This is a genomic window from uncultured Shewanella sp. (assembly GCF_947501225.1).
Lineage (GTDB): Bacteria > Pseudomonadota > Gammaproteobacteria > Enterobacterales > Shewanellaceae > Shewanella.
Window position 1 is genome coordinate 1 of the sequence record NZ_CANMUW010000017.1, and the last position, 56,600, is coordinate 56,600.

Annotated in this window: 58 protein-coding genes and 1 tRNA gene (1 of these 59 running past the window's edge); 37 read left to right on the top strand and 22 right to left on the bottom strand. The window is 45.6% G+C overall.

Annotated features, from left to right (window positions below):
• Positions 1–1,023 precede the first annotated feature (1,023 nt).
• Positions 1,024–1,707, bottom strand: coding sequence for a DUF2057 domain-containing protein (locus tag Q1B47_RS18420; protein ID WP_299797003.1), 684 nt, complete (start codon positions 1,705–1,707; stop codon positions 1,024–1,026).
• A 280-nt stretch (positions 1,708–1,987) separates the two neighbouring features.
• Between Q1B47_RS18420 and Q1B47_RS18425 the strand changes: the two genes are divergently transcribed.
• Both Q1B47_RS18425 and corA read left to right on the top strand, forming a co-directional pair.
• Entirely contained in the window at positions 1,988–2,353 is a 366-nt protein-coding gene (locus Q1B47_RS18425; RefSeq protein ID WP_299797006.1) for a hypothetical protein, read from the top strand.
• 124 nt (positions 2,354–2,477) lie between these two features.
• Complete coding sequence (gene corA / locus Q1B47_RS18430) at positions 2,478–3,425, top strand: magnesium/cobalt transporter CorA (RefSeq protein ID WP_299797008.1); 948 nt, start codon at positions 2,478–2,480, stop codon at positions 3,423–3,425.
• Here the strand turns inward: corA and Q1B47_RS18435 are convergent.
• A complete protein-coding gene (locus Q1B47_RS18435) occupies positions 3,420–3,734 on the bottom strand; it encodes a DUF3135 domain-containing protein (protein ID WP_299797012.1) in 315 nt (104 codons plus the stop codon). The two genes, corA and Q1B47_RS18435, sit on opposite strands and share 6 nt — an antisense overlap.
• A gap of 167 nt (positions 3,735–3,901) precedes the next feature.
• Positions 3,902–5,167: an HD-GYP domain-containing protein gene (locus Q1B47_RS18440; protein ID WP_299797015.1), complete on the bottom strand. Its 1,266-nt coding sequence runs from the start codon at positions 5,165–5,167 to the stop codon at positions 3,902–3,904.
• A 161-nt stretch (positions 5,168–5,328) separates the two neighbouring features.
• Here Q1B47_RS18440 and Q1B47_RS18445 point away from each other — a divergent pair, with 161 nt between their 5' ends.
• A complete protein-coding gene (locus tag Q1B47_RS18445) occupies positions 5,329–6,027 on the top strand; it encodes a 2OG-Fe(II) oxygenase (RefSeq protein ID WP_299797018.1) in 699 nt (232 codons plus the stop codon).
• Between the two features lie 102 nt (positions 6,028–6,129).
• Here the strand turns inward: Q1B47_RS18445 and Q1B47_RS18450 are convergent, their stop codons facing one another.
• A complete protein-coding gene (locus tag Q1B47_RS18450; protein WP_299797020.1) occupies positions 6,130–7,485 on the bottom strand; it encodes a sensor histidine kinase in 1,356 nt (451 codons plus the stop codon).
• Between the two features lie 51 nt (positions 7,486–7,536).
• Positions 7,537–8,211, bottom strand: coding sequence for a response regulator (locus tag Q1B47_RS18455; protein ID WP_299797023.1), 675 nt, complete (start codon positions 8,209–8,211; stop codon positions 7,537–7,539).
• Between the two features lie 272 nt (positions 8,212–8,483).
• Here Q1B47_RS18455 and Q1B47_RS18460 point away from each other — a divergent pair, with 272 nt between their 5' ends.
• From Q1B47_RS18460 to Q1B47_RS18470, 3 genes are read left to right on the top strand one after another with little or no spacing between them, the layout of a single operon-like run.
• On the top strand, positions 8,484–9,338 hold the full coding sequence (locus Q1B47_RS18460; protein ID WP_299797026.1) for a putative selenate ABC transporter substrate-binding protein: 855 nt from the start codon (positions 8,484–8,486) through the stop codon (positions 9,336–9,338).
• Between the two features lie 16 nt (positions 9,339–9,354).
• Complete coding sequence (locus tag Q1B47_RS18465; protein ID WP_299797029.1) at positions 9,355–10,050, top strand: ATP-binding cassette domain-containing protein; 696 nt, start codon at positions 9,355–9,357, stop codon at positions 10,048–10,050.
• Positions 10,043–11,578, top strand: a complete 1,536-nt coding sequence (locus tag Q1B47_RS18470) for an ABC transporter permease (RefSeq protein WP_299797032.1) — start codon at positions 10,043–10,045, stop codon at positions 11,576–11,578. The genes Q1B47_RS18465 and Q1B47_RS18470 overlap by 8 nt, the downstream gene beginning before the upstream one ends.
• Before the next feature lie 91 nt (positions 11,579–11,669).
• Here Q1B47_RS18470 and Q1B47_RS18475 read toward each other — a convergent pair whose 3' ends face one another.
• A complete protein-coding gene (locus tag Q1B47_RS18475; protein WP_299797035.1) occupies positions 11,670–12,014 on the bottom strand; it encodes a hypothetical protein in 345 nt (114 codons plus the stop codon).
• An 81-nt stretch (positions 12,015–12,095) separates the two neighbouring features.
• Entirely contained in the window at positions 12,096–13,028 is a 933-nt protein-coding gene (locus Q1B47_RS18480) for a hypothetical protein (RefSeq protein WP_299797038.1), read from the bottom strand.
• A gap of 350 nt (positions 13,029–13,378) precedes the next feature.
• Between Q1B47_RS18480 and Q1B47_RS18485 the strand changes: the two genes are divergently transcribed.
• The 3 genes from Q1B47_RS18485 (at position 13,379) to Q1B47_RS18495 (ending at position 17,780) form a co-directional block, all read left to right on the top strand.
• Positions 13,379–14,965: a HAMP domain-containing sensor histidine kinase gene (locus Q1B47_RS18485; RefSeq protein ID WP_299797040.1), complete on the top strand. Its 1,587-nt coding sequence runs from the start codon at positions 13,379–13,381 to the stop codon at positions 14,963–14,965.
• 2 nt (positions 14,966–14,967) lie between these two features.
• On the top strand, positions 14,968–16,320 hold the full coding sequence (locus Q1B47_RS18490; RefSeq protein WP_299797043.1) for a sigma-54 dependent transcriptional regulator: 1,353 nt from the start codon (positions 14,968–14,970) through the stop codon (positions 16,318–16,320).
• A gap of 227 nt (positions 16,321–16,547) precedes the next feature.
• The gene (locus tag Q1B47_RS18495; RefSeq protein WP_299797048.1) at positions 16,548–17,780 is read left to right on the top strand and encodes an HD-GYP domain-containing protein; all 1,233 of its coding nucleotides are present in this window, start codon (positions 16,548–16,550) and stop codon (positions 17,778–17,780) included.
• A gap of 32 nt (positions 17,781–17,812) precedes the next feature.
• Here the strand turns inward: Q1B47_RS18495 and Q1B47_RS18500 are convergent, their stop codons facing one another.
• Together Q1B47_RS18500 and Q1B47_RS18505 are read right to left on the bottom strand one after the other, a co-directional pair.
• Positions 17,813–18,451, bottom strand: a complete 639-nt coding sequence (locus Q1B47_RS18500; protein WP_299797051.1) for a LysE family translocator — start codon at positions 18,449–18,451, stop codon at positions 17,813–17,815.
• Between the two features lie 100 nt (positions 18,452–18,551).
• Entirely contained in the window at positions 18,552–19,379 is an 828-nt protein-coding gene (locus tag Q1B47_RS18505; RefSeq protein WP_299797054.1) for an AraC family transcriptional regulator, read from the bottom strand.
• A gap of 170 nt (positions 19,380–19,549) precedes the next feature.
• On the opposite strand from Q1B47_RS18505, the gene nadE reads away from it, so the two are divergent.
• Positions 19,550–20,380: an ammonia-dependent NAD(+) synthetase gene (gene nadE, locus Q1B47_RS18510; RefSeq protein WP_299797057.1), complete on the top strand. Its 831-nt coding sequence runs from the start codon at positions 19,550–19,552 to the stop codon at positions 20,378–20,380.
• A gap of 53 nt (positions 20,381–20,433) precedes the next feature.
• Here the strand turns inward: nadE and Q1B47_RS18515 are convergent, their stop codons facing one another.
• Complete coding sequence (locus Q1B47_RS18515; protein WP_299797060.1) at positions 20,434–20,907, bottom strand: hypothetical protein; 474 nt, start codon at positions 20,905–20,907, stop codon at positions 20,434–20,436.
• Between the two features lie 128 nt (positions 20,908–21,035).
• On the opposite strand from Q1B47_RS18515, the gene Q1B47_RS18520 reads away from it, so the two are divergent.
• Positions 21,036–22,493 (top strand): alpha/beta fold hydrolase, encoded by a 1,458-nt coding sequence (locus Q1B47_RS18520; protein WP_299797063.1) that lies wholly within the window; start codon positions 21,036–21,038, stop codon positions 22,491–22,493.
• A 15-nt stretch (positions 22,494–22,508) separates the two neighbouring features.
• Here Q1B47_RS18520 and Q1B47_RS18525 read toward each other — a convergent pair whose 3' ends face one another.
• The 5 genes from Q1B47_RS18525 to Q1B47_RS18545 form a co-directional block, all read right to left on the bottom strand.
• Positions 22,509–24,683: a diguanylate cyclase gene (locus Q1B47_RS18525; protein ID WP_299797066.1), complete on the bottom strand. Its 2,175-nt coding sequence runs from the start codon at positions 24,681–24,683 to the stop codon at positions 22,509–22,511.
• Positions 24,684–24,927: 244 nt separating this feature from the next.
• A complete protein-coding gene (gene yeiP, locus Q1B47_RS18530; RefSeq protein ID WP_299797069.1) occupies positions 24,928–25,503 on the bottom strand; it encodes an elongation factor P-like protein YeiP in 576 nt (191 codons plus the stop codon).
• Between the two features lie 325 nt (positions 25,504–25,828).
• Positions 25,829–25,905 (bottom strand) — tRNA-Pro (locus Q1B47_RS18535).
• 233 nt (positions 25,906–26,138) lie between these two features.
• Positions 26,139–27,923 (bottom strand): DUF3413 domain-containing protein, encoded by a 1,785-nt coding sequence (locus Q1B47_RS18540; RefSeq protein ID WP_299797072.1) that lies wholly within the window; start codon positions 27,921–27,923, stop codon positions 26,139–26,141.
• 86 nt (positions 27,924–28,009) lie between these two features.
• Complete coding sequence (locus Q1B47_RS18545; protein WP_299797075.1) at positions 28,010–28,225, bottom strand: YejL family protein; 216 nt, start codon at positions 28,223–28,225, stop codon at positions 28,010–28,012.
• A 359-nt stretch (positions 28,226–28,584) separates the two neighbouring features.
• Here Q1B47_RS18545 and yejK point away from each other — a divergent pair, with 359 nt between their 5' ends.
• The 16 genes from yejK (at position 28,585) to Q1B47_RS18625 (ending at position 42,493) form a co-directional block, all read left to right on the top strand.
• Positions 28,585–29,613, top strand: a complete 1,029-nt coding sequence (gene yejK, locus Q1B47_RS18550; RefSeq protein WP_299797078.1) for a nucleoid-associated protein YejK — start codon at positions 28,585–28,587, stop codon at positions 29,611–29,613.
• Between the two features lie 358 nt (positions 29,614–29,971).
• The gene (locus Q1B47_RS18555) at positions 29,972–30,853 is read left to right on the top strand and encodes a 6-carboxytetrahydropterin synthase (protein WP_299797081.1); all 882 of its coding nucleotides are present in this window, start codon (positions 29,972–29,974) and stop codon (positions 30,851–30,853) included.
• Between the two features lie 146 nt (positions 30,854–30,999).
• A complete protein-coding gene (locus Q1B47_RS18560; RefSeq protein ID WP_299797232.1) occupies positions 31,000–31,755 on the top strand; it encodes a M23 family metallopeptidase in 756 nt (251 codons plus the stop codon).
• A gap of 304 nt (positions 31,756–32,059) precedes the next feature.
• Positions 32,060–32,668: a hypothetical protein gene (locus tag Q1B47_RS18565; protein ID WP_299797084.1), complete on the top strand. Its 609-nt coding sequence runs from the start codon at positions 32,060–32,062 to the stop codon at positions 32,666–32,668.
• A gap of 57 nt (positions 32,669–32,725) precedes the next feature.
• The gene (locus tag Q1B47_RS18570) at positions 32,726–33,352 is read left to right on the top strand and encodes a sigma-70 family RNA polymerase sigma factor (RefSeq protein WP_299797087.1); all 627 of its coding nucleotides are present in this window, start codon (positions 32,726–32,728) and stop codon (positions 33,350–33,352) included.
• The gene (locus Q1B47_RS18575) at positions 33,345–34,064 is read left to right on the top strand and encodes a ChrR family anti-sigma-E factor (protein WP_299797090.1); all 720 of its coding nucleotides are present in this window, start codon (positions 33,345–33,347) and stop codon (positions 34,062–34,064) included. Before Q1B47_RS18570 ends, Q1B47_RS18575 begins: the two co-directional genes overlap by 8 nt.
• 16 nt (positions 34,065–34,080) lie before the next feature.
• Positions 34,081–35,025 (top strand): DUF523 and DUF1722 domain-containing protein, encoded by a 945-nt coding sequence (locus Q1B47_RS18580; protein WP_299797093.1) that lies wholly within the window; start codon positions 34,081–34,083, stop codon positions 35,023–35,025.
• On the top strand, positions 35,022–36,461 hold the full coding sequence (locus tag Q1B47_RS18585; protein ID WP_299797096.1) for an FAD-binding domain-containing protein: 1,440 nt from the start codon (positions 35,022–35,024) through the stop codon (positions 36,459–36,461). The genes Q1B47_RS18580 and Q1B47_RS18585 overlap by 4 nt, the downstream gene beginning before the upstream one ends.
• A gap of 12 nt (positions 36,462–36,473) precedes the next feature.
• Positions 36,474–36,905, top strand: coding sequence for a nuclear transport factor 2 family protein (locus Q1B47_RS18590; RefSeq protein WP_299797099.1), 432 nt, complete (start codon positions 36,474–36,476; stop codon positions 36,903–36,905).
• Positions 36,902–37,627: an SDR family NAD(P)-dependent oxidoreductase gene (locus tag Q1B47_RS18595; protein WP_299797102.1), complete on the top strand. Its 726-nt coding sequence runs from the start codon at positions 36,902–36,904 to the stop codon at positions 37,625–37,627. Before Q1B47_RS18590 ends, Q1B47_RS18595 begins: the two co-directional genes overlap by 4 nt.
• Positions 37,624–38,877 carry an FAD-dependent oxidoreductase gene (locus tag Q1B47_RS18600; protein WP_299797105.1) on the top strand — a complete coding sequence of 418 codons (1,254 nt, stop codon included), beginning with the start codon at positions 37,624–37,626 and terminating at the stop codon, positions 38,875–38,877. Before Q1B47_RS18595 ends, Q1B47_RS18600 begins: the two co-directional genes overlap by 4 nt.
• Complete coding sequence (locus Q1B47_RS18605) at positions 38,874–39,593, top strand: DUF1365 domain-containing protein (RefSeq protein ID WP_299797108.1); 720 nt, start codon at positions 38,874–38,876, stop codon at positions 39,591–39,593. Before Q1B47_RS18600 ends, Q1B47_RS18605 begins: the two co-directional genes overlap by 4 nt.
• A gap of 93 nt (positions 39,594–39,686) precedes the next feature.
• Entirely contained in the window at positions 39,687–40,949 is a 1,263-nt protein-coding gene (locus Q1B47_RS18610) for a cyclopropane-fatty-acyl-phospholipid synthase family protein (RefSeq protein ID WP_299797110.1), read from the top strand.
• Positions 40,927–41,442 carry a DUF2878 domain-containing protein gene (locus tag Q1B47_RS18615; protein ID WP_299797112.1) on the top strand — a complete coding sequence of 172 codons (516 nt, stop codon included), beginning with the start codon at positions 40,927–40,929 and terminating at the stop codon, positions 41,440–41,442. The genes Q1B47_RS18610 and Q1B47_RS18615 overlap by 23 nt, the downstream gene beginning before the upstream one ends.
• Positions 41,439–41,960 (top strand): chalcone isomerase family protein, encoded by a 522-nt coding sequence (locus Q1B47_RS18620; protein WP_299797114.1) that lies wholly within the window; start codon positions 41,439–41,441, stop codon positions 41,958–41,960. Before Q1B47_RS18615 ends, Q1B47_RS18620 begins: the two co-directional genes overlap by 4 nt.
• Positions 41,957–42,493: a DUF3833 domain-containing protein gene (locus Q1B47_RS18625; protein WP_299797116.1), complete on the top strand. Its 537-nt coding sequence runs from the start codon at positions 41,957–41,959 to the stop codon at positions 42,491–42,493. The genes Q1B47_RS18620 and Q1B47_RS18625 overlap by 4 nt, the downstream gene beginning before the upstream one ends.
• Before the next feature lie 90 nt (positions 42,494–42,583).
• Here the strand turns inward: Q1B47_RS18625 and Q1B47_RS18630 are convergent, their stop codons facing one another.
• Entirely contained in the window at positions 42,584–43,159 is a 576-nt protein-coding gene (locus tag Q1B47_RS18630) for a VOC family protein (protein ID WP_299797118.1), read from the bottom strand.
• A 51-nt stretch (positions 43,160–43,210) separates the two neighbouring features.
• Positions 43,211–43,750 (bottom strand): L,D-transpeptidase family protein, encoded by a 540-nt coding sequence (locus Q1B47_RS18635; protein WP_299797120.1) that lies wholly within the window; start codon positions 43,748–43,750, stop codon positions 43,211–43,213.
• A 165-nt stretch (positions 43,751–43,915) separates the two neighbouring features.
• Between Q1B47_RS18635 and Q1B47_RS18640 the strand changes: the two genes are divergently transcribed.
• Positions 43,916–44,755 (top strand): ion transporter, encoded by an 840-nt coding sequence (locus tag Q1B47_RS18640; RefSeq protein ID WP_299797122.1) that lies wholly within the window; start codon positions 43,916–43,918, stop codon positions 44,753–44,755.
• Between the two features lie 35 nt (positions 44,756–44,790).
• Positions 44,791–46,308, top strand: a complete 1,518-nt coding sequence (locus tag Q1B47_RS18645; protein WP_299797124.1) for an MATE family efflux transporter — start codon at positions 44,791–44,793, stop codon at positions 46,306–46,308.
• A 98-nt stretch (positions 46,309–46,406) separates the two neighbouring features.
• On the opposite strand, the gene Q1B47_RS18650 is transcribed toward Q1B47_RS18645, so the two are convergent.
• On the bottom strand, positions 46,407–46,637 hold the full coding sequence (locus Q1B47_RS18650) for a DUF2986 domain-containing protein (protein WP_299797126.1): 231 nt from the start codon (positions 46,635–46,637) through the stop codon (positions 46,407–46,409).
• 174 nt (positions 46,638–46,811) lie between these two features.
• Here Q1B47_RS18650 and yqfB point away from each other — a divergent pair, with 174 nt between their 5' ends.
• Positions 46,812–47,129, top strand: coding sequence for a N(4)-acetylcytidine aminohydrolase (yqfB, locus tag Q1B47_RS18655; RefSeq protein ID WP_299797128.1), 318 nt, complete (start codon positions 46,812–46,814; stop codon positions 47,127–47,129).
• Between the two features lie 44 nt (positions 47,130–47,173).
• Here yqfB and Q1B47_RS18660 read toward each other — a convergent pair whose 3' ends face one another.
• Complete coding sequence (locus tag Q1B47_RS18660) at positions 47,174–47,629, bottom strand: hypothetical protein (RefSeq protein WP_299797131.1); 456 nt, start codon at positions 47,627–47,629, stop codon at positions 47,174–47,176.
• Positions 47,630–47,985: 356 nt separating this feature from the next.
• Here Q1B47_RS18660 and Q1B47_RS18665 point away from each other — a divergent pair, with 356 nt between their 5' ends.
• From Q1B47_RS18665 to Q1B47_RS18680, 4 genes are read left to right on the top strand one after another with little or no spacing between them, the layout of a single operon-like run.
• The gene (locus Q1B47_RS18665) at positions 47,986–48,720 is read left to right on the top strand and encodes a DUF1538 domain-containing protein (protein WP_299797133.1); all 735 of its coding nucleotides are present in this window, start codon (positions 47,986–47,988) and stop codon (positions 48,718–48,720) included.
• Entirely contained in the window at positions 48,720–49,511 is a 792-nt protein-coding gene (locus Q1B47_RS18670; RefSeq protein WP_299797135.1) for a DUF1538 domain-containing protein, read from the top strand. Before Q1B47_RS18665 ends, Q1B47_RS18670 begins: the two co-directional genes overlap by 1 nt.
• The gene (locus tag Q1B47_RS18675; RefSeq protein WP_299797138.1) at positions 49,501–49,851 is read left to right on the top strand and encodes a P-II family nitrogen regulator; all 351 of its coding nucleotides are present in this window, start codon (positions 49,501–49,503) and stop codon (positions 49,849–49,851) included. Before Q1B47_RS18670 ends, Q1B47_RS18675 begins: the two co-directional genes overlap by 11 nt.
• Positions 49,848–50,255 carry a CBS domain-containing protein gene (locus Q1B47_RS18680; RefSeq protein WP_299797141.1) on the top strand — a complete coding sequence of 136 codons (408 nt, stop codon included), beginning with the start codon at positions 49,848–49,850 and terminating at the stop codon, positions 50,253–50,255. Before Q1B47_RS18675 ends, Q1B47_RS18680 begins: the two co-directional genes overlap by 4 nt.
• Before the next feature lie 60 nt (positions 50,256–50,315).
• Here the strand turns inward: Q1B47_RS18680 and Q1B47_RS18685 are convergent, their stop codons facing one another.
• Entirely contained in the window at positions 50,316–50,672 is a 357-nt protein-coding gene (locus Q1B47_RS18685) for a glutathione S-transferase N-terminal domain-containing protein (RefSeq protein WP_299797145.1), read from the bottom strand.
• A 65-nt stretch (positions 50,673–50,737) separates the two neighbouring features.
• Complete coding sequence (locus Q1B47_RS18690; RefSeq protein WP_299797148.1) at positions 50,738–53,794, bottom strand: DUF748 domain-containing protein; 3,057 nt, start codon at positions 53,792–53,794, stop codon at positions 50,738–50,740.
• Between the two features lie 153 nt (positions 53,795–53,947).
• Between Q1B47_RS18690 and Q1B47_RS18695 the strand changes: the two genes are divergently transcribed.
• Positions 53,948–54,967, top strand: a complete 1,020-nt coding sequence (locus Q1B47_RS18695; protein WP_299797151.1) for a 2Fe-2S iron-sulfur cluster-binding protein — start codon at positions 53,948–53,950, stop codon at positions 54,965–54,967.
• On the opposite strand, the gene Q1B47_RS18700 is transcribed toward Q1B47_RS18695, so the two are convergent.
• On the bottom strand, positions 54,968–55,375 hold the full coding sequence (locus Q1B47_RS18700) for a VOC family protein (RefSeq protein ID WP_299797154.1): 408 nt from the start codon (positions 55,373–55,375) through the stop codon (positions 54,968–54,970).
• 200 nt (positions 55,376–55,575) lie between these two features.
• On the opposite strand from Q1B47_RS18700, the gene Q1B47_RS18705 reads away from it, so the two are divergent.
• Positions 55,576–55,971 carry a GNAT family N-acetyltransferase gene (locus Q1B47_RS18705; protein ID WP_299797157.1) on the top strand — a complete coding sequence of 132 codons (396 nt, stop codon included), beginning with the start codon at positions 55,576–55,578 and terminating at the stop codon, positions 55,969–55,971.
• 58 nt (positions 55,972–56,029) lie between these two features.
• Positions 56,030–56,600 carry the 5' portion of a DUF445 domain-containing protein gene (locus Q1B47_RS18710; RefSeq protein WP_299797160.1) on the top strand. It continues 137 nt past the right edge of the window, so only the first 571 of its 708 coding nucleotides appear in the window; the start codon lies at positions 56,030–56,032; the stop codon falls past the right edge of the window.

The following is a 56,600-nucleotide window of genomic DNA, read 5'->3' on the forward strand; positions in this document are numbered from 1 at the left end:
GTAGGTCATTTCCAGGCGCCTAATAAACGATAAAGCCCGTTGCTAACGCAACGGGCTTTTTTCGTTTTTAGCCTGGACTCTTTGCTACAAGAAGTGACCACTCGAACATGGGGAAAGTAAATAGCGCATGCGAAGCATGCCACATATCCATGTGATAGTAGGGCGAATATCGCGTTAGCGATGTGCTTATGAGCGCGGAGCTTCAGCGTAGCTGACCATGACAGGCGCCTCACTGCAGCCCTGGCACTCTTTATTCCAGGAATCGCTAGGTTTTTTTCGTATATACGCTCACCTAAATTGCTCCAGGCAATTAATGGCACTTTCTACCTCCATGTAGGTCGCGCGAAAGCATCTACTTCACATGCAGCCCAAAGCTGCTAACGCAGAGTGGGCCCCTCAGTTCGGCGACTTCGTCGCCTCTCGCTACAAAGTAGCTGAATGCTTCGCATCCAAGACACTACTTTTTCGCCCCCATGTGAGAGGCCTTCGGCGTATTCCATTTCTTCATAGTGTTAGGGACCTGTGCTCTTCAAGCAACGCTTGATGCAGGAGTTGGTAGAAAGTTGTTCCTGACATTTTCTACATTTACCACATCCCTATGGATCAACGCGGAGGGGGTACCTGCAGCTGACCATGACATGCGCCTTCGTTTTTATCTATGAATCTAGCTACTAAAGCTGTATGACCGATAATTGCTCTTCGGCTATGGTATCCTGCTTTGACCCACCTCATATATCAATTCAGCCCTGAGTTATTGTTATTAACCAGGATATGCACACGTCCTAATTCGTAGTTGCCGCGGGGGATACAAGCTTCGCGGCTAAAGCGCGCTCCTACAGAGGGGCTAGGATTGTTCGATTGTGTAGGACCGGCTTTAGCCGGGAATCGTTTTATGGTTCGAGGTTAAAGCATGCTATACGTATAGCTTGGCAGGCGCTGCTTGAAGTGGCCGCAAGTTGAGGTGCGACTACCTTCTACCAGAACTGAACTAGCCGGCAGAAGGTGTCTTTTTCCGTCTCTGGATTACTTGTCTTTGATGCGTGCCTTGAATGCCTTTCTTGTCTCTTCATCGGCCTGGCTGTACCAAAAGTCCAGCATCTGACCGACATTTATCTGTTCAGGTATCTGTTTTTTTTGAGTTGTGCCCGGTGTTGTCACCACGGGACTTAATCGTGATGGCTCAGCTATCGTTACACTATCCGCTACGGCTTGCTGTTTGACGGCAAAATCGATTATGGCAGCGTCGGCCCCACTCAGGTTATAAACTGATATTTCATCACCGTAATCGCGGCCCAGTTGTAGCCCCTCTTTTATCAGTACGTCACTGTGGTAGCTGATTGTCTCACCATTGGCATCTGTTAGCTCGATGACCGGAGCTGAATTGAAATCATCAGCATCTTTTGCTGACTTTAACTTGGGAAGCTTAAAGTTATAGGACTGATTGTCTGCTTCAAAGCTTAAGATGATTGCTTCTGAAGTAAACCTTTGTTGCTGGCCCTGTTGCCTGAACCTGGTGTTGTATTTAAATACTATCTGGTTTTTTCCCTGTCGCAATGTGAGAGGGGATTGTGTTTCAGTTTCCTGACCATTGAGAAGCAAGAGGTCAGCAGACTTCGGTATATCCAGTGTGGGTTCAGCCCAGGAAAGTGAGCTGATTAGTAAGGTCGTTATACCTGTCAGGCAGGCCAGCAAGGTGTGTTGCTTCATTATAGCTCCTAAGGAGTTAGTCATTTTTAGTCATAACCATGCAAATGGCCTGTCGGTAGTTTCACATTCTGCACTATCGGCCGTGAACGGGTTATTATCATCTAAACAAATCAGGGTATTCACTGAGAATAGTATAGTTTGCAGGAGATAATACCAGATAGGAGGCAGCTGTTGCTCATAGTAATTAAATGGATTTACTCTGTGTGATTAGAGATTTATAACAGTTTTATCGTTTAAGAGGCGCTATAATCGAAATCGATTGTTTACAATGGAGTCTGCTGTGCTTACAAAAATACTCGTTACCCTACTCGTTATTGCCGGAGCGCTCTTTTATATTCGCAAGCCTGCGAGGGCAGTTAGGGCTGAAAAGACTGCAGATGTCGGTAAACAGATTTTATTCAAGTATGTAGTTTATGGCTTGATAGCCTTTTCTTTACTCGCGAGTAGCGGATATTGGTATTGGAATTGGCAAGACGGGAATCAAATTGTAGATGTTACAATTGTCTCGCCTAATATTGCGACCTCTGAGGTCTATCAGGTGAGAAAAAAAGATATTGGCAATAATATGCTAACAACTGTCGATGGTATTAGCATTCGTTTATCTAATCAGGAACGTGTGGTCATCGCAAAAAACAAAAAACAGTAATTTTAGTTTTATTCAAGCTTTTATAGCTTTTCAATGAGGTTTATTAAGGTAGAATAGCCTCGTTTTTTACCCTGCGCTTTGTCATCTGATATTATTGATAAGGTGTTTTTTTCAGGAGGTCTCCATGATAACTGCTTATGTCTACCAAAATCGTAAACTCACGATTAATGAACTACATATTCAGGATAGAGTCCCTCCCGGTACATTATGGCTCGATCTTTTTAAACCTTCTGATGCAGAGCGAGAGTGGCTGAGCCACTATTCGGTTGAAGAGGTGCCGGAAGAGGAGGATATCAACGAGATCGAAGCATCAGCCCGTTTTTATCAAAATACGGACGGCTTGCACATTAACTCGTTATTTCCCCAGCGTGTAGGGCAAGATGTTCGTGGGGTTAACGTCTCGTTCAATCTAAGAAAAGACTTTCTGCTAACCATTCGTGAAGACGATGTAGGCTTGATTCGCCTGTTGCGTAACTATCTCAGGCTCGGACGTATCGAAGTCTCTACTCCACAGGCGCTGTTTCTGGAGCTGTTTAACCTTAAGGTAGATTACCTCTCGGACCTTATTGAAGATGTCTACTCAGTCGTGGATGGAGTGAGTGAGCAGGTATTTGAGAACAATGAGCTCGATGATGTATTTAAACTGATCACGCTGCAGGAAGATTCAAACGGAAAAATTCGTCTGAGTCTTCTCGATACTCAGCGTTCATTACGATACATGCAGAGGTATTACCGTGGGCAGCTCACGGATGATAATTTAAAAGATCTACGTGAGATGTTGTTAGATATCGAATCATTGATGCCTCACAGCCAGTTTATTTTCGATAAGTTAAACTTTCTGCTCGATGCGGCGATGGGCTTCAGTGGCTTGCAGCAAAATAGGATCATTAAAATATTTTCGGTTGCAGCAGTGATATTTCTCCCCCCGACCGTGATTGCCAGTGCTTATGGCATGAACTTTGTCACTATGCCTGAGCTGGAGTGGCAATATGGTTACCCTATGGCCATCTTAATGATGTTAGGAAGTGCCGGCGGTACCTATGCATTCTTTAAGCGTAAGGGGTGGTTATAGTTTCTTAGCTGGTAGACTGAGTACTTCGGCACTGTTTTCCTGAAACTCCATTGGATTATTGATTATGGTGTTTAAGGCGAGAAACTTTTCGTTCATGATACTCATGGCCAGGTAACATCTGTGATATGGATTCGAGCAGCGAGAGAGTTGCTGCTCGAGGTGATGTTGCATGGATATCAGCTGCTTCTTATTTGCCTCAGGGCAATGTTCAATAGCTTCTCTACAGAGCGTTTTTTGAAGCGCTTCCAGTTCATCAGGTTCATTTTCCGCCAGCCATTTGAGACTGTCAAAGCTTGGAAGTTGCGTCATATCATCTCCTAACTGAAGATATTGATACTTTCAACCTAGCGAATAGTTTGGTTTTCGGCAAGAAAACTTAAGAATAACAGGGAAACTGATACACGTTTTAGTTCTAAAGGTGGACAGAGGTTTAAGCCGGTTGTTGGACACCGACCGACTTAAACTCATGGCGATAATTAACTTTTACTATCAGAACCGAAGAAATAACTTACTCTCTCTCGAGGGTTTAGATATTTAAAGATCTTCTCGGGTAGGGCTGCAGGGGGTAAGCAACGAACTATGCTGAGCCCTTCCGCTTCCAGATCAACGATTGGTGCCTGCTCTTTAGGCACTAAGGCGTCGTATGCAAGAATTCTTGGGAAAAGAATTTTATCTAAGTTTACCGACATCACCATCGCAAACTGTCCGGATGATAGTTCGACTATGCTGCCGGGTGGGTATACCCCAAGCATTTTGATCATCTTCCCGGTCACTTCCTGATTCAACTTAGTCTTATAGTTCTTGAAGATATGTCCAAGGGCTGCATAGGGGGTGCGTGCTTTATTCTGGAAGTCCGGGTGGCAAAGCGAGTCATAAAGGTTTACCACTGTCACTAACTGACAAAGTTTATCTAAGCTTTCTGCTTTTAGCCCCTTAGGATAACCGGATCCATCAAGGTATTCATGGTGGTTGGTTACTATAGGCATAGCTGCGGCAGGAAAATTGTCGGCAAGTTTAAGCAGGTCTGCGCCCATGATGGGGTGCTGCTTTAAAAAATTAGTCTCTGGTGCCGTCAATGGTGTCTTTTTTCTTAATAATTGCGGCGGCACTTTTAGTTTGCCGGTATCGTGGAAAAGGGCGCCAATCCCAACGAGTTCGATCTCCTCTTTTGTCCACCCTAACTCCTTAGCCATAAGCATGGAGAGGACTGCCACGTTGAGTGAGTGGTAGTAGATGGTCTCATCATTCTTGGCTTCACCCATGAGGTGAAGAACCAGGTTATCTGAGTTTAGTAATTGATCGCTGAGATCATTGATTAGCTCTTTGGCATCATCGATGGCATTTAGTGGACGATTACGTAACTTAGCGACCAAGTTTCGCATCTTAGCGATAGAACGATCGAACTCCTTTTCGGTTTTTTGAAGGTCTCTGCGCATCTTTTTTAAAACCTCAATGCGCTCGCCCTTATATTTGTTCATATTTTTTGTTAGGCGTTCGATATCCTCCTGATTGATATCTACCTTCTGCTCATTGGCTTCGTTTTCCTCTAAAACTGAGACGTCGCTGCGTTGTAGATCGACAAACACATGGCTTATCCCCAATTTTTTAATGAGTTCAATCTGTGCCTGTTGCTTGATTCTGAAGCTACTAAATAGAAATGGATGATCTTTCCATGAAACCGGTAGTCGGACAAAATTGCCTACTTGTAATTGTTCAACGCTGACTTTACGGTTTTTATTCATATTTTTGTTGGTCTTATGGGCTCTATCAGTACTGATTCAGACAATTATTTCAGAATTTCACTACTTGTTGTAGTGGTATTTTAACTTAACTCCATGGGTTTACAATTACTTAACCTGTATGTAAGCATAGTTAAATAAGTCAGCAAGCAGAGATGATAAAAATGGACTTCATAGAAGTATACCCTAACGCTCTACCCGATGAGCTATGTGAAAAACTAATTCAGGCTTTTGAGAACCATAGTGGGGTGAGCGCGGGCATGACGGGTCATGGTGTCGATCTTGAAAAGAAAAATAGCCGCGACCTTATGCTGGATCATTTTGAAGATCTGCAACCTCTTAAAAATGAGCTTTTGGCTCATACGTTAGCGTGTACAACCGATTATTTTAAAAAATACTCTATGGCCCTGATGGGAGGAGTATCGGTTCAGGTAGCAGATGAAAATGGCAAAGCGGTAACTCTGACTCCTGATAATTTTGCTGAGTATGGTGAACAGAGGACTCAGGCTTTAGTTAAGTATCTCTATCGCAGTGGAATGGTAAATGTGCAAAAGTATGAGCAAAATGTAGGTGGATACCCCCATTGGCATTCTGAGCAATTTCCTCAAGCAGGGCATAACGAAGCATTGCACCGTGTGGTGTTGTATATGTTTTATCTCAACGATGTTGATGAGGGAGGAGAGACCGAATTCTTTTATCAGAATCGTAAATTGAGTCCTAAGCGCGGCACTATGGTAATAGCGCCGGCAGGCTTTACACACTCTCATCGGGGGAATATGCCTAAGAGTGGTGACAAATATATTGCAACCTCATGGGTGATGTTTAATCGTGCCGAGCAGTTATATCAGTCAGTAAAGCGTTAACTCCTAACCCCTATTAAACTATAGATATGCAGCTATTGATTCAACACTAAGCACCAATCATGGTGCTTAGTGCTTATGGATGAGTAGTGGTATGAGCTAAAGTCAGATAGGAATAGTGATAATGAATTTCGCTCCCTCTAGATCAGATGTCTCAATAGCCAGTTTGCCGTTGTAACTGGTGACGATCTCGTTACATACCGCAAGCCCGATACCTTGACCCGCTTTTTGAGTATCGGCCCTGACACCTCTTTCTATGATCTTCTTTCTGATACTCTCGTCTACACCCTGACCGTCATCTTCGACGATAAGTTCAAACTCACCGGCATCGTTATAGCTTGCTGAAACCCTCACTTGACTGATACAGAGCTTAAATGCATTTTCCATCAAGTTTCCACATAACTCCATCAGGTCCCCTTTTTCACCGGGAAATACATGCTCGATGGGGATATGCGCTGTAAATTCCACTTGTTTGTCACGGTAGACCTTGAATAGCATCTGAGAGAGTTGATTAACCAAGGGCGCCACCTTGGTTTGTTCCTGCTTAAGGCCTTTTCGACCTAACATGGCACGCTTCAATTGGTATTTAACCAGTTGATCCATCTGGCTTACCTGTTCCATGATTTTTTCACTGGTTGCGTGTCGGTCCAGTGTCGAATCGTCGGTGATTGCATGTACTGCGGCTAAGCGGGTTTTAAGGCTATGAGCGAGATCGTTCATCGCATTTTGGTAACGTTGTTGCTGAGCACTCGATTGCACCAGTAGCTGGTTTAGCGCCTGGGTTACGCCTTCGAGTTCGACAGGGTAGTCCTGGGATAAACCTTTAGATTTGCCGCTGTTGACACTCTCGAGTTCATTTCTCATACGCACCAGTGGTCGCATTCCCCAATAGCCGGCACTTATTAGAAGTACCAATGCCAAAGCCAATACCAACCCCAGCCTGAAATAGGTCCGACGGCTGAATTTATCCATCTCCTGTTCGAGCTTTTCGGCATCTTTCATCACCAACAAATTGTACTGATTCTTGGCTATCTCTACCGACAGCAGATAGATAAAGTAGCCCTTATTATCGGCAAGGTTAAGGTAATAGGGGGGGGAGTCATGGCGGATCTCATCGAAACGTTCACAGGTATCAAACAGACCTTTATCAACAGCAAGAGAGGAGGTCCAGACCTGTTTGAAGTTTTGATCGCAACTGGCAATAACGTACCGCTCTGGCGTGTTATTTTCATCGAGCCATTCACTGGTTTCAGGTATGAGATCATGCTCCTTTAACTCTGCGGCGACTTTCGGGATCTCTGCGATTAGCTGAGCTGTCTCCTCATTGTAGTTATTTTGTGCATGCAGAAGGTTAACCAACCAGGCTAAGCCAAAGCCAACTAAGGCAATGATGGACAAAGAGGTAAGAAACATCCGTGTCAGCAGACGTTTCTTTGGTTTAAAGTTAAGACCGAACCTCATAAATAGGCGCTCATTTTCGTGGAGTTAAAGTGCTGAGCTAAGAGCTCATTATCAGCTGCAAGGTAAGTTAAATTTGTAACCCTGACCGCGGATAGTGACGACCGGGTTTTCGATTCCACCTTTGGTGAGTTTCTTCCTCAACCTGGAGACCATGACTTCGATAGTGTTTGGATCGCCCTCTTTGTCACCATAGATAACATCAAGCAGGCGTTGTTTAGCTACAACTTCGTGACAATGACGCATTAAATATTCGAGGATGAGGTATTCAAATGCAGTGACTTCCATAGGTTCATCATTTAACGAAACTTGTTTGGCGGCAAGATCGAGCTCGAGTACACCACTGGTTATTTTAGGTTTTACGAAGCCTGCACTACGCCTTACCAGTGCATCCAGGCGCGCAACCAACTCCTCTTTTTGAAACGGTTTAACCAGGTAGTCATCGGCGCCGGCATTTAACCCCTCTACTTTATCCTGCCAGTTAACCCGCGCGGTTAAGATCAGTACCGGTGCCTTTAGCCCGGCTTCACGCAAATTTTCAATCAGGCTGATTCCATCCTGATCCGGAAGGCCAAGATCGACAATGGCAATATCGATAGGGTAGTTGGTAGCCTGATAAAACCCCTCTTTGGCGGTAAGTGCTACCTGAACTTGATTACCCAGTTCAGTCAGTTGCACTTTCAAGTGGTGGGATAGAAGGGGATCATCTTCAACAACCAAAATTCTCATAATTAAACGCCTTAATAATTCTTGGGGTCAGTTTACGCAGATAAACTCTCTGTGCCAACCGGGTTATATCTTAGGGAAAACTCAATCTGGAACGGGATCAATTTTTGTTCAATGCATTATTTTACTTGAAGTTAACTTAACCTAAGCTGACTTAAATATGGGGGAATTGCTACCTGATTCAGCATTCATCACACTTTAAACGATAAAAGGCTATGTTTGTAGGTGGATTTTAGTTAAAATCCTGCAAAATTTTTACCTATAGGAAACATTTCATGAGGCTTTTACATATGGCCAGCTTGGTGCTGTTAAGTACGCTCTCTACCGGCGCGCTGGCAGCTGTTTTTACATTTACAGCCATACCTGATGAAAATGAAAGTCAGCTCAGAACGCGCTTCGAAAAAGTCGCCCTCTATCTGGAGAAAGAGCTGGGGGTAGAAGTTAAATATATACCGGTAAAGTCTTATTCAGCAGCTGTTACCGCATTTAGAAATAACCAGGTACAGCTTGCCTGGTTTGGTGGTCTATCCGGAGTTCAGGCTCGCCGCTTGGTTCCCGGTTCTTCTGCGATCGCACAGGGCTACGAAGATCAATTTTTCAAGAGCTACTTTATTGCCCATAAGTCTGCGGATCTGCTTGCATCGGATAGCTTCCCGAATTTAAATGGTTTTACTTTCACTTTTGGCTCTAAAGGCTCGACATCAGGACGTTTAATGCCGCAGTTCTTCATCGAAAGAAACTTAGGCAAGAAAGCCGAAGAGGTGTTCAGCCGTATCGGTTTCTCCGGCGATCACAGCAGAACGATTACTCAGGTTCAGGCTGGGGCATATCAGGTTGGTGCTGTGAACTATAAGGTTTGGGAGACGGCACTTGAAAACGGCACGGTGGACCTGGATAAAGTGAATGTTATTTGGCAGAGCCCGGCGTACCCGGATTATCAGTGGACCGTACGTGAAGGCGTGGATAAGGTGTTCGGTGACGGTTTCGAGGCAAAAGTTGAAGCTGCGCTTATCTCGATGAAAGATCCTGAGTTGTTAAAAAGCTTTCCGAGACAATCCTTTGTTCCTGCTGAGAATGCAGACTATGAGCCCATTGAAAATGTAGCAAAAGCTATCGGCCTGCTCGATTAGTATTAACCGGTAATCTATGCTCAAGCTTGAAAATTTAACGCTTAAATATGAAGAAAAGCTGGCGATTCGTCAGCTTTCTTTGTCAATAAAGGCCGGAGAAAAGTTGGCAATTATCGGAACCTCCGGCGCCGGCAAATCTACCCTGTTGACTCACCTTTACGAGTGTTTGAAAAATGAAGCTGCCTACTGTTCTCAAAAACAGGGGCTCGTTGAGGGGCTCAGCACCTATCACAATGTGTTTATGGGGGCACTCACCAGGCATCATTGGACCTATAACCTAATTAATTTAATCTCGCCCTTTAAGAAGCCGTTGGAGGAAGTTAAGCAGCTTTGTCTTGAGTTAGAGTTAGACTTTCCCGTCAGTAAGAGGTTATCAGAACTCTCCGGGGGGCAGAGGCAGAGAGTCGCCCTGGCACGGGCCCTGTATCAGGAGAAAGAGGTTTTCATTGGCGATGAACCTTTCTCAGCACTGGATCCGGTAATGAGCAGGCGGTTACTTAAGATGGTCTTCGAGCATCATAGTACCGTCATAATGGTGCTTCATGATAAATCATTAGCATTGGAGCAGTTTGATCGCATCATAGGATTAAAACAGGGGCAACTGCTGCTTGATGCAAGACAGGAGGATTTGACCCCTGATGCCGTAGATGAGTTTTACTCCGATGTTTCAACGGTCGGCGTTAATAATGTATTAGCGGTAAACGATGCTTAAGTCTCTGCCCTTTATCGGTTATTGGCAGAAAGTCACCTTATCATTATGGCTGATAGCCACGCTTTGTTTCTATTTCTCTGACACTGAGGTTATATCTCTGGACCCTTGGCATGAGTTTAGGCTTATGATTGAAGGGTTTATCCGTCCGGACTTCTTTGCTACCGAATATCTTCTCGAGGCTCTTTGGCAAACAGTGAGTTTTGCGCTGCTTGGTGTCACCTTAGGTCTGCTATGGGGGGGGCCGTTAGCGCTCATCTATTCTAATCGGTTCGTTGCTATGCTCTGCGCTGTTGCCCGATCCATACACGAAATTTTTTGGGCGCTGCTGTTTCTGCAGATCTTTGGACTCTCGCCCATTACCGGCATTCTCGCTATCGCGCTGCCTTATGGTGCGACCTTTGCTCGAGTCTTTCACGATATTTTGCTGCAATCGCCCAGAACAACAGTTCAGACTTTGCCCTTTGGCACCGACAGGGTTAGCCGCTATTTTTACGGTCGGATCAGTCATGTCATCATACCTGTAATGGCTTATATTCGTTACCGGTTTGAATGTGCGCTCAGAAGCAGTGCGGTACTCGGTTTTATCGGCATGCCGACCTTAGGTTTCTATCTGGAAACGGCTTATCGACAGGGGCACTACCATGAAGGCGCAGCCCTGTTGATGATGTTTATTGTATTGATCGGAACCATCTCATTTTGGTGCAGGCCTCGATTAATCCTGATTTATATTATCGTGGCACTGACTAGTTTGCCCGATATTCCACCGCTCGATGGCGCGCTGTTATGGCGTTTTATCAGTCAGGATATCCTCCCTCCGGCACTACAGAGTGTGACAAGCTGGAGCCAAATTGATCTTGGTGTGATAGATTCACTGTCAAAGTGGAGCCTTAAACTGTTGGAGGAGCAAGCGCTTCCCGGCATTGCCGTGACTCTGCTGTTAGCGTTGGTCTCTTTGGCAATGGCCCATGGTGTTTCGGTTGTGGGGGCGGTAATGGCATCGAGGGTGTTGACCGGAATGCTTTTTTCTCGAGTCTCTCATCTCTCCCTTCTCATTTTAAGGTCTGTTCCTGAGTATATCTTCGCATTCATCTTCATGATGCTTTTAGGACCATCTATGCTGCCTGCGATGTTGGCTCTCGCACTGCATAACGGAGCACTCATTGCATATTTGACCGTGAGGCAATCAGATACGACGCTGCTGAGTTCACACTACAATGGAAAAATTGATGGGTATTGTTACGAAGTCCTGCCGCAAATTTATCCAAATTTGATGGGGTTACTGTTTTATCGATTTGAAGTTATCTTAAGAGAGACTGCCATCTTTGGTATGCTTGGTGTTGCGAGTTTAGGTTTTTATATCGACAGTGGTTTTTCAGAGATCCGCTACAGTTCGGCCCTATATTTAATGGGGTGCACGGCTTTATTGAATATTATTGTCGATATCATCAGTCGTCGTTTACTCACGGCAAACAATACGGTTCAGGCGAGCTGTTCACGGCAAAGCGCTAATGAATGGCTGAACAGATAAAGTGGCAAAACTTGTTTAAAGGAGTCACCTTAGCCATGGTTGTTAATGAAACATCCATGGCTTAGTCGGTACTCAATATGCGGTATAGCCGTTAACCGTAGGGGTTAGCTTTCGCTCTTTTTGAAATGACCCCGTTACAGCAAAGGGCTGCGCCTAGTGTAAACAGGGTTACTGTTGCCATGATGGCACTTAATCGATACCAGGGCTCGCCCATTGCGATACGCATCTGAATATAGTCATAGCTGCTCATACCCCAGACTAACACCGCACTGACCACTAAGACCAACTGTAGCAGCTTAGTGATCATCGGGTGTTTGAAAAAGAGCAGTAATGGCGCAGCAGCGTAAGCGGAACAAAGAGCAATCTGCCCATAGCGCATGAAATGTGCGCCAAGAAGTAGATAGGCCAAGCTAATTATTGTTATACGCCACCACATACAGATATCCTGTCAATTTTTTAATGGTACTTAGAGTACGTTAATGACAAAGCGATAATCTATATCCTTGTTCACATATTTTTAATTTAGTGCCTCTTTAATTGCCTGTTTCTCCCCGTCGCTTAACTTACTGTGTTTGATGACACGGATCAGATGTTCGACCTGATCTCCCTCGTCGCCTGTGATAATGATAATCCGCTCGGCGTTGGTATCTATTTCATCCATGTCGATATCAATATCGTCGACACTCGATACTATTTCGCTCACATGTTGCTCCAGTGCCTCGATAACAAGATCAAACTCCTCCTCATGGAGCTCCTGCACTGATTCAAGCTCTGCAGCTTGAGCCTCTATCTCTGCGGCCTTAGCTTCTAGCTTAATGGCTATTTTTTCAATTTCAGCTTCCTTAATCTCCATTTTTTCCGCCACAGCCTGAAGCTCCTTTTCCAGAGCCGGTTCCAGCTTGGCGGCATTAGCCTCTATCTCGATGGCCATTTTTTCAATTTCAGCTTGCTTACCCTCTATTTTAGCCACCAGAGCCCGAAGCTCTTTCTCAAGCACCGGCTCAAGTTTGGCGACCTTGGCCTTTAGCTTGATGGCCATCTCTTTCATTTCAGCTTCCTTGCCTTCCATTATTTTTGCCAGAGCCTGAATCTTTTTCTCAAGTTTTGGGTCCAGCTCTGGTGCCTGGATGATATGAAACTCATGTTCTCCCCCCTGACTCATTCGGCTCAATAACTTTGCCAGTTTCTTTCTTGAGCCTTCGGGTAGTGGTGTCAGACGGGACTCGATAGCGTCGAGATGCGTTAACTCTTCGGGTGTGAACGTGAATTCATGTTTTTCATCATCAAGCCGCACAGTTACCTGTGTCATCTCATTTTCATCCTGATTGACATAGACCTGCGTCTCACTGTCTTCAAACTCTATATATCTCAGGTTGGTCGGTGCGGCGCCGAGAGTGAAGGCCAGTAGGCTGGTACAGGTAAATAGTGTCGCTAGCTTGCTCAGTTTCATAGTGATTCCCTTTATATCTGCTCTTGATGTTGTCATAACGATTCGATTAGGTTGTAGGTTTATGAGTTTTCGCGTTGCGCTAATACTTACTCCCACCACCATCACTCTCACTCTTTGACAGCGAAGATCGTGCCAGCTCAGTAAATACCAATTTAAACAAGTGGTTAGTGATTGTGTTGAATCGACAATCTCCTATCTCTCCCCCATATCAGTATTAAACTTCCGCATTTGAGGATTTTTGTTAAAAATATGATAGGTTTTATTAGATAGATCGCCCTGTAGCTGGATCTGCCTGCTTGGTATCTTTTTTGTATAGCCAGCAGGTGTTGTGAATTTCTTTTGAGGTAGCCATGTCGATAAAGCGATACGTATTTTTACTTTTCGGAGCTCTGATCCTGTTGCTGGCGGGCAGTCAGTTGTTCATCTCTCAGTACTTCAAGTCTGAGCTCCAGTCTGAGTTAAGCCATAGCTCCAAAACCTTGTCTCAAAATCTGGTAAAGGTATTGATCGATAATGTGGGCGATGAAAATGAATTTGTTGTGGAATATCCCTCAGAGTTTGATGTTGAGCAGTTAGCCGAGATTGAGGAAGCTGCGGTTTCATTTGCAGAAGATATTCGTGAATTAGAGGCCGAAATTAATGCGCTGTCCTTAGATATGGAGCAGGAGCTTATTAGCCCAAATCCACCTCCGAAGGTCAGGGAGGTGTATAGACGGGAGATGTCGGAAAAACAGGCTGAACTAAAAGAGCACCTCAAAGCGATGGCCGAGCATGGACGCAAGATGGAGATTGCAGAGCGACAAAACAAGATTGCGATTCGTAAGGAGGCCGCTAGGGAGTACCGTCAACGATTACATGAAGCGGTGAGAGATGTCGAAATTCAGACCGATAACTGGCTGGACAGCGGCAGTATCGCCATTATTGAGGGGGGAAAGGATGTTACTCTTGCACTGAACGGGGATTTCAGTCTCTCTAACGAGGGAACGAATACCGAACTGGAACGGTTTAACGACTCTATGCTACTGCTCATCTTAGTGACATCTTTAGTCGCTTTAATTCTCGCCTATCTTCTGAGTCACTATGTGAGCGCTCCGCTCTCCAAGTTGGCTGTTGGTCACCACAAACTTGGTGAAGGTGAGTTGGGTTATCAATTAAAGGAGGAGGGGGTGAAGGAGCTCAAGCAGATACTTGCGGGATTTAATGCTATGAGCCAAAAATTGTCGCAGCTCAGTGCAAAAGAGCAGTTGATGAGTCAACAGCAGCAACTAGCAGAGCTTGGAGAGGTCACTCGGGGCATTGCCCATAGTCTCAGAAATCCACTTCACACCGTAGGGCTACTCTCTGACGGAGTGGCACTGGCCGATACAGTCGAAGAGCGCTCCGAGCTAATACTTAAAATACAACAAAAGATCTCCATGATGGATAAGAGCATTCAGTCACTATTGACCCTGTCGAGCAATGAAGTGGACAGGAGCGGAGCGGTGCCTTTGACGGCCATCATTCAGGATATTTTACTGGAGCTATCGATCAACGGTTCGAAGCCGGCGATAAGTTTCGACTGTGATGAAGCGGGTATCGTTCTCCCTGGGGCCGAGTCTGAACTGCGCAGTATATTACATGCGGTGATCATTAATGCCGTCGAGGCTACTCCGGACGAAGGTGATGTGAGTATCGAGTTAAACGTCACAGATGATGAGTACCGGGTAATCGTTACCGATACCGGCAGCGGGATCCCACCTGAGGTCCGAGAGCGCCTGTGTCAGCCGCATGTAACCACTAAAACGGAAGGTTCTGGAATGGGAATTTATATCGCCGAGAGACTACTTAAGGGGCATTACGGTGGCGACTTAACATTTGAGGATAACCCCGGGGGCGGTACGATAGTGACAATCAGCTTTATCCGACCTACTGACCATTCTACAGTCAAAGAGACATAGAGATGAAAGAGCAAGAATTGAAAATTTTAGTCGTAGAAGATGAGCCGGATCAACGAACGTTAATCACTAAGATGTTGGCTGCTAATGGTTATGAAACAAGCAGTGCCTCCAGTGTTGAAGAGGCCATCGTCATGATTAAATCGGATAACCCGGATCTGGTCTTCTCCGATTGGAAGTTGGGACAACTGAGTGGCATGGATCTACTGACCTACGTTCGTCGGGAATATCCCGACATGGGCTTTATCATAGCTACGGCTTACGGAACGATCACTCACGCCGTGGATGCTATGCAGGCCGGGGCTGATGATTATCTTGCTAAGCCATACCAGAGACAGTCTCTGTTATTAGCCATAGATAAAGTGGCCAGGTCGCTGGCCCTGAAAAAACAAAATCGTAGATTAACCTCTGAACTATCCCAGCAACAGGAGCTGGTGGGCTTAGTGGGGAAAGCTCCCTGTATGCAGAAGGTCTACACCCGCGTTCAGCGTGTCAGTGCTACCGATGCCACTGTATTGATAGGCGGTGAGAGTGGAACCGGAAAGGAGCTTGCAGCCAGGGCGCTATACCAGTTGTCGCAGAGAAAACATAAACCATTCATTGCCATCAATTGTGGTGCGATTCCCGAATCCCTTGCGGAAGCTGAACTTTTCGGTGCCGAAAAAGGTGCATTTACCGGTGCTACCGCGTTGAAAGTGGGCAAGCTGGAGGCTGCCGACGGCGGCACCATCTTTCTCGATGAGATTGGAGAGCTGCCTTTGCTGCAACAGACCAACTTACTCAGATTTCTGCAGGAGGGAGTGATCAGTCGCCTGGGGCAAAATGGAGAGATTAAGTTAGATGTGAGGGTGATAGCGGCAACTCACAGAGATCTGCAACACGAGGTGAACGAGGGACGTTTTCGCGAGGACCTCTATTACCGACTGAATGTTGTGCCTATTCATATGCCTCCTTTACGCGAGAGGCAAGAGGATATTGGCAGGTTGGTTGAGCACTTTCTCAAGCTCAGCAGCAGTCAATATAAGATGGATACCCCCAAGTTGACGGCAGCAACTATGAAGCAACTCCTCGATTACTCCTGGCCCGGTAATGTCAGGGAGCTGGCAAATCGTATCGAACGCTTCGTGCTGCTTGGTGATGAGGATGAGATGGTCGAGGAGCTGAAGCGTCCACCTAGTCCTATAAATACCAGCCATTTCTCTCTGCCTGATGCAGGAATTGAATGGGAGGTGTTTGAGAAAGATTGCCTGGAACAAGCGATGAACCGCCATCAGGGAAATCGTACCAAAGCCGCTAAATTTCTGGGATTGAGCTACAAGGCGTTTCTGTATAGGCTGGAAAAGTATCAACTGGTGTGACAGGCGCCCTAATGTATCAGGGCGCTATTCATCTTCAAAAAAGAGCCACCCTCTTTATGAGAGTGGCCTCTCCGGTTTGATAAAACTTTTTCCTTTGCTCTTCGTTGCTCAGCTTGTGAAACGCTTAATATTCACTTCATCTGTGAAGATGATGACTATACTTCTACTCAAGTAAACGTTGTTTTTCCGACCGGCATCATTCCGGCATTTGTTTGAGAGACATAGATATGTCAAAAGGAAGCAAGTCTGATTCAGTTCACCCCGCTAAAGAGATCCCCATCGCTAAGCTGAAACCCGGTATGTATGTTGTTTCAATTTCGAGTGAAAACCGAAGCCTCAGCGTTAAGTCTGAAGGCTATGTGCTTAATGCTGCGAGTATTAATCAACTGATCCAGTCCGGGATATCTCACGTTGTCGTTGACCCCAGTCGGGAGAAGAAAACAGAAAAGATAGACAAGGTATTACCTCAAATTGGCAGAGCATCACTGGACAAAGAGAAAGGAAAGCCCGAGATCTCTCTTGAACAGGAGATGAAGGTAGCGAATAAGCTTTACAACAGTGCCAAAAGTATCCAGCAGAAGATGCTCCGTTCCATTACCGAGGGGAAGGAGATCGATATCGAGGGGATACAGGAGAGTACCGATGCCATTGTCGATTCAATATTCAGAAACCAGGATGCACTGTCCTGTTTGTCTCGCCTGAGGATTAAAGATGACTACTTAGTCGAGCACTCGCTTAATACCTCGATCTTAATGACGATTTTTGCAAAACATCTGGATATAGACAGGGCGACCATAGAGCAGCTTGCCCTTGGTGCTTTTCTGCACGACATAGGTAAGGTGATGATCCCCGATGAGATCCTGAATAAGCCGGGTAAGCTCACTGCGCCGGAATATGAGATCATTAAGAATCATGTGTCTCTCGGAGTCAATATTTTAGAGGACACGCCTCATATCTCCCATATGGTGATGAGTATGATAAAGGAGCATCATGAGCGCATTGATGGTAGCGGTTATCCCTTACAACTAAGCGCCGGTTCCATCTCTAAGTTCGGCCGTATGATAGCGATTGTAGACAGCTATGATGCTATGACAGCCGAGCGTGTCTATAAATCCGGCGTTCATCCGATATCTGCATTTAAGAGCCTGATTAAAGAGTCTCCATCGAGTTATGACGATGCACTGGTAGAGCAGTTCATTCAATGTTTAGGAGTATACCCTGTGGGTACACTCGTTGAACTCAACAGCGGCAAACTGGGACTGATTAGCCGGTTAAACAGGAAAAAGCCGCTGAACCCCTATGTTCGCGTGTTTTATAATACCCGCCTGAAGCAGGCGATTGCGATGGAGGAGGTGGATCTGAGCCGCTCAAAATATAAAGACCAGATAGACCGCTGTATCAGGCCCGAAGAGTTTAATATTAATTTGCTTGGTTTCTTCAAGGCCGCATTTCTTGATTGAAATGCCGCACAGCGAAACTTTTGAGCAGAGGCTCACATCAGGCCGGAAACAATCATTATGGCTACACCGGTAAACAGTAGCCCTGTGAGCAAGTTGATGGCGGGCGTTGCATGACGGATCTTCCTCTGTATGGCGGGTTTAGATAAAACCAGGGCTATAAGCACAAACCAAAACAGAGATAAGCTCAACAGGATGATAGCCGCACAAACCTTAGTCGCAAGACTCACCTCCGGGGTTATCATTGCCGAAAACAGGGTAATGAAAAACACCATGGCTTTAGGATTAAGCAGATTCGTGTATAGCCCCTGCATGAAACCTTGTTTTGGCGTCAACTGATTGAATATTTGTGGCGACTCTTTGTCAGTCATTCCTGCCTTATAGTTTCTCAGGGTGCTGATGATGGCATTGAGCCCCATCCAGCCCAGATAACTGGCTCCCGCCAACTGTACTATGATGAATATGCTGTCGGAGCTCTTGATAAGTAAACTGACTCCGGTCAGGCTCAGCAGGGTGTGCAGTAAGATAGCTACAGAGATACCGATTGCAGAAGCGATAGCCGTTCCTCTTCTCTCCTGACTGGCCATCTTGACCACAAGCGCAAAGTCCGGACCCGGACTCGCCAGAGCGACGCTATGAATGACAGCCAGTGATAGCAGTAAACTTAAATCCATTACATTATCCATAAACCAGTTAATGGGGTTATCATGACGTGACTCTCTGCTGCTTGATAGGACAAAATTGCACTCTATTTTAACTAGCCTGGCCCTTCTATCACAGCACACGACGCTGAAAATGCGCCGGTGTTACCAGGTAGGCTCGTTTAAAAGCTTTGTTAAGGTGGCTCTGATCGAAGAATCCTACCCGGTGAGCGATGTCGGCGACACTTTCACCCTTTGCCAGTGCCTTTTTAGCATATTCGAGCCGCACTCTCTTAAGGTAAGCGTGAGGTGTCATGCCTATAGACTGCTTAAATTTCCTTAAAAACTGAAATTTACTTAAACCGACGCTGCTTGCCAATGACTGAAGTTGAAATGTCTGGCCCGGGTCGTCGTGAAACATTGTCATCACCTCTTTCATCTCATTTTGAGTAAGGGGACTTGTTGTGTCACCGAATGCTTGCGGGAGATCGGCGTGACGCCGAAAAAGCTCTGTGGTAAAGGCCATCATGCCGGTTTCTATCTGTAAACAGCAGATATTGCTTTGTGGCAGAGTCAATAGCTTATGGAGTTGTAAGAAGGCGCGATAAAGGGCCGGGTCATTGACGATAGGACGGTGAAAAAAGCCTGCTGCTTGTTTCACCTCTGAAGCTATTTGCGCAATATAACTTGCCGGGATCGACATCACATGAACCTGATAGCCTTCCGGGGTATAGCTTTGGCCATTGTGCGTTTCATCCGGGTTGAGGGTCGATATCAATCCTGGTCCTAAGTGATAAGCACTGCCTTTGTGAGTGTATTGCTGACAACCGCTTGAGACCACTCCGACATGGTAATCGAGGTGAACGTGCCTGTCGAACTCAAACTGCTTAAAGTTGGCCAGGCTTAGCTCTATCCCCGACAGTGCAGGGTTATGCCAATATTGAATACTCTCTTGATGCATAATGTTTATCTGGGTTCAAATATTGGATTATTCTAACGTTAGCCTAAGAGGGTCTTCTAGTAAATAATTGCAGAACCGAGTTAAACCCGGAATGATAACCGTGTATTTCACGCTTAAATAGCTCATAATATCTGACTGGCTAATTTTAAAACCTGATTGGAGCTCAGCTTGTGAAAGGACAGATCTTACGTGAAATGAAAGTGCAGCCTGCTATCGAGCCTGAATTTGAGGTGCAAAGACGTGTTGCCTTTATTAAGTCTAAGTTGAAAGAGTCTTATACCCGCACATTAGTGCTTGGGATCAGTGGTGGTGTCGACTCTACGCTCGCGGGGCGATTATGCCAGTTGGCTGTCGATGAGCTGAATGAGGGGAGAGAGCAGGGCGATTATCAGTTTATTGCCGTGCGTTTACCCTATCATATTCAGAAAGATGAAGATGAGGCGCAGCTGGCTTGTGATTTTATCTCTCCCTCGAAGCAGGTATCTGTCAATATTCATGATGGTGTACTGGGAACCCACCAAAATACACTTAATGGGCTAAAAGCCGCAGGTGTTGATGTTAGTCAGATTGATAATGTTGATTTTGTCAAAGGCAATGTCAAAGCCAGAATGCGTATGATAGTACAGTATGAAATTGCCGGTCTGACTGCCGGCCTGGTTGTTGGTACCGATCATAGCGCCGAGAATATTACCGGGTTTTACACTAAGTGGGGAGACGGGGCTTGTGACTTAGCTCCCTTATTTGGTTTGAATAAACGCCAGGTTCGTTTATTAGCAGATCATCTGGGGGCGCCAGAACTGCTGGTATACAAGGCACCAACGGCAGATCTTGAGTGTGATAAGCCTCAGTTAGAAGATGAAGCGGCGCTTGGGCTTACCTATGATCAGATTGATGACTTTTTAGAGGGTAAAGAGGTCAGCTCGGCCGTAGATGATAAACTGATCGGTATCTATAAGGCGACGCAACATAAGCGTGAGCCAATCCCCACCATCTATGATTGAAGCCGCTCGGCTCACACGTTAAAAAGAAGGCGCTAATGGCGCCTTCTTTATTATTACTGCTGCAACAGCTCACGAGTCTGTGCAATCAGCTCATTGGGGTATTGTCGATAGTCTAAGTAGGGGACTTTTAGTATTCGCCCGCCATTAAATGCCAGCTTATCTGCGCTATCGAGCGCTTGAAATACCAGGTCCTTTGTTTCAGGTTGCAGCTGTTTCTGAGATGCTCCGCCTGTGATGAAGTGCCACTGGGCTTGAGAAGATAACCTGGACGATGCGATTAAGATCTGTTCATCGCGTTTGAGTAGCTGAGTATCGCGATACAGCTTCCAATTATCATCGGGCGCGGTAATCTTTGCCATGATGGTGAGAATTTTTCGCCAATGATTACCATTAAGCTCGATAATTTGTGAAATAGCGTCGGGAGCCCCGCAGTGCCAGTTTTTTGGAAGGATAGGTGGAGATGGCAGATAGAAACAAAATTTTGCTGCAGGAGAGCCTAAGTTATTTATGGTAGAGCTAACGCACATAATCTGGCCTGATACAGGATGGGAGTTTGGTATAAGATACTAAAAGCATGTAATTTATATCAATTCATAATGCGTAAATAAATGTAGCTTGCTCACTCCACTGTTTAGTACCGGTTTCAAGGATAGTCATGAAAACGATTGTTATAGGTTCGACCAAACACCTCATTATGGCGCTCTTTTATGCATCGTTGGGGGTGGGGCTTGCCCTGCTTGCACTGGGAGTTTGGTTGTTGAACTCCAGGCCCGATCTTGATGTTTGGCACACGGCCGAGTTGAGCTCAGAGTATGAGAGAAGCCTCGAACTACGGACGTTCGGCGAATATCAACTACTTGAGAGTCGATTGTTTGATGAGCTTGAGACAGAGGTCTATGGAAAAACTAATGGCTCGAACCATTCGGTATTAAATCGATATGTCAGGGGAAGTTTAGCCGATCCAAATAAGTGGCGAATCGATTGGAATCGGAGTTATGAGTGGCCAGAAGATGAGGCCGACTTCGGTGTTTTGCTGCTCCATGGAATGTCAGACTCTCCCTATGCACTCTCTCATGTAGCCCGACACTTTAAGGGAAAAGCCCATCTTCTTGGCTTAAGGTTGCCGGGTCATGGCACGGTTCCATCCGCTCTGGTGGACCTGCGGTGGCAGGATATGGCATCGGCAGTATCACTTGCGACGCAGCATATGCAGACTGTGTTGAAGGGCCGTCCTTTGTATGTGGTTGGCTTTTCAACCGGTGCGGCTTTAGCGTTGAATCATGAGCTGGAGCGCCTGGTTAATAGGCAGGGGGCTGATTATGATGGAATGATATTTATCTCACCGGCAATCGGTCTGCCTCCGGTTGCTGCCGGGGCTAAGTGGCAAGCCCGTTTGGGGGAGTTGTTAGGCCTGGAAAAACTCAATTGGAACAGCATTCAAACGGAGTATGACCCTTTCAAATATAATTCATTTGCGGTGAATGCCGGTGACGTGGTTTACCGGTTGGCGGAGCGGAATCAAGCGATGCTGGATCGCCTTTCAATGGAAGAGTTACTGTCACTGTCACCGATTTTATCGTTTCAGTCTGTCACCGATGCTACCGTTTCGAGTAGGGCTGTTTTGTCAGAACTCTATATGAAATTACCCGCTAATGGTCATGAGCTGGTGATGTTCGATATTAACCGAGACCCGGTAAATATGAGCTTGATAAATTATGATCCCTTATCAGCGGTGAACGAGATGATAGAGGGGGAAAGTTTACAGTTTCAGTTTACTCTGATTGAAAACATAAATGATTCAGGTGAGCGGCTAAGCCAGGTAAAGGCGAGAAGACAAGTTCAAGCAGGTTTATCAACAAACACTGAGTTATCGCTGCGATGGCCAAGAAATGTCTTTTCACTGTCACATGTCGCACTTCCGTATCCTATCGAAGATAGTCTCTATGGCCCTGAAGGTGTCCATTTTGTCGAACGGGTTCAAATCGGGGCTGCTTCATCGAGAGGAGAGAGAGGGGTATTGAGTGTTTCTGCCGATGAGATATTAAGGCAGAAGTGGAATCCTTTTTTCCCATATATCATCGAACGGATCGATGGCTTTGTTTTGCCCCGTTAAGCCACGACACAGCGGCTATGATAATTTGCGCGGCTCGGTAATGGACACGACGACTCTATCTCTCCCCTGATCCTTAGCCCTGTAAAGATTAAGGTCGGCCTGCTTAAACCAGCATTCGAGTGAGTCACTATAGGTGGCATTAGATACGATGCCACCTATGCTGACGGTCATGGTGATAGGCTCGCCATCATGTGGGTTGCTTATCTGCAGAGTGCGCACCTTACGTCTGAACTCATTGAGATGCTCCTCAATCATCAGCACATTACACAGAGGCAGGATAAGCAGAAACTCCTCTCCTCCGTATCGGGCTATGACATCTGTGTCTCGTTTGAAAAACAGACGCATATGTTTAGCTATGACACGCAAGCACTCATCTCCCCCTTGGTGACCATAGGTATCGTTGATGGTTTTGAAGTTATCTATGTCTAAGATAGCCAATGCCATGGCTTCGTCACTTCTGTGGCAGAACTCCTGTATCGAGTTAAATTTTGTCTCGGCATAGCGGCGGTTAAAGAGGCCGGTCAATTCATCTTTTTCAACAAGGCTCTGGAGCTTTTCGTTGGCTTTCTCAAGCTCAACCGTTCTTATCGCGACCTTCTCCTCCAGCTCCAGTTGATGACGTATCAGCTGCTGTTTGCTCTGCCTGATGCTCTGATACAGGGTCACAAATTCACGGGGAGACTCCTGATCGATACTGAAGGAGGCCGCATCCTGCTCTCCCTTTTCAGCAAATTTATTAGCCAGAGCACTCAGAGGGGTCGTCAATCTCTGACTAATGACTCTGGTTAGAACAAGTGTGATGATGAGTGACAGAATTAAGATTGCGAAAGTAGTTAAGTATTGCTGCTCTACTGTTTTTAGCAGAGGTGCGAAAGGGTGAACGACAAATAGTTGCCAGTTGTTGTTGAGTGTATGGCTGGAATAGACAAATTCAGGATTTGGGTTATCGATATCGTGCAGGCTTAGCATCTCCAGACTGGTTCTGTATTCTTTACCGCTCTCTGCCCAGGTGAATTGTGACAGAGGGGCGAGATTAAGTACTTTCGATGCGTAGATGATTCGATAGTTCTCATCAATGATGATCATCGACTGCTGGCGATGACCCGTACTATTTTTATCGATATCGGCAAAGGTCTTCAGATTCAAAGAGCCTTCAATGATTCCGGTAGGCTGATTGGCGTCGTTAGAGTGATAGATGGGAGCACTGACAGCCACGATGGGATCACTACCAAAGCCACGGCCTAAAAAAACCGGGGAGACGTAGGTTTTCTGATTGAAAAATGCCTCTTGAAAGTAGTGCCTGTCTTTTACACTTAGCCCGTTTATGTTGTCCTTGTCGCGATTAAGCCGGGAGTAGGGGCTGGCAGCGATGATTTGAGCCTCGGCATCGGTTACCAGCATAGTGATGAAGCCCGGATAACTTTGGTGAAGCTTTGAGAGTCGACTCTGCCAGCTCTGGATATCCGTTTCAGAGAGGCTGAGCCAGCGGGCCGCATTATCTATCGCCTTTTTGTGAGTCTCTATAAAGACCTCTGTATTAAGTCCCAGGTTAGCTGCTGAGCCCGTTAAACTCTCTTTAAGGCGGATCTGCTGTTTCTCTATCACCTGATGGTTGAATATTAAGGTTGCTCCCAACAGTGAGATGGTGAGGATTAAGGTGAAGCTATAGGTTAACTGGGCATTAAAGGTTCTTCGTTTTTGATCTTTTATTTTGCCTTTTAAGTTCCAAAACGGAGAAAAAACGGTGACTAAAAGAGAGCCCAGCGCCGCGTAGATTAAGCCGTTAACCCCCTGTTTTAAAGTTACAAACGGTATATGGCTTTCCGGTTGATTGGAGAACAGCAGGATGTAAGCGTAAAAAAGTGGCATACCTATGAGCAGCCAATAACCTATGTCGGCGTAGAGGGCGTAAATATCTTTGCGTCTGGCGTACCCTAACCAGACCGCTTCGAGGGAAAATAGAATGAATACATGCCAGCTTCCCCAGGTAATGTATAGACCCGTTGCACAAAGGAGTGCTGTGAGAAGGGCAAACCAGGGCCCGAGCAGAATGGCCGTAACAACAACAAGGATATTCCCCCAAATAAGCTGAACATTGCCGAACAGGGGAATAGGGATCAGGTTAGCCAATAGGCCCATCAGGCCCAGTACCAGAGTTAACTTTATATGTTGCCGATTGATTCTGCGCATAACGCCTTATTATTGTTAAGGTATTGGCTAAGTATAGATGCTAGCGGGTTAAATCTGTTTACTCAACATAAATGTAACAAGTCGCGTGAATTAGCTTATGGAGTAAACTGCTGCTCGTAGAGCGGAAGTGGTATCTATAGGTGGTGGGGTTAGCTGGAGGGAAAACCTGATATGGTGAGCCAGAGAAAGCCGTTAACGGCTTGCAGATGCCGGCGGCTAACTCTGATTTTTATCTTTTTTTCTGCTACTTAGAGTCTGCGCGACTCATGAACTTATGCTCAGCGGTGTTGATCTTAATCTTTTCACCGTTCGCAATATATTCAGGAACTTGTACCGAAAGGCCGGTAGAGAGAATGGCGGGTTTTGTACGGGCACTGGCAGAAGCCCCTTTAATGGAAGGGTCTGTTTCTACAATCACCAGCTCGACGTGAGCGGGGAGTTCGATGGCAACAGGAGCTCCATCGACGGTGAGCACATGTAGGCCTTGAGTCTCTTCGGTGATGAAGAGTATCTCCTCAGCAATTGAATCTTTATTAAAGTGATAGGGAGTATAATCGGCAACGTCCATGAAGACATACTCATCGCCATCAATATAGGAGAAGGTCACTTCATGATGACTGAGATCGGCAAGGTTGATCATCTCGTCGGCTTTGAAAGTATGATCTAGCTTCGAACCCGTCGCGACATCGTACATGCGCATACGATATAAGCTGCCACCTGCGCGACCTTGTGGAACGGAGCGCTCGATGTCTCTGATGAGGTAAACATTATTGTTGAACTCGATTGCGGTATTCTTTTTAACTTCACTTGCCTTAGGCATGATAACGATCCCGAAAAATTAACTGGCAGACAAAGTATCATGAAGTTAGTCAGATACCAATGTTGCCGGGCTCAAATTAAACCGATTTGTGCACCAAACCCGGCTAATACCAATCTGTATAAGAACGTGATCTACTCAGAGTTGTTTTTGGCAAACTAAAATAGATGATGCAATGGTGATCCCTTGTGAAGCTATTCTTTGAGGAAGCAGGCTGCCAAAAAACCATTTGAAAGGCGAGACTCGTTGCCGGTAAGGGACGCAAAAGAAAGTCGCGGACCATAAAGCAAAAAAGCAGAACTCTTTCGAGTTCTGCTTTTTTAGAATGTGGTCGGGATAGCAGGATTTGAACCTGCGATCTCTTGTCCCCCAGACAAGCGCCTTACCGGACTAGGCCATATCCCGAGTATGCAATCTTAATCAATTGCCACTAAACAGTTTTATTTGGGGGCTGCTTAGTTGAGGCAGAACTTTACCAATTCACTTACGCTTCTGCAAGTCCTTAGTTAAGAGACTCGATTTAATTGCCTAGTTTGTATACTTATTCTTTCTGTCCGGTCATTTATGCGCCGATTGCCCGTTTCTGTCTGACGGTAAAACACCCGGCGCTGCTATCTCGGCTATGGCATCGCCGGTGCCTAATGATGATACATTCTGCGGCCTTCACGCATCACTTCGATTAGCTCGGGTGCACTCATCTTCTTTTTTAATCTTTTATCGAAGCTCTTATCATAGATACGATACTTTCCATGTCTGTCGATAACGGTTATTTCAGACTTCTGGTAGATACCGAAAATACGGCTGTCGCCGATATAAACCCAGGACTCCGAGTCAGGCTCCAGCAGACTACGGCCGGCACTGTAATCGGTCGCCGCATTGGTGCAGCCAAGGACCTGTGTCATCAGTGTCGGCACTATTCCGTAATGGCTGGTGCGATAGTTGACATGCTTTGTCTCGGCACGTCCCGGCCAGTGAATGATCAAGGGGACCTGTACATTTGCCGGAGACAAATTGCTACGTGCCTCATCGGGGTTACTTGTGAAGAGTTTACCGCTGACGCCGGTGATGATGATAAGTGTATCGTCAGGAGTGGCCTCAATCAGCTCTTTTAATTTCTGATCGATGAAGTTCAGGGACTGCCTGTATTGATTAAATAACACACGCTGTGCCGGTTTCAGGTTTTTGTCGGCTTTGACCGTTTCAATGCCCAGGAAGCCTACCGGTGTGTCGTAGGTCTCGGGTGAGCGAAGGTTTATCAAGCCAAACCAGGGCGAGTCTTGCGTCAGCTGCCAGCGCTTAAATGCTGCGATAGATTTTATGTCCGCATCGGCATCGCTGTTATCTATTTCAGTTATGAAAGGCTCAAAGTCGTCGAATATTGAGTTCGGTCTCCACTCAGAGTCCTGAGTGGTAAACAGACCCAGATGATAATCTTGTTGCTTAAGTGTTTGCGTCAATATCGGAGAGGTCTGATTCAGGCCCGCCGCATTGATATAACTCCCCTGAAGCCCATAGAGGATAGAGAACATGCCACTGTCATACTGAGTTCCGCCACTTAAGTGCTGATGAAAGATCTGGTTTTCGTCACCGTATTGCGTCAGGAAAGGCATGGTGTTGGCGTCAACCAGGTCTGCCCGGAGATTATTGACCGTGATAAGCAATATGTTGGGCTGTGTCTGTGCCTTACACTGCATCGGGGTCATCGGATAGTTCAAGCTGCTTCTGAGATCTGAGTCTCTGCGAGTTTTGGCTTTACTATCGATACCATGACTCTCCATAAAGGAACGTGCTGTGGCAGGATAGGAGAGTGGGTAGGCATCATCCAGTTGCGTGATCTCAGTGATATCGGCCGCATCGGCCCAGATATGGATCAGATGGCTGCTGACAAAACAGATACCTACAAACGCCACGACTCTGTTACCACAATTGACCTTATGGATCTTATCGATCCGTTTCCAGAGGAAGTTGGCCAGGGTCAGCTCCAGGGCTATGATCCCCAGAGGTGTGACGATATAGGATGTTCCCCGCAGCAGTGCGTTGAGGTCGGCCCAGGCCAGATCAAAGACAAAGGGGCTCAGGTGCAGGCCGTAGTCATCATAGATGATCGTGTCATACAGTAAGATACAGAGGCTGAGAGTGGCAACGACGGCCGCGTAGCCACGTAATATCTTAGAATAGGGCAGGAGCAGGGTGACCGGAAATACCAGTACCAGATAGACAATAAAAGCTAAGAAGCTGAAATGCCCTATGGTGCTGATAGCCAGATATCCCCAACCAATCCAGGTTTCGGGATAGCCAACACTATCGAGATACCGGATCCCCACGATCATTGCGAGAAAGCCGTTGAAGAAGGCAAACCAATGTCCCCAACTAACTAGTCGTGATACGCGATCGCGTACCATCTCTTTTTTACGCTTGACCATGTGGCTCCGCTTACTGATTTAAATGCTTGTGTATCTTAAGTGTTTTTTGTTGTGATTTGCTAGTTTTTCAATCAGTAAAGACTGAATTAATCTTTAACGGACTGTGCCAGCGCCTTAGAAAATTGCTCTGCAACACTCGCTCGCGCTTCCTGGGGGACTTTTCGGGTTAATAGGTCGGTAACACAATTTCCAAGCACCATGAGTCTTAAATCTGTAGGTGCCTGATGCTTATCCATTACGGCGCTGACCTCTGCGATAATTGCTTCGACCTGGGTGTTTGAATATTTAGATTGAATAGCCATAGTTTACATTGTTTCACTTTGAAAGAGATTTGCGGCCTATGATAACCGAATTTGAACGGGAACTCGATATCAATACGCCGAGTATATGTACTGACAGACAAGCTATTTAATTCAATTCATATCAGAGTTAATAGAAGGGAGATCTTGCCCTTGAAGCGCTATCTCAATTGGGGCAATATAGGCTCACAAAATTAATGTTTGTGGGCCGTTTTTTGGTCGACTTACGATAAGTTCAATTTTATGTAGCCAGCGTTTATCCGGCATTTGATCCGCTAAGTGCAAATGAAGATCTGCCCGTTTTTTGCCAGCGATAGTGAATACGGCTATCGGCTACTCAATCACTATTTCTATCGAGGCCTATGAGTATTAACGTCGAACAAGCAATTATTCACGCGATTTCACAAGATCGTGAGGGACAGTTAAGCTGCCGATTGCGTCCACAACCGCTTTTAAACAGTGAGGCTGTCGAAGCCATGCTCGAAGAGCTTCACCAAACTTACACCACAAAAGCGGGTAAGGGGTTTGGTCACTTCGGTACTCATGGAGAAGACGGTGAAGCGAACCCAAAGTTTGAGCAGGCGCTGACCGAGTATCGAAATGGTGAACTTGGGTTTGTCGAGTTTTCCGGGATTGCGGGCAAGTTGCTGCAGGAGGAGCTGGCTAAATATGATTTCAGTCAGGGTGGCTTCCTGTTGATGTCTTGCTACACCCATATGACCAGTGACTATCTCTATGTCTCTCTGCTCAATGCTAAATCGTCGATGACGGTATTAGACGATATGGAGCTGTCGCAAAATACCCACCTTGATCTGAACAATGTTCAGCTGGCGGCACGCATCGATCTGACCGAATGGCAGGCCGACGGCGACTCTCATAAATATATCTCATTTATCCGTGGACGGGCGGGGCGTAAAGTCGCCGATTTCTTCCTCGACTTCATGGGGTGTGTCGAAGGGGTGAATACCAAGGCGCAGAATAAGCAGCTGATGAACGCGGTAGAAGACTTCATGTCGGGTAGCGAGCTGACAAAAGATGAACGTCAGCAGTGCCGTGAAAAGGTGTTCGACTACTGCACAGAGCGTTGTGATATCGGCGCCGATATTGAGATCAAAGATCTGGCCGATGAACTTGCCGATAGCGGCATGGACTCCTTCTATGACTTCGCCCAGAGTGGGGAGTATGAGCTGGAAGATGAGTTCCCCGGTGATAAGCCCACCTTGAGACAGTTGAAGAAGTTTTCAGGTACAGGCGGTGGGGTAACACTAAGTTTCGATGGCGCACACTTAGGTGAGCGTGTGATGTACGATCCGATCTCTGATACCATCATGATCAAAGGTGTCCCGGCTAACCTTAAGGATCAACTCGACAGACGACTCAAGGGCGGTTAAGCCCGGGCTGAAGCTGAGTCCTTTCTTAACTCCTTAATAGAGCGCCTTTTGGCGCTCTATTTGATCCCCTCCCGCAACAATCTGTATTTTTTATCGAGTTTTCCTTACTCCAGTGCTATTACATCATGATGGCCAACGGCAGCGATTGTTTTTCACTCTTTTTTTCACCCCATAACGAAAACCGATAAAAGCGGGCTAGAATTAGCGTGTAAACGGCTCGAAAAAATCGATTCACCAAGGTAAACTTGCCAGATATGGATGGAAGAGCTAAATCTCTCTATTCAATGGATATCGAGTCCCTTGGCCATCGCCGACAGGACGTATGAAAGGTAGACTGTTTTTCTACCCAGGAGAGTAAATGCAACTTTTTGTCAGAGATTTAACCGTGATCGACTTTTCCTATCTATGCCCGATACGTGGCATGGTGGGAGAGAGTTGGACTGTCGATGTGCTCCTCGATGGTGGATTAGATGAGCAAAATATGGTGTTGGACTTCTCGAAAGTAAAACGCACCATAAAAGACACCATCGACGATATTGCCGATCATAGGCTGCTCATACCTACCGCTTATAGCGAGGTGCGCTGGCAGCAACGCGGTGACAGGGTGTGGATGGACTTTAACAGTCTGCAGGGCGATATTCACCTGGCTTGTCCTGAGGAGGCTTTTGCACTGATCCCGACTGAGATTATCGACTTCGATAGCGTAAATGCCTTCCTGCAGAAGGCGTTAAAGGAAGCCCTGCCCGATAATGTAGATGGCATAGCCCTGACATTGAGAAATGAGATCCATGATTCTCCCTATTATCACTACTCTCATGGCCTGAGAAAGCATGATGGTAACTGTCAACGCATCGCTCATGGTCACCGGAGTCCGGTTAATGTGTTTGAAAACGGCATAGCCGCACCTAAGTGGGATGAATATTGGGCCGAGCGTTGGAAGGATATCTACTTAGGCAGTGAAGAGGATCTGGTCAGTGTCGCTTCTCTGGCTCTGTCGCCACAGGCGAAGGTATCAGATGAGACCCACTTTGGTTTCCACTATCAGGCACCCCAGGGGGATTTCCAGCTTGCCATGCCTAAATCCCGTTGTGAGATCATTCCACACGATACCACGGTGGAGCTATTGGCCGAGTTTATGGCAAACACCCTGGTGGAGAAATCACCTCAGAGTGAATTTAAGGTGATCGCCTATGAAGGTATCGGTAAGGGTGCGATATCGGTAAAAGGCAATAAGGCCTGATTGTTAATGGTTAATGAAGCTTGGAGACTAGTTTGGAGTATAGCGTGAAATATCTGAAGTCTGTGTCGCCGGCACTGTTTTCTCTGGTAACTTTGACTCTGCTTACCCCCGGTGAGGCGAACGCGCAACTGCTACTCACGGGGAAGATGGAGCAGGGAGCCTTAATCCGTGGTCAGGTGACACCCGGCAGTACCGCTTTTTTAAATGGAGAGAAGATAAAGGTCACGCCAAAGGGCGACTTTGCCTTCGGATTTTCCCGTGATGCAGCACTTAAGCAGGAGTTGAAACTCGTTTACCCCGATGGTTTAACACAGATTAAGCCTCTGAATATTAAAGCTAAAGAGTACAAGATAGACAGGCTGACCGGGATCAGTAAGAAGATCATGAAGCCTGATCCCAAGGCTCAGGCCAGGGCGGCCAAAGACAGCAAACAGGTCAAGGCGGCAAGGGCACAGTTTTCCGATAACACCGCATTCACGCAGGAGTTTATCTGGCCATTGACCGGCCGGATATCCGGCGTCTATGGCAGCCAGCGTGTCTATAACGGCAAGCCCGGCAATCCTCACTACGGCGTAGATGTGGCGGCCAAAACCGGAACTGTGGTGGTCGCTCCCGCCGATGGGAAGATAAGCCTGTCGGTGGCGGATATGTTCTACTCAGGTGGCACTATCATCTTAGATCATGGCTATGGAGTGAGCTCCAGCTTCCTGCATCTCAGCAAGCTCTATGTAAAAGAGGGGCAGGAGATTAAACAGGGCCAACCTATCGCCGAGGTCGGTGCTACTGGCCGTGTCACCGGACCACATCTCGACTGGCGGATTAACTGGTATCAGATGCGCTTAGATCCTGTGACAATAGTGCCCTCTATGGCTAGCGTGCTTAAACAGCAAAAGAGTCAATGACTCCAGTTTAAGAACACACAACTAAAACTTAATCAAAAAGCGGCCTTTATGAAGATAGAGGCGGCTTTTTTGTCTGCTTTCCAATGAGGTGGACAGCATTTTCCATATCACATTTCCCTTTGGTGCAGGTGTGAATGTTCGACTCATATCTTATTTTTAACCAAACACCATAAATAGAACTGATGGGTAGTCATCGTTTTATCACCCTAGGCTCTGCTCTTTCTACGAAATCTTGTCTCGATGCGATCCATATGCGTCTTTCAATCGTATCTTAATACACAGATAAACTGGCTAGGTTAAAGATGTGAATTTTGACTCTTCGACAACGATTGCGACCCATATTGGTAATAAATTGGCCTTATTACCTCTGCCTTTAGTGCTGCTACCAGGCGGAATACAGCGGATAAAAATCTTTGAATCTAAGCACTTGGCTTTGATCAAAGAAGCAGCCAAAGGGAATGGTTTTGTGCTTAGCTTATTTAAACCTGACTTACCCCACAAGAGTTCATTGTGGGGAGTGCAGGTAAAAGTTATCGACTTTGAATTTGATGACCACTTTCTGGTGGTAGATATTCAAGCCGAAGATCTGGTGTGTCTAACCGAGATATCTCAAAGTGCAGAAGGAATGCTATTCGCAAATGTAGCGCCTAAAGCTCACTGGGAGTCGCGACAAATAACATCCGACATGAAAATATTGGTTAAACAGCTTCGTGCAATCTTCCATAAACATCCTAATCTAAAAAGGTTGTATCGGAAAACATACTTTAACGATCCAAATTGGGTTTGTGCCAGGTTTATAGAAGTATTACCTTTATCTCTGAATGAAAAGGAAAAATGTATTTTAGAGTATCGCTTGGATCAGATTGAAGCGTTTTTGAATACTATAATTTTGGGTCCAACCATAAAAAGTTGATCCTTTCTCGTTTTTGCTGCGTATCAGTGTTTAAGAGACATAAACAGGTATGAATAGATGCATGAGCCAGAGAGAGGGTCCCTGTTAAAGGAGGTCAAAAATATCGTACCAAAACAGGAAGCGAATGAAGTTCCTAAAGAACTCTCCTCTTGGCTTACATTAGTTGCCAGTCGTCGCGATAAGCAGGCGTTTACTGCCATTTTTGCATTTTTTGCGCCTAAGATAAGACGCTTTGGTTTGAAGCAGTTAAATACAGATGCACAAGCTGCAGAGCTGGTGCAGGAGACGCTTTCCAATGTATGGAAAAAAGCTCATCTGTATGATTCAAGCAAAGGCGCTGTAACCACTTGGGTCTATACGATTATGAGAAACGCATCATTCGATATGCTGAGAAAAATTCAAAGTAAGAATGAACTGTTACTCGGTGACGATATTTGGCCAATAGAGGCACAAGAATATTGTGATCATGATGGTCAAGGCGATCATTTGATGGAGCGACAAATGCTCAACTATTTAGATATGTTGCCAGAATCTCAGCAGTTGGTAGTGAAAGGAGTTTATTTTCAAGAGCTTTCTCAAGAACAACTCTCCAAGCAGTTAGGTATACCGCTAGGAACGGTGAAATCCAGATTGCGGTTAGCTTTGGCTAAGTTGAAAGAGCAGATTGGAGACACACATGATTAAACTACATCCTAAAAGAGACATTTTATCCTCATTTGTGTCGGATGAACTTCCGGTCTCTCTTTCAGTTATCGTATCCAGCCATGTGGAGCTATGTCCTTGCTGTCAGTCTGAGATCCAAGTATTGACCGAACAAGCTGCTAACGCCTGCTTTGCTCAAGCAGATACTTTTTCTTCACAAAATGTACTGAGTTATTCGAGTGAGCATGAAATAAATGTTGCCGATATCGCCTTGGATGAGCTGGATATGGCGATGTTTAACTCCATCACAGATGAGCTTCCAGGCTCAAGAGAAGAGGTGTTAAGTGATGCATTCGAAGCTGAATTCATCGACGTCTGTGATGTTTCAATCCCAATGCCAAGAGCGCTTAGAACACTGGAGATGAAACCATTCCAAGGTCTGGGTAAGTTGTCACGTTCGCGGGTTTTACTAGAGGATGGCGCATTAAGAACAAGTTTGCTCCATATTGAAACAGGCGGCTCAGTTCCAACTCATACCCACAAAGGTTTCGAAGTAACGTTATTACTGCAAGGTAGCTTTGAGGATGAGATGGGAACTTATCATGCCGGTGATTTTATCTGGTTAGATGGAAATCATACTCATCAACCTGTGACGAAAACGGGTTGTGTTTGCTTAACGGTTTCAAATGATGCGATCCATTTCACCAAAGGAATGAGTCAGTTGCTCAATCCTATTGGTCAGTTTATCTATTAAGTGGAGATTAATTCTCATGGATAAAAAGTTAACAATCGGCATTAGCGCTTGTGTGTTGGGTGAAAAGGTTCGCTACGACACAGGGCATAAGCGTTCTCATTTCTGTACTGAAGAGCTGTCTGAGTTTGCAAACTTTAAGGCCTTTTGTCCTGAGGTTGCGATAGGGTTACCGATCCCCAGGCCAACGATACGTCAGATAATCAGAGATAATATCATCACAGTGTCGAGACCTGATGGCAGTGGGGATGTGACTGAACAATTGACGGCTTATGGTAAGCAGGTGGCGGGACAGATAAGTCATCTTAGTGGTTTTATTTTTTGTGCAAAAAGCCCTAGTTGTGGAATGGAAAGAGTTAAAGTGCATCACCATCATGGTAAAGGGTCTGATTCTAATGGTATTGGTTTTTTTGCTAGAGAAGTGATGAAAGCTAACCCGCTGTTACCAGCTGAAGAGAATGGCCGATTGAATGATGCAGTGATCCGTGAGAATTTCATTACAAGAGTATTTACTTATCAAAAGTGGCTAGAGCTGAAAGAGAGTGGCCTGACAAAACACAAGTTAATCCAATTTCACAGTCAGCAAAAATACTTAGTGATGAGCCATCATATTGAGAGCTATCGTCAATTAGGAAAGCTGTTGGCCAGGGCCGATATCGACATCAATGAACAGTCAGATCTCTATATCTCTGGTTTGATGGCAGCATTAAAAAATAAGGCTTCACGTAAGAGCCACACCAATACGCTACATCATCTTCAAGGTTACTTTAAAAAGCAGTTGGATGCCGCCAAAAGAGATGAATTAACCAATGAGATCGCAGCTTACCGAAAAGGCCTGTCTCCTCTATTGGTTCCATTGACATTGATTAAACATTATTTGATTGAGTTTCCTAATGAATACCTAGCTCAACAAGCGTATTTGAACCCGCACCCTCAGGAACTTAGGTTAAGGTATGGCTATTGATGACCTTGCTTTGGATAAGAAGGGATCTGCGTTGTTTCGATAACCCTGCGTTAATGCATGCAGTTAAGCAGGGCTGCCGTCATGCTGTCTATATTTCGACACCGGTAATGTGGGAAAAGCACCATGAATCTTCAATAAAGTTAGACTTGATTCGAAGACATTTGATGGCGATGGCAAATGAACTGTCTCAATATGGTATTGCGTTATTTCACCTCCGGGGAAGCGATTTTGCAGCGCAAACTGAGCAATTACAGCTATTTTGTAAAGAAAAGCAGCTAAAACAGGTATTCGCTAACTCAGAGCCTGAAATAGATGAACGAGTCAGAGATCAGAGTCTGTTAAATTCTTCACTGAATATTACGTTTTTTGACAGTGATGTCATCGCTGAGCGTGGTCGAGTGCTGAATCAATCCGGTGAAATGTTTAAGGTCTTTACTCCATTTAAAAATGCATGGTTAAAGCACGTGCGCTTAACGGGGGCAAAGGCGCTGGGGCGGCCATCGGGCGATGGAGTGCCCCCTGAACAACAAGCTTGGGCTGAAACTATTAACCTGAGTGTGATTGAAAAACTCAACCACAATGGCTTTACTGCAGCGGGATCCCCAGAAACATCATCAATGAAATGGCCTATGGCTGATCAAGTTATGCAAGAGGTGGTGGTGGAATTCTTAAACCAGAAAGTCTGCTCTTATGCGCAGAAAAGAGATATCCCTGGCATAAAAGGCACGTCAGGTTTATCGCCCTACCTGGCCATTGGTGCCATGAGTGGCCGAACGTTATATTCACAACTGATTCAAGCCTATCCTCAGCTTTGTAACGATACTGCTCATCCTGCCTTTTCCTGGCTAAATGAATTGATTTGGCGAGATTTTTATAAACATTTACTGTTTCATTTTCCCTCACTATCTAAGGGGCAGTGTTTTCAACGTCGATATGAGCATACTCGTTGGCCTGGATCGGAGGAGCATTTTCAAGCTTGGTCAACGGCTAAGACGGGTTATCCTATTATCGATGCCGCAATGAGACAGTTACTCAGTACTGGGTGGATGCATAATCGTCTACGCATGCTGGTGGCGAGTTTCTTAACTAAACATCTGTTAATAGACTGGCGACGTGGTGAACAATTTTTTATGGAGCACTTAATTGATGGAGATTTGAGTGCAAACAACGGTGGTTGGCAATGGGCTGCCAGCACCGGGTGTGACGCGCAACCCTACTTTCGAGTTTTTAATCCACTTTTACAAAGTAAAAAGTTTGATCCAGATGGCAACTTCATACGTAAGTATCTTCCAGAGCTAGCGGATATTCCAAGTAAGTTTATCCATTTCCCTCATGAATATTTGGCAGAACAGGGGAGAGCAGGCAACTACTGGCCAGCCTTGGTCGAACATAAAGCGGCGAGACTTAAGGCGATTTCTTTTTACAAAGCGCAATAGGAAGCATCACTTATGGGGCATGACTCTTGGCTGGACATCTTTATTTCCGTTTACGGTGATTTAGAGATGAATAACTTAGCCTTACTTGAAAAGGTATACCACAAAGATATTCACTTTAGCGATCCTATGCATGAAGTTCATGGACTCAATGATTTAATCGACTACTTTGGCACCTTATATACCAATTTAGATTATTGTCGTTTTCAAATAGATAACGTTATTAATGATAATAACGATGCGGCAGTTTATTGGACTATGTTCTTTAGTCACCCCAAGTTGAATCGAGGGGAAGAGATTTTAGTAGAAGGTCACTCTTTCCTTACTCAGCAAGACAATAAAGTGATAAGGCACAGGGATTATCTCGACTTGGGTGCCATGTTATATGAACACATTCCTTTCCTTGGCTCAGCAATTAAAACCATAAAAAAGCGAGCTAGCAGATGAGACGTGTAATGATAACCGGGGCCTCATCGGGTATAGGTAAAGCGTTAGCGCTACGCTATTCGCAACTTGGTTGGCAGGTGATTGCCTGTGGAAGAAACGAGGAGCGTTTAGCCGATATTGCTGCCGCATCTGAATACATTTCTGTAATGGCTTTTGATATGACGGATAAGGGGCAGTTGCAGCAAGTTGCAGACTTCATTGGCAAATTAGACTTACTTATTCTTAATGCTGGTGACTGTACTTATATTGATGATGTGATGGACTTTGATGCTGAAGGTTTTGAGCAGATTATCAATACGAATTTAGTGTCGGTCGCGTACGCACTCAAAGCATGGTTAAAAAAGATAAACAAAGGTGGCAGATTGGTCTTAGTCAGCTCCAGTGCAGAGCTATTAGCGTTGCCGAGGGCCCAGGCTTATGGGGCCTCTAAAGCTGCGTTATCGTATTTAGGGCGTGTACTGAGTATAGATTTAGCCAAGCATGGAATTGATGTCAGTATTGTTCGACCTGGGTTTGTTACTACTCCTTTAACGGCCAAGAATGATTTTCCTATGCCGATGCAAATCTCACCTGAAAAAGCGGCAATAGAAATCGTTAACGGGATCTCAAAAGGTAAGCATTGTATCGACTTTCCTTTTGGTTTTATTTTTATCATGAAAATGCTTGCTTGTCTCCCGTTTGCCCTATGGCGAGCTCTGGCATTAAGGATGTCACCTATATGAAGCAAATTGCCATTATCGGAACGGGTATTTCAGGGCTAACTGCGGCCTATCTTCTGAATAAAGACCATAACGTGAACGTGTTTGAAAAGAATGATTATATTGGTGGTCATACCGCGACGGTTGATATTGAGCATCAAGGCAAAGCGTATGCAATAGACACGGGGTTTATCGTTTTTAACGATAGAACCTACCCAAGCTTCAATAAATTACTCACAAATCTCGGTGTCGAAAGGCAGGAAACTGAAATGAGTTTCAGTGTCCATAATCGCGATTCAGGCTTTGAATATAACGGTCATAATATTAACTCTTTATTTGCCCAGCGTAGCAATATATTCAAACCCGTATTTTGGCGGTTGATTACTGAGATTGTAAAATTCAACAATAAATGCAAATCCATGTATGTATCGGGTTCAATTCCTGATGAACAGACTTTAGGTGAATTTTTACTTCAGCATCAATTTTCAGACTTCTTTTGTCAGCACTATATTTTACCAATGGGGGCTGCAATTTGGTCTACCAGCTTAGCCAAAATGCAAAGCTTCAGGTTGTCTTTTTTTATCCGCTTTTTCTATCTCCATGGCTTACTTAATATCGTCGATAGGCCTCAGTGGTATGTCGTGCCAGGTGGGTCAAGGACTTATGTCGATAAGTTAGTGGCATCACTTAATAACGAGGTTAAGTTACAAGCCAATATTGCTGGTATTACTCGTAAAAATAACGCGGTACAGGTGTATTTTACTGATGGTGAAATGAGTACGTTTGATGAGATTATCCTTGCTTGTCATTCGGATCAGGCATTAAAGCTATTGATGGATCCGACGGAGGATGAAATTGAGGTATTGACTGGGATACCGTATCAATCCAATGAGGTGGTATTGCATACAGATGAAGCATTGTTACCGAAAAATAAGTTGGCTTGGGCAAGTTGGAATTACATGTTAGATGGGAATGCCGACTCGCCGTCCTGTGTTACCTACAATATGAACATTTTGCAAGGGATTGAATCAACATCTACTTTTTGTGTAACGCTTAACCAGTCATCCTATATTGACCCGGATAAAGTTATCAGACGATTTGAATATGATCATCCTGTATTGGACCACTTAACCGTTCGTGCTCAAAATCGTCGTAAACAGATCTGTGGTTATCACCATACGCATTTTGCGGGTGCTTATTGGTATAACGGTTTTCATGAAGATGGGGTCCGGAGCGCACTCGATGTGACTCAGCGATTTGGCTTTAGTTTATGAACAGTGGGATTTATCAAGGTAAGGTGTTTCATCGCCGTTATGGTGAATATCAACATGCGTTTAGCTACCCCATTTTTATGATGGCGATAGATTTAGATGAACAGACAGAGATACTGGGTAAAAGCATGTTGTTTGGTCGGCGCTGGTTTAACCCTATCCGTTTTTTTGAAAAAGATTACCTGAAAAGTGAACCAGATCCACTAAAGCAACGTATTGCACTCAAAGTTAACGAGTTAGGTGGGATAAGACCAATAACGCGTATTCTTGTATTAGCACAATGTCGCTGCTTTGGCATCTATTTTAGCCCGATAAATTTTTACTTTTGCTATGACAACAATGGAGTATGTCAATACATGTTGGCTGAGGTAAGCAATACGCCATGGAATCAAAGACATTATTATCTTATTGATATGAAAGGAGAGATGAAAATTGATAAAGCCTTTCATGTGTCTCCTTTTATGGAGATGGATATGAAGTATCACTGGCGGGTATTACCACCTGGCGACAGAGCTATGGTGCATATTGAAAATCACAAGCTAGGTAAACAATTTGAAGCCAGGTTGGCGTTGAAAAAACATGAAATAAATCGAAGGAATCTGCAAAGAACCTTGATGTATTTACCCGTGATGACATTGAAAATTGTCTTTGGCATCTATTGGCAAGCACTGAAATTATTGATGAAGAAAGTGCCGTTTATTGCTCACCCTGAAATATAGTCATCGCCTATTTATATTCTGAAGTGCTTTAGTCTGCTTAAACACTGTGGATCTTACTCAGAACGTCTCAATATATTGATAATGAGGTTCATCATGGATACAACACAAAAATATCATCACCTGGCGAAAGTGAGTTGGTTAGCTGACAAATACCGCATGGTTATTTTTAAGGTGTTATCGCACTTAGAAGGTGGCTATATTGAGCTTGAAGAGCCTGGAGAAAAGCTGTGTTTTGGTGATCCAGCTTCAACGCTTAAAAGCAAAATCGTTGTTTTGGATGAAGCATTTTATGCTTCATTAGTCCGTAATGGCAGTATCGGCGGTGCAGAGTCTTATATTAAACATCATTGGACTTGCTCTAACTTAACCGCTTTAGTACAAATCATGGTGAAAAATCAGTCCCGATTAGATGAGTTAGATAATAAGACCCAATGGTTGAGTAAACTTAAACACCAATTGTTACGTTTAAGGAACGCCAATACTGAGCAGGGATCAAAGAAAAATATATTGGCTCATTATGATATTGGTAATGAGTTATACAAGACCTTCCTGGACCCCGAGATGCTTTACTCTTGTGCCATATATAATGATGAAGCATTAGATTTAGATAATGCTCAACTCAATAAGATGGATGAGATATGTAAAAAGCTTGAGCTTAGTGCATCAGATCACCTTATTGAAATTGGCACCGGTTGGGGAGGGTTAGCGATATATGCCGCGACACATTACGGCTGTAAAGTTACCACCACCACGATTTCAGATGAACAATACCAATATGCTAAAACGCGCATCGATGCATTGGGGTTGGAACAGCAAATCAGCTTGCTTAAATCAGACTATCGCTTACTCGAAGGTCAGTACGATAAGCTCGTTTCAATAGAGATGATAGAAGCGGTTGGACATGAATATTTAGAACAATTTTTTACCACCTGCAATAGCTTGTTAAAACCGTCCGGGAAGATGTTAATTCAAGCCATTACTATCGTCGATCAACGTTATGATAAATACAGGAAAGGTGTAGATTTTATTCAGAAATATATATTCCCTGGAGGCTGTCTACCTTCGGTGACAACTATGGTGCAGCATGTCACTTGTGATACCGATATGGTTGTAGATACCTTGGATGACATCGGTGTTCATTATGCAAGAACCTTGAATGACTGGAGAAAAAGGTTTGAAGATCAATGGACGTATTTATCTTCGATAGGTTATAGCGAAGAGTTTAAACGATTGTGGCTGTTCTATTTCGCTTATTGTGAAGGTGCATTTATCGAAAGGGTGATAAGTACTCATCATCTGGTAGCCAGAAAACCAGGGCACCGAGGAGATAACAATGAAACGATTTTGGATTATTAATCTCCTATTATTTCAGCTGTCCTGGTTTTTATCAGCTATATACACTGACAAAGTGTGGTGGTTGCTATTGTCGATTATGCTCGTTCATTTTGTGTTGTCTCCGACACCAAAAGAAGATTTAAACCTGCTGATATTAGTACCCATGGGAATAGCGGTAGATAAAGTATTAATCGAAGTCGAAATATTTGAAACGACTGCTGAGATATTTCCACTGTGGTTATTGGTCGTTTGGTGCATGTTTATAATCAGTTTTAACCACAGTTTAAAATGGTTAATGAGCTTACCATTAGGGCTCGTGGCAATAATCGGTGCGATAGGCGGGCCACTCAGTTATCGACTTGGTGCTGAACTAGGTGCACTGCAGTGGGGAAGGGGTGAGTTCAATGCGTTATTGGTTTTGGCCTGTATATGGGGACTGTTATTGCCTTGTTTAGTGATCGGTTATCGGCATTTGAACGTACAGTTTGAATTAGCCAAGAGGGGGTCACTATGAAATGCCTAGCTGTGTTTTTATCTATGTTCACATTTATTTTTTCGCTAGCTACGAGTGCATCTGAGTTACCTAAGCTTATCAAGTCAGGCGAAGGTGAAATGAGCTACCTTTTTTGGACGATATACCGAGCAGAGCTATACGTTGAATCTCTTCCTTTCGATGAGAAGGTGTTGCCTAAAGCATTAAAAATTGAATACTTCAGAAACATAGACAGTGAAGCATTAGTCGATGCAACAAAAGAGCAATGGGGGCATCTAGGCTTGGATGAACAATTAATCTCTGTATGGGGTGAGAGACTCAATGTTATCTGGCCTGACATTAGTGAAGGAGATGAACTCATTATCTATGTGGGTAAAGACGGTGAAAGTACATTTTATTCAGGGGAAAATGGAGAAACGGTTAACGAGTTAGGCAGAGTTAATGACAGTGAGTTTGGCCCCGCTTTTTTATCTATCTGGTTATCAGATAAAACATCTCAGCCTGAGTTAAGGGCAAAGCTACTAGGGAGTTTAAAATGAAATCAATGCTGTGTGCATTCAAGTTTACTCTGCTTGCTTTTTTGTTAACGGCTTGCAGTACTCCCAGCTTAGATGACTATCAGTCAACCACACCTGAACTCCATCTCGATCAGTTTTTCAATGGTAAATTAATGGCTTACGGAATTATTTTAGACCGTTCAGGTAAGTTACTGCGTCGATTTAAGGCTGATATTGATGCCGACTGGAAAGGAGATCAAGGTGAAATCAAGGAGTGGTTTGAATTCGATGATGGTGAGAAAACCACAAGAGTTTGGCTGTTAACGAAACAGAAAGACAACCTATATGTAGGACAAGCCGGTGATGTTATTGGTATGGCGTATGGTGAGACCAAAGGTTCTGCACTTTTTTGGCAATATGATATGCAGATAAAGGTTGATGATGAAACATATCAAGTCACGCTCGACGACTGGATGTTCCTCTTTGACGAACAGCGCTTATTTAATAAAACTGAGATAACAAAGTTTGGTTTTAAGGTTGGGGAAGTGATTATTTATATCGAGAAAATTGAATAACAGGTAATTAATGGAGCAATAAAGTTAGGTGTGCATCAGCGATGACTGAAAAAGGTGAGCCATGGATCACCTTTTATATCGGTTGGCAGGCTACAGTGCTTGCTCTGAAGCAATAACATCTTTGATCCCGTGGGGATGGAGCTTGACGCAGATATTGCCCTTCTTGAATGCGATGGTGGGGTTGGTGAGTCGTTCATGTTCCCCCTGAGGTGAACTCATCTTAACCTTAATATCTGAGCTATTCGTTATGATGGATTCGAGTTGCGGCGCTAGCTTGAACAGTTCGTCTCTGAGTGCTTCACAGGTTTTTGCCTGACAGGGTAAAACCAGTTCGATATGTTCCCATCCTTCGGCCGGATAGGTTTTATCGCCCGGGTAGGGGAGTTCGACACAATCTATGCTCATATTGTCCAGAATTAACGGAGTATTGAGTTCAAATATCAGGATGGGGCGGCCATTGATGATGTTGTTGGAGATAATGTTACCGACACACTCAAACTCCTGACTTAACGCTTTGGCCGACTCAAGGCTGTTGACTCTCAGGGCCACGTGATCACAGGCCAACTTTAGGGAGCTTAAGCCTAATTCTGAGATGAAACCTTCGATGTTGTTACTAAAGTTTGACCAGGTATCGTTAAGATCCCGGTAGGTGATTACAGAGGTCATTATGGGGGTCTGTTTCCGGTAAATGTTGGGGTAAGAGTTTGGTAGTTAGCGCTATGGCCAGATCTCTATGGGCGTACCTTCGTCGATAGCGCGCCAAAGTTCATCCATCTGAGCATTGGTGATGGCGATACAACCATCGGTCCAGTTGTATTGTTGCGCCTCCTCAGGAGGCAGACTCGAGTTTGGGTTTTGGCCATGGATCATGATCTGTCCGCCGGGGCTTAAACCCAGTGCACTCGCTCTGAGCTTATCCTCTTCGTTGGGATAAGAGATATGGATAGCTCTGTAGTATGCGCTGTCGGACTTTTTATAGTCCAGTATATAGCGCCCTTCGGGAGTGCGTTGGTCCCCTTCAGTAACCTTATGTCCAACCGGGCTGTCCCCCATTGCGATGCGATATTTGCGCAGTATCTGGCCGTTGCGCATCAGGGACATGCTCGATTTTGACTTGTCGACAACCACTAGATCGATTTTGCCTATACCGGTATTCGATGAGCTGTAACTGGCACTCTGCAGTGAGGTTACCGCAACTGACTGAAACGAGAGGCCGATAGTAGCGGCAAACAGAAAAAATCGAAATATTTTGTACATTGAGTAATAGGGGCCCGCTGATTATACAACTGTTATTTCTATATCTTACCTCAATTTTCAGTTAAGGGAGGAATTTAATCCGTTTGGTATTCTTTTTCAGAAATGGCAGAATACTCAGCTGCGTAATTTATCGCTGGCTTTTCAGAATCAAGGAAGTGTGTCTACATGGGTAAAGAGAATCATTCGGAAGCGGACACCTCTGCGCGCTATAAGTTACGGCGGATCATCTTCGGCACCGATACCAGGGCGGGGCGCTATTTCGATATTGCCTTGATCGTCTGTATCATACTGAGTGTCTCTCTGGTCTTTGTCGATACCATGGCTGGTTTTCATGAGCGATATGGTGAGCTTATCTGGGCACTGGAGTGGGGGTTCACCATTATATTTACCCTCGAATATACCCTGAGGTTATATTGCTCCGTTCAGCCTAAGGCCTATGCGCGAAGCTTCTACGGTATTGTTGACCTGCTCTCGGTCTTACCCAGCTACCTGGCCCTGTTCTTCCCCGGCGCGAATGTTACTCTGGTTATCCGGATATTAAGGTTATTCAGAATCTTCAGGGTGCTGAAACTGATACGCTATCTCAGCGAGGGGAATATTCTCCTCAGGGCAATATTACAGTCCGGTCGTAAGGTCTTTATCTTCTTTTTCTCTGTCAGCCTGATCGTCATGGTGTTGAGTGCGATCATGTATGTGGTCGAGGGGCCTGAAAACGGTTTTACATCGATACCTAAGTCTATCTATTGGACCATAGTGACTATCACCACCGTAGGCTATGGAGACATTACACCGGGGACAAACTTAGGCCAGGCTATCGCCGCGTTTACCATGCTGCTTGGTTACTCTATTATCGCTATCCCCACAGGTATCTTAACGGTAGAGATATCGCAGGAGATGGGCCGAAATAAAGATCTGCGTCGATGCAGTAACTGTCTGAAAAAGGGGCATGAAAACGATGCTCAATATTGTGACCATTGTGGTAGTGAATTAGAGAGTGATATTTGAATTTATGATAATTAATGTTAAAGCTAAGGAAAGAGATGACTGTCGCTAAATTTGTTCACGGCTCGATAATGCGCCACATATTGGTGATGAGCTCGACGGCGGCGGTTGGGATCTCGGCCCTGTTCGTGGTCGACTTGATCGATATATTCTTTCTCAGCCTACTCGGAGAGCAGGAGTTGGCTGCGGCGGTAGGGTATGCCGGAACCATATCATTCTTTACCACATCCATAGGTATAGGTCTGTCTATCGCGTTAGGCGCGCTTGTCTCCCGTGCCATCGGGGCTAAGAAGATAGCGTTGGCACGCAGGTTACTGCTCAACAGTGCGGTGGTGACCCTGCTCGTGACCCTATTCGTCTCTGCTGTCGTGACCTATTTTATTCCTGAGGTGTTAGCCTTAGTCGGTGCCAGCGGCCATACGGCCGAGCTGGCCGCTGGCTACCTCTATATTCTGGTGCCGTCGCTGCCCCTCATCTGTCTGGCTATGGCACTGGGGGCCGCGCTGAGGGCCGTGGGCGACGCTAAGCTCTCAATGATGTCGACCTTGGCCGGCGGTGGTGTGAACTTAGTCTTCGATCCCATATTTATCTTCGCCCTGGGAATGGGAATTGAGGGGGCGGCTGTTGCCTCAGTGCTTGCCCGCACTGCGGTACTGGTTATTGCGGCTCGTGGCGTTATTGTGAAACATAAACTGTTTGGCAAGTTTGATTTTACAGACTTTAAGGCCGATCTCAGGCCGATATTTGCTATCGCGGCGCCAGCCATGCTGACCAATGTCGCGACGCCTATCGGCAACGCGGTTGTTACCCGTGCCATAGCCGATTTTGGCGATGGTTATGTTGCTGGTTGGGCGGTGCTGGGACGATTGATCCCTGTATCATTCGGGATGATATTTGCCCTCTCCGGTGCTATCGGTCCCATAGTCGGTCAAAATTACGGAGCCCACGAATTTGATCGTGTGCGGCAGTGCCTCACCAAGGCGCTTCAGTTCTGTATCTTGTACGTCATCGGTGTCTCTATGATACTCATGTTACTGCAGGAGCAGATCGTTTTAATGTTCGATATGAGCGGCGACAGCGCCGATATCATTCGCTTCTTCTGCACCTATATCGCGGTATTTTTTATCTTTTCCGGTGCCCTGTTTGTGGCTAATGCTTCATTCAATAATCTGGGAAAACCTAAGTACTCGACCTTCTTCAATGTGGGAAAGGCCACGGTCGGCACCATCCCCTTTGTTTACTTCGGGGCGATGTTCGGCGGGGTGTATGGTGTGTTGATAGGGCAGGTGATCGGTGCGATTATATTTGCTCTCTTTGGTGTTATCACGGCCTTCAGGCTTATCGAAAAGGTCGAAATTAAGACCCTGCGTTCCCGCGGTGAGAGCGAAGGTGAGTCGAGTGATGAGGAGCCACTGGAAGGGGAGCTTATTCCTACCAGCCCCAATCCTCTCTCCTCCTCCTGTGCGCAGATGGCCCAGATAACGGAAGAGCAGGATTGCGAAGCCAGTAATGAGTTGACCAAACCGCTGAAGGCCAGCGATAGCAGTACCGGATAGTCGTTACAACAAATGCCATATCAGCTATATTGTTAGCATATTAAAAAAGGGAGCCCAGGCTCCCTTTTTTCTGAAATGACTCGCTTTTAAGCGGCAAACTACTTCTCTTCGGCTTGTGCAGTTTCCGGGAGTGCTGCCTCCGGGTTTTGACTTTCGTTTTGCGCCTCGCCGGCTTTGCTCTCTAATGCCGCTCTGGCCTGCTCTTGTGCCAAGGCCTTTGCACGGTCACCCTTAGAGACATATTTCTTGATGGTAGGAGCAGTATGTTTATTTTTACGGGCTTTAGCGCGTTTAGCCGTAAGTTTGATCATTTTCTGTTTTTTGTTCATAGCTCTCTACCAATGTACCTTCATATCTCTGGCCGTCAAAAGTGTCGGCCAGCTTTAAACCGGGAGCGGATTTTAACTTAATCTTAGCCGTCAAGCCATTAAATATGGATTTTCTTACGAGTTATTGGCAAAGTGAGCCCCAATTAATTGTAGTTAATAGGCAAAAAAACCTATATGTCATCTAATAAAATCACTTTTTATCAAAGGTTTGAAAAAGATATTCTCTCCGGAGCGAAAACGATTACATTGAGGGATGAATCTGAATCACACTTCAGGGCGGGAGAAGCTGTCACTGTTTCTACCTATGAGACGGACCGCTGGTTCTGTGACGTTATGATCGATTCGGTTGAGCGCATAAAATTTGATGATCTCAATGCTATTCACGCCGAACAGGAGAACATGACCTTATCCGAGCTGAAAGCGGTCATTACCGAGATCTATGGTGAGATTGAGACGCTGTGGATGATTAGTTTTCATCTTGTGCGCTCCTGACAATAGGTGCAGCCATTGGCTTGCACCTTTTTTATTGAAGCTTGCTAGGAGGAGAACCTTTCTCTGTCCTCCTCGGTGGCGCCCTCATTGCACTCACCGCGGATCTCGGCGCGCCCGACTTCGATGATGCGGCTTAACTCTAAAAATCCTTCCCGGCAGTAGCCGGTCATATCCAGTGTCTTTGAGAGGCCAAGCTCTATCTGTTCGGTCCAGTCGGAGAGATCCGGTGTATAGATAGAGCGCTTGGCTTTTTTAGAGCGACTCTGTTTCTTCAGTTGTTTGATGCGTTCATGATGAGCCAGGGAGCTTGAGCTGTCATCGGGGAGTTCGAGTTTGGCTTTATAGGTAAACAGCTTTAAGCCATTACTCTTGATGTCGGTGTAAAACCTGTCTTTAACCCGGTTTTTAAAGTCATCGACATCGGGTTTATTGCTCGCGCAGCCAGAGGCGATTATCAAAGCGACAAGCAGCGGCACTATTTTAGTTATATTTTTTAACATATCCGTTCTTATATTTTTCACATCTTGGCTATCGAGTCGAGCCTTATCGTTAGCACTGAAACTTATCATGATTGCTCTCCAATGACAGCAGGATAACTGAAAATCAATCAAGTTAGCAGCTTACTGACATTTTTTTACACTAAACGGTTAAACAGTTCCGGGAGCCGGCTCAGCCGGCGCTAAATTCATCCCGACTTGATTTCGCTCATAAATTGGTGTGTCTCTGTTATTTAGTTGTTGCTATTTATGGTGGCGCTGGCACTATTTATGTGTGGCATAACCCAAAGGAGGGGGGAGTTTATGGTGAATCCTGTATTTCAGTTTTCCATTTTCAAATCGTATGAACCGGAGATTCGATGGCCGCTATTATAAGACTGCTTCACTCCCTGTTATCCAGCTTTAAGGATCTTATCCCCATCATTCTGGTGGTTGGTTTTTTCGAGATTTTTGTTCTGCAGCAGGCTCCGGATAACCTCTTCTCTATTCTTATCGGACTGATTTTCATCGTCTTTGGTCTAACATTTTTTGTCTTCGGTCTCGAGATGGGGCTGTTTCCTATCGGTGAATCCCTGGCTCAGGCGCTGGCGCGAAAGGGGAGTATCTTCTGGTTGGTGATCTTCTCGTTCTCTTTAGGGTTTGGAACCACATTAGCCGAGCCTGCGTTAACGGCCGTGGCTAATGAGGCGGCGCAGGTTGCTGCAGAAGCTGAAGCGATTGCGATGAACGAGGAGGCGATGGACAACTATGCTATGGGGCTCAGGTTAACCGTCGCAATCTCTGTCGGCCTGGCTATCCTGCTCGGAGTCATACGCATTCTTAAGGGGTGGCCGATCCACTATATGATCATCGGCGGATATGTGACTGTGATGATACTGACCAGCTTTGCACCGGAAGATATCATCGGCATAGCTTACGATTCAGGCGGTGTCACCACATCGACTATCACGGTGCCTCTGGTTACGGCTCTGGGGGTGGGTCTGGCGACGGTTATTAAGGGGCGTAATCCCATGTTAGATGGTTTCGGCTTGATCGCTTTTGCCAGCCTGACTCCTATGATCTTTGTTCTTCTCTACGGTATGGTGGTGCTTTGATGGAGATGTTAACCGATTTATTGACCACTTTTTTGTTGACCGTGAGAGACGTGCTTCCCATAGCGGTTATCCTGTTTGGCTTTCAGCTTGGCGTGTTGAAACGACCCATAGCAAACTTGCGTCAGGTCGTGCTTGGCTTTGTCTACGTGATCATCGGCCTGAGTCTGTTTCTGGTCGGCCTGGAGTTGGCTCTGTTTCCTATCGGTGAGAGCATGGCTGAGCAGCTGACCTCGCCGGAGTTTATTCACCCGGAAACGGGAGTCGATGAGCCCACCGTTTGGCAGGATTACCTCTGGGTCTATATCTTCGCCGCTGCAATAGGTTTTAGTACGACCATAGCCGAGCCCTCCCTGATCGCGGTAGCGATTAAAGCCAATGAGGTTTCCGCCGGGACCATTGGCGTGCAGGGGTTGCGGATCTCGGTGGCCATTGGTGTATCTTTTGGCATCGCCTTAGGTTGTTTTCGGATTGTCGTCGGCGATCCTATTCACTATTACATCATGGCCGGATATGTGGTTGTGGTGATCCAGACCTTCTATGCGCCGAAACTCATCGTGCCGCTGGCTTATGACTCAGGTGGTGTGACAACCTCGACGGTGACGGTCCCCTTAGTTGCAGCTTTAGGTTTAGGATTAGCAACCAATGTCGATGGCCGTAACCCACTTATTGATGGCTTTGGTTTGATCGCCTTTGCCAGCCTGTTTCCCATGATATCTGTGATGGGCTATGCGCAAATAGTGGAAATCATAAATAAGAGACGTTCGTTAAAGGAGCAAAAAGATGCGCTTTAAACTCATTATCGCATTCGTAGATGATGTCACTACTAACACTATTCTCGATGCTGCGAGAGAGGCGGGTGCGACTGGCGCGACAGTCATTAACCATGCCAGAGGCGAAGGTATAGAGAAGAAAAAGACCTTTATGGGGCTCTCTTTGGATGTTCAAAGGGATGTGATCCTGTTTTTGGTCGAAGAGCATATGAGCAGAAGCATTCTGGAAACGATCAACCGGGTCGGCGGGTTTGATATAAATCCGGGGCAAGGGATAGCGATTCAAATTGATGTCGAAGATGCCGTTGGGGTTGCCCATCAGGTTCAGATGATTAGTAAAGATATTGAGGATGAGTTATGAACCACCGCAAGATAGTCCGAAATTCAGATGTGATGACTAAGAAGTTTGTTATGGTTGACGGACTTCATACTGTCGCCGATGCCATTGAGCTCGCCAGTGCTCAGGATGTGAGAGTACTCTTGGTCAATAAGCGTAATGAGGACGATGAGTTCGGCATGGTGTTGATGAGTGATATTGCAAAAAAGGTACTGGCTAAAGATAAGGCACCGGAGCGGGTAAATATCTATGAGATCATGATTAAGCCGGTGTTATCAGTGAGCCCTGAGATGGATGTTCGCTATTGTGCCCGCCTGTTTGAGCGCTTCGGTATCACTAAGGCACCGGTGATCGAAGCCGGGAAGATTTTAGGGTTTGTCAGTTATCACGATCTGGTACTTAAAGGGATGATGGCCGAGAAGCAGTAACAGCGTAAGCAAGTGAAATGATAAAAAATAGCGACCAGATGGGTCGCTATTTTCAATATGTTATGCGAATCGATTATCCAGATAACTGATAATATCTGAAGATTCATACATCCAGCGTGTCTCGCCGTTTTCCTCTATTCGCAGGCATGGCACCTTAGCTTGGCCGCCCTGGCTGACAAGCCTCGCCTTGTGATCTTCCTGTTTAGCATCGAGTGTCTCGATATTGAGTCCCTGACGACGCATAGCGCGACGAACCTTGACGCAAAATGGGCAGGCTTTGTATTCGTATAGGGCTAATAACTTAGTTTCGGCATCAATTCTTAACTGTTCATCCTGTGGACGCTTACGCTTCTTTGGGGTAAAAATGAAATTAAGGATCAGTATGATACGGCCTAGAATCCAACGAACAATAAACATGAGCTACCTCTGAATAAGTCAAAATCCGCCAGAGTGTAACCCATGTCACAAAATTATTAAATCTTTTAATCTGCCCCTAATGTCAGCAGGGCCGCCTGTGACCCTTGATTGATATCGATGCGGCTGTCGAGCAGAAATATTCTGTTGGCAGGTATCTTACCGGCCTCGACAAGGTATGCTTTCACCGCTCTGGACCTCTCGCTTGCCAGTGCGCCTAACATATTGTCATCGATCACCTGTTGGTTAAGACAGGTGTTATAGAGTGCGATATGCCACTGAGTCAACAGCTGTGGCTCACTGAGTGTCTGCGCATCTGAGTTCCTGCTTATCTGTTGTTTCAGGACTTGCGCGTCTTGTTTTAACTCTGCTTCATACAGAGTTATCAGGGCTTCTGAGAGTAGCCCCTCTACCGGGTAGGTGCTGGGAGATAAGTTTTGAGGTAACTCCTCAACTTCAAGCTGGCTTATTTGAGCCAGTTTTTCTCTGAGGCCCTGCTCCTGAAGTATTCGGCTGTCGCTAGCGGAATCTATGGCCCCTTCGATACTTAAGGTCAGCTTAGGTCTGTCGGTAAGAGCGCTGGCAAGGGTTGCCAGTTTACGGCTCTGTTCATCGGATATCGTGGCGTCACCGGCACTGAATTCGATTCTGTCCAGCTCTTCATCATCACCGAATATTCCGGCAAGCAGGGTGAATGGTGCGGTAACGGCTTTAGTGATCACATTAGTTAAAGCTGTCATCACAATACTGCCCACGCTAAAGTCGGGGGAGTCCAGGTCGCCGGATACCTCCAGTCCCAAGTCGATAACCCCATGTCTGTCCTGTAACAGGGCGATGGCCAGGGTGACCGGCAGGCTGGTTGCCAGGCTGCTATCACTGGGTTCGCCGAGTTTTAACTGGTTGACGACGATATGGTTGCTGCCCTTTAGCTTATTTTCTTTCAGTTGATAGCTCAGTTCTAATGAGAGCTGCCCCTTATCGATATAATAGCCGGCATAGGTGCCCGAATAGGGGTTAACGGATGTGAGTTCAACGCTGTTGAAGTCGAGGTCCAGATCCAGATAGGGCTGCTCCAGTAACGGGTTAATTTCACCTTTGAGCGTGACAGGGGCGTATCTGTCAATTTTTCCCTCTATGTCGACCACCGCGGCTCTGTCTGATGTGGAGGAGAGTTGACTCACGCTTCCCTGAACCTGCTCAATACTCGCCGCAAAATTGGGTGTCAGTGAGTTATCGGCAAAGAAGGTCGAGCCATCGCTGACATTGATTTTTCCAATCTTAATCTCTAAAGGCGGTTGTTCGACCTGCGCTTGCTCTGCACTATTTGTACTGACTTCAGTTTGTGCCTGGCGCTCTGTCCTGTTTTCTGCCATGGCCTGGGGCGCATTCACAAACAGTTGCTGGAAGTTAGTGCTCTTGTCTTCAGCTATGATGATACGGCTGTATGGTTGGGAGAAGTTTATCTGAGCTATAGATAAACTCTGCTCAGCCTGTTGGAAGTTTAGCTTCTCTACCGCCATCGACTGCCATTTCAGCAGTGTCTTTCGATGAAGATTATCTTTGAGCAATAGCCCATCGACGGTGATATCCCCGTTAAAGCTGACATCGTCGGCAGAGCTGGCCTCTATGGTTCCGTTTGAATTGAAATTGCCATTTTTGACCGTGACATTGATATAGGGGGACAGATAGGGCTGTAGTTGACTCAAGGCAAAGTCTTTCAGTTGCAGATCTGCTTCTAAATGTGGTTGAGTGACCTCTACCTTACCGTTTGATATCAAGCTGCCTTGATCATTGATAGCCATATCCAGGCTGAATTCGATTGGCTCACGGAAGTCAGAGTAGACGGCACCGGTTGTCAGGTTAAGGGGGGCTATTCGCCATGGTGTCTTGTCTGTTATAAGACTTTCGCGGATGTTGAAGGCATACTCCTTCAATGAAAGCTCGCCTAAGGTCACAGACCAGGGGGATTGCTCATCGGCTTCCTGAATATCGAGAGGTTTCGATTCTGCCTCATCGACTTTAGAGATAAAATTCGGCATAAACAGTGGGATAATATCAATGCCATCTGAAGTGATCTGGGCGTTCAGATCCAGGTTCTGGCTATGTAGCCGTTTGATCATCAGCGCTTTATCATTGAGATTAAGTGCTATACCGTCCAGTGCCAGCCGCGGCAGGCTGATAAGAGGATGTTCTTCATGGGTAAACAGGATATTGTCTAAAGAGAGGCCACCTTGGTTGGTGATTACCTGAACAGAGCCACCCTCTGTCGATGTTTGAGATGTGATCTCAAAATGGCTATTGAGGTTTAACTGTCCGGCTTTTAGGGTTGCCTGTACATTGTCTGAGATAAATGACCAAAATTGTGGCAGTTTTATCGCGGTTAACTCCAACTCACCAACGACATTGAAAGGGGAGAGTTGTATCTGTCCCTGTGTGGAGATCTCGCCACCTTCGTCACCGACGAAATGAATGGAAAAGTGATTACCCGAAGCGTTACTTGCTATCTCATTTAGGGTATCGAAACCTTTCACTTTCAGGTTTACCGCGGGGTAACGTATCAGGCTGTTGGTAACGTCATCGGTATACAGCAGATCGGCGTCAATAATCGACAGGTTTTTCACTATGATATGGGGTGAACCGTTCGGTTTATCCGATGCTTTCTGGGGGGAGCCCTCGGAGCTTGCCAGTTCAGTCAAGATGTCTGAAAAGTTGAATCGAATCTCTTGTGGAACATTTAAACGTGTAGCATAAACGAACGGAGTATCTAATGTCACATCGTTAATGCTGATCGCTCCATTGAAGAGGGAGTGCCAAAATCGAAGCTCAAAACTCAGCTTATCGAAACCGATGAAATCACCGTTATCAGTCTCATCGACTCTGAACCCGCTCAGAGATACGTTAAGCGTGAAGGGGTTTATCTTGACCTCATCAAGCTGGACCGGTCTTTTAAGCATAGTGCCCAACTGAGCCGGAAGCTGCTTTTCTATGCCATAGGGCACAGCCAGCCCTAAGATAGTGGTGAAGAGGAGATACAGAGCAGTTAAGGTAGAGAGGTATCGCTGATACTTAGGTAGCTGTTTATATTTCTTTGACAGACTACTGAATTTTTCCCTAATAGCGAACATACTTACCTTATCATCTATAAATAACTTTGATCCTTTTGCTAGTTTAGCTAACTTGATAGATTTGTAATAGAAATCTCTGGTAAAAAGAAACTGCTTGCTCGAATTCGAGTCAACTTTCAAAGCTGAATATTTAATAAGACTGGTATAACGCAGATGACGAAATTCTATTTTGATGGGCAGGGAGTCGATGCATTGCCCGATGAGACAGTGTTAGATGCCCTGCTACGGCAGGGGCATCCGGTTAATTATTCATGTAAGAAAGGCAGATGTAAGACCTGTTTAGTACAACACCTTGAAGGGGAGTTAACCGCGGGGGCTCAGAGAGGGTTAAACTCTCGTTTAAAAGAGAGCCATTACCTCTGCTCCTGTCAGTGCAGGGTGACCGAGGGGCTGAAACTGAAGTCATTATTGGCTCAGGACCTGTTTATTCCGGCGAAACTCTACTCTAAAGAGTATCTGTCAGACTCCGTCGTTAAGCTGAAGATAGAGGCGGCAGAGAAAATTGAACACAGAGCGGGGCAACACATCAACCTGCGTCGTTTTGATGGTTTGACCAGAAGTTACTCTGTCACCAACGGGGCTTATTCTGAGTTCATCGAACTGCATGTCAGGAGAAAGTACAACGGGCAGTTCAGTGACTGGCTATTCAATCATGCCAGCACAGGGGAGAATATTTTAATCCAGGGACCATGGGGAGATTGCTGTTATTCGCCTGATTATATCGATGACAGCTTGATACTAATCGGTAACGGTACTGGCTTAGGGGCTGTGTATGGGATTGCCAGAGACGCATTGATGAGCGGGCACAGAGGAGAGATATTTCTGTATCATGGCGCTAAAACATTTGAGCAGTTGTATCAACATTCAACCCTGCTGAAAATGATGATGGAGTATAGAAACTTTACTTATCAGGCCTGCATCGAGAGTGATACTGAGGGAGAAGAGCATCTTTCGAGCCGGGTGATTTTAGGAAACCCATTCGATGTGGCCATGAGTAGGCACCCCTTCGACACGAGAATGCCTTGTGATAGTCAAAATCGCTTTTATCTGTGCGGTGAACCCGGCTTTGTCTCAATCGGGCAAAAAACGATATTTTTAAATGGTACCCCCTTGGATCGGGTACATGTGTTATCTTTCGATTATAAAGATCTCAGGAGTCGGCCACGAGATTAACTATTCGCTCTTCTTGTTATCGTCTACCGCAGACTTAAGGTAACTTATTGCGGCTATGACTGCCCCTTGAGGGTCTTTTATCCAGCAGAACCGGCCTACGTGGGGAATATCTTCCGGGCCGTATAAGATTTCACCTCCCAATGATTTAGCCTTTATAGCGACCCTGTCTATATCTTCTACTGTGATATAGCCTGTCCAGTGACTCGCCTGTTTAGGACAGGGGTTGGGGGTGATCCCACCGATAGCAACACCTTGATTTTCAATGATGTGATAGGGACCATGTCCCAAATGCATGGTTTTGAACTTCCAGCCAAAGACCTCTGCGTAAAAGCTGATGGAATCTCCGCAATGGTTTGACGTTAACTCATGCCAACTTAGCGCTCCAGGTGTCGTGAAAGGTGAGCCCATTTTTAGCTCCTTAATGAGCAACATATTATGAATATAGTGTAGTTCAGCCATAAAATTTTAAAATATTGTTTTAAGCTAATAAAAGCACTAATCTATGGTAAGCTGATGTTATAGAAAGAGAAGCTACCGGTCTAATTCAGATTTAGAGTTATGTTCTTGCCGTCGCTGAGCTATGTGGCGCGCCATTTCAAGGAATGAAAATGCAGATACGAATAGCGATTGAGGACGATCTTGAGCCTTTAGCATTAATGTTTAATGAGTACAGAAAGAGCTTAGGGCGGGAGTCTGATCAGCAAGGGGCTAATGAGTTTATCGAGTCCAGATTACGGGAAAATGATTCGGTGATATTTATAGCCATACTTGCCGGAGAATCAGTTGGATTTATTCAGTTATACCCCTCATTTTCATCCAGCCTGCTAAAACCCCTGTGGTATTTTGATGATCTTTTTGTGGTTGAGCCATTTCGTGAGCAGGGAATCGCCAGAGAGTTGGTCAATAAAGCCAAGGAGCTTGCAGATGAAACTCAGGTCCTCGCCGTTCGCAGGGAAAGGCTGGAGGGGGACGGGTTTGTACTCATCGATTCATTTTCCATTTGATTAATGCTGAGAACAATATGGTATTATTGAACGCTTAGTTAATTTTGGAGCTAGTAGGTTGAATAAGAGCGTTACTACAAACCTGATCGCAGCCGTATTGGTTATGTCTGGTTATTTCTTTGCATCCCCTGTTTTTATCAGTATTGGTCTGTTTGCACTCTCCGGAGCCGTTACAAATTGGCTTGCCATCCATATGCTGTTTGAGAAAGTCCCCGGCCTGTATGGTTCCGGCGTCGTACCCTCGCGTTTCGAAGAGTTCAAGGAGGGGATCCGTCACTTGATGATGAAGCAATTCTTTACCGATGAGAATATCGATCGATTTTTGTCGGAGCAGGGGAGCGGTGAATCCCATATCAATTTACAACCTGTGATCGAACAGATAGACCTTACGCCGGCATTTGATGCCTTAGTCACAACGGTTGAGCAATCATCATTGGGGGGCATGTTGGCGATGTTTGGCGGGAGTGAAGCGATTACGCCATTGAAGGAGCCCTTTATCGAGAAGATGAAAAGCTCTTTGGTCGAAGTATCCCAAAGTGAAGAGTTTTACTCCCTGCTTAAGGGGGAGTTAGAGCAGCCCGATGTGCTCGATGATATGCGCACTAAAATCGATGAAATTGTGACCCAGA

Bases quoted from the DNA above. Each gene is read 5' to 3' on its own strand.
- Q1B47_RS18445 (WP_299797018.1), top strand. From the start codon at position 5,329: ATGGACTTCATAGAAGTATACCCTAACGCTCTACCCGATGAGCTATGT.
- Q1B47_RS18525 (WP_299797066.1), bottom strand. From the start codon at position 24,683: ATGCGCAGAATCAATCGGCAACATATAAAGTTAACTCTGGTACTGGGC.
- Q1B47_RS18690 (WP_299797148.1), bottom strand. From the start codon at position 53,794: ATGTTCGCTATTAGGGAAAAATTCAGTAGTCTGTCAAAGAAATATAAA.
- Q1B47_RS18490 (WP_299797043.1), top strand. From the start codon at position 14,968: ATGAAAGAGCAAGAATTGAAAATTTTAGTCGTAGAAGATGAGCCGGAT.
- Q1B47_RS18675 (WP_299797138.1), top strand. From the start codon at position 49,501: ATGCGCTTTAAACTCATTATCGCATTCGTAGATGATGTCACTACTAAC.
- Q1B47_RS18520 (WP_299797063.1), top strand. From the start codon at position 21,036: ATGAAAACGATTGTTATAGGTTCGACCAAACACCTCATTATGGCGCTC.
- Q1B47_RS18625 (WP_299797116.1), top strand. From the start codon at position 41,957: ATGAAATCAATGCTGTGTGCATTCAAGTTTACTCTGCTTGCTTTTTTG.
- Q1B47_RS18575 (WP_299797090.1), top strand. From the start codon at position 33,345: ATGATTAAACTACATCCTAAAAGAGACATTTTATCCTCATTTGTGTCG.
- Q1B47_RS18460 (WP_299797026.1), top strand. From the start codon at position 8,484: ATGAGGCTTTTACATATGGCCAGCTTGGTGCTGTTAAGTACGCTCTCT.
- Q1B47_RS18590 (WP_299797099.1), top strand. From the start codon at position 36,474: ATGGGGCATGACTCTTGGCTGGACATCTTTATTTCCGTTTACGGTGAT.
- Q1B47_RS18545 (WP_299797075.1), bottom strand. From the start codon at position 28,225: ATGGCTATTCAATCTAAATATTCAAACACCCAGGTCGAAGCAATTATC.
- Q1B47_RS18695 (WP_299797151.1), top strand. From the start codon at position 53,948: ATGACGAAATTCTATTTTGATGGGCAGGGAGTCGATGCATTGCCCGAT.
- Q1B47_RS18450 (WP_299797020.1), bottom strand. From the start codon at position 7,485: ATGAGGTTCGGTCTTAACTTTAAACCAAAGAAACGTCTGCTGACACGG.
- Q1B47_RS18680 (WP_299797141.1), top strand. From the start codon at position 49,848: ATGAACCACCGCAAGATAGTCCGAAATTCAGATGTGATGACTAAGAAG.
- Q1B47_RS18605 (WP_299797108.1), top strand. From the start codon at position 38,874: ATGAACAGTGGGATTTATCAAGGTAAGGTGTTTCATCGCCGTTATGGT.
- yejK (WP_299797078.1), top strand. From the start codon at position 28,585: ATGAGTATTAACGTCGAACAAGCAATTATTCACGCGATTTCACAAGAT.
- Q1B47_RS18700 (WP_299797154.1), bottom strand. From the start codon at position 55,375: ATGGGCTCACCTTTCACGACACCTGGAGCGCTAAGTTGGCATGAGTTA.
- Q1B47_RS18645 (WP_299797124.1), top strand. From the start codon at position 44,791: ATGACTGTCGCTAAATTTGTTCACGGCTCGATAATGCGCCACATATTG.
- Q1B47_RS18440 (WP_299797015.1), bottom strand. From the start codon at position 5,167: ATGAATAAAAACCGTAAAGTCAGCGTTGAACAATTACAAGTAGGCAAT.
- Q1B47_RS18515 (WP_299797060.1), bottom strand. From the start codon at position 20,907: ATGTGCGTTAGCTCTACCATAAATAACTTAGGCTCTCCTGCAGCAAAA.
- yqfB (WP_299797128.1), top strand. From the start codon at position 46,812: ATGTCATCTAATAAAATCACTTTTTATCAAAGGTTTGAAAAAGATATT.
- Q1B47_RS18670 (WP_299797135.1), top strand. From the start codon at position 48,720: ATGGAGATGTTAACCGATTTATTGACCACTTTTTTGTTGACCGTGAGA.
- Q1B47_RS18610 (WP_299797110.1), top strand. From the start codon at position 39,687: ATGGATACAACACAAAAATATCATCACCTGGCGAAAGTGAGTTGGTTA.
- corA (WP_299797008.1), top strand. From the start codon at position 2,478: ATGATAACTGCTTATGTCTACCAAAATCGTAAACTCACGATTAATGAA.
- Q1B47_RS18485 (WP_299797040.1), top strand. From the start codon at position 13,379: ATGTCGATAAAGCGATACGTATTTTTACTTTTCGGAGCTCTGATCCTG.
- yeiP (WP_299797069.1), bottom strand. From the start codon at position 25,503: ATGCCTAAGGCAAGTGAAGTTAAAAAGAATACCGCAATCGAGTTCAAC.
- Q1B47_RS18665 (WP_299797133.1), top strand. From the start codon at position 47,986: ATGGCCGCTATTATAAGACTGCTTCACTCCCTGTTATCCAGCTTTAAG.
- Q1B47_RS18560 (WP_299797232.1), top strand. From the start codon at position 31,000: ATGGAGCAGGGAGCCTTAATCCGTGGTCAGGTGACACCCGGCAGTACC.
- Q1B47_RS18685 (WP_299797145.1), bottom strand. From the start codon at position 50,672: ATGTTTATTGTTCGTTGGATTCTAGGCCGTATCATACTGATCCTTAAT.
- Q1B47_RS18505 (WP_299797054.1), bottom strand. From the start codon at position 19,379: ATGCATCAAGAGAGTATTCAATATTGGCATAACCCTGCACTGTCGGGG.
- Q1B47_RS18480 (WP_299797038.1), bottom strand. From the start codon at position 13,028: ATGAAACTGAGCAAGCTAGCGACACTATTTACCTGTACCAGCCTACTG.
- Q1B47_RS18635 (WP_299797120.1), bottom strand. From the start codon at position 43,750: ATGTACAAAATATTTCGATTTTTTCTGTTTGCCGCTACTATCGGCCTC.
- Q1B47_RS18475 (WP_299797035.1), bottom strand. From the start codon at position 12,014: ATGTGGTGGCGTATAACAATAATTAGCTTGGCCTATCTACTTCTTGGC.
- Q1B47_RS18495 (WP_299797048.1), top strand. From the start codon at position 16,548: ATGTCAAAAGGAAGCAAGTCTGATTCAGTTCACCCCGCTAAAGAGATC.
- Q1B47_RS18650 (WP_299797126.1), bottom strand. From the start codon at position 46,637: ATGAACAAAAAACAGAAAATGATCAAACTTACGGCTAAACGCGCTAAA.
- Q1B47_RS18615 (WP_299797112.1), top strand. From the start codon at position 40,927: ATGAAACGATTTTGGATTATTAATCTCCTATTATTTCAGCTGTCCTGG.
- Q1B47_RS18465 (WP_299797029.1), top strand. From the start codon at position 9,355: ATGCTCAAGCTTGAAAATTTAACGCTTAAATATGAAGAAAAGCTGGCG.
- Q1B47_RS18660 (WP_299797131.1), bottom strand. From the start codon at position 47,629: ATGTTAAAAAATATAACTAAAATAGTGCCGCTGCTTGTCGCTTTGATA.
- Q1B47_RS18580 (WP_299797093.1), top strand. From the start codon at position 34,081: ATGGATAAAAAGTTAACAATCGGCATTAGCGCTTGTGTGTTGGGTGAA.
- Q1B47_RS18435 (WP_299797012.1), bottom strand. From the start codon at position 3,734: ATGACGCAACTTCCAAGCTTTGACAGTCTCAAATGGCTGGCGGAAAAT.
- Q1B47_RS18555 (WP_299797081.1), top strand. From the start codon at position 29,972: ATGCAACTTTTTGTCAGAGATTTAACCGTGATCGACTTTTCCTATCTA.
- Q1B47_RS18630 (WP_299797118.1), bottom strand. From the start codon at position 43,159: ATGACCTCTGTAATCACCTACCGGGATCTTAACGATACCTGGTCAAAC.
- Q1B47_RS18600 (WP_299797105.1), top strand. From the start codon at position 37,624: ATGAAGCAAATTGCCATTATCGGAACGGGTATTTCAGGGCTAACTGCG.
- Q1B47_RS18705 (WP_299797157.1), top strand. From the start codon at position 55,576: ATGCAGATACGAATAGCGATTGAGGACGATCTTGAGCCTTTAGCATTA.
- Q1B47_RS18595 (WP_299797102.1), top strand. From the start codon at position 36,902: ATGAGACGTGTAATGATAACCGGGGCCTCATCGGGTATAGGTAAAGCG.
- Q1B47_RS18470 (WP_299797032.1), top strand. From the start codon at position 10,043: ATGCTTAAGTCTCTGCCCTTTATCGGTTATTGGCAGAAAGTCACCTTA.
- Q1B47_RS18620 (WP_299797114.1), top strand. From the start codon at position 41,439: ATGAAATGCCTAGCTGTGTTTTTATCTATGTTCACATTTATTTTTTCG.
- Q1B47_RS18640 (WP_299797122.1), top strand. From the start codon at position 43,916: ATGGGTAAAGAGAATCATTCGGAAGCGGACACCTCTGCGCGCTATAAG.
- Q1B47_RS18500 (WP_299797051.1), bottom strand. From the start codon at position 18,451: ATGGATTTAAGTTTACTGCTATCACTGGCTGTCATTCATAGCGTCGCT.
- Q1B47_RS18420 (WP_299797003.1), bottom strand. From the start codon at position 1,707: ATGAAGCAACACACCTTGCTGGCCTGCCTGACAGGTATAACGACCTTA.
- Q1B47_RS18540 (WP_299797072.1), bottom strand. From the start codon at position 27,923: ATGGTCAAGCGTAAAAAAGAGATGGTACGCGATCGCGTATCACGACTA.
- Q1B47_RS18570 (WP_299797087.1), top strand. From the start codon at position 32,726: ATGCATGAGCCAGAGAGAGGGTCCCTGTTAAAGGAGGTCAAAAATATC.
- Q1B47_RS18455 (WP_299797023.1), bottom strand. From the start codon at position 8,211: ATGAGAATTTTGGTTGTTGAAGATGATCCCCTTCTATCCCACCACTTG.